The sequence below is a fragment of the Streptomyces sp. NPDC048600 genome, assembly GCF_055587025.1.
The window spans coordinates 1-56,653 of the sequence record NZ_JBVJGZ010000015.1 but is presented as its reverse complement, the minus strand read 5'-3'; the positions used below and the strand labels follow the sequence as shown (position 1 = coordinate 56,653).

Sequence of the window (56,653 nt, the reverse complement as noted above, 5' to 3'; positions counted from 1 at the left end):
TCCAGGGCGTCGTCGGGCCGCCCGAGGTGGATCATCTGGCGGCTCATGCTGGAGAGCACGTAGGAGCCGAGCGGCCGGTCGCCCGCCTCCTTGGCCGCGTGCAGCGCGAGGACGAAGTACTTCTGGGCGGTGGGCTGGAGACCGATGTCGTACGACATCCAGCCCGCCAGTTCGGCGAGTTCGGCGGCGACCTTGAACAGCCGGCGGGTGGTGCCCTCGGGCTGGCTCTCCTGGAGCAGGTCGGTGACCTCGTGCAGCTGGCCGACGACGGCCTTGCGGCGCAGACCGCCGCCGCACTGGGCGTCCCACTGGCGGAACATCACGGTGGTGGACTCGAGCAGATCCAGCTCGGGCCTGGACAGTTCACCGCGGGCGCGGTGTGCGGGTCCGCCGGTCTCGGGCTGCGGCACCGGGCCCGGGGCGACCGGCACCAGCCAGCGCTGCATGGGCTCGATGAGGGAAGGACCCGCGGCCAGGGCGAGGGAGGTGCCGAGGAAACCGCGCCGGGCGAGCATCAGGTCGCTGCGCGAGAACTCGCTGAGCAGCGCCACCGTCTGGGGGCCGGTCCAGGGCAGGTCGACGCCGGAGGAGGAGGGCGTCTGGCGGGCGGCGCGCAGCCCGAGGTCCTCGACGGAGACGACACAGCCGAAGCGCTCGGAGAACAGCTCGGACAGGATCCTGGGGATCGGCTCGCGCGGGTTCTCCCCGTCGAGCCACCGGCGCACCCTCGAGGTGTCGGTGGAGATGTGGTTGGCACCCAACTGACGCGCCCGGCGGTTCACTTGCCGTGCCAGTTCGCCCTTCGACCAGCCACTGCGCACGAACCACGAGCCGAGCAGCTCGTTGGGGCGCTTCTCAGCGTTCGTCCCGCCTCCGCCGTTGCCGCCCACTGGAGCGCCCCCATCCCTGAAGACCGCTTGCCGCCACCTTGCGTCAAGCCCTATCAGAATGCCCGTCAAACGGGCCGCCCGTCCGGTAGTTCCACCCTTCGAACGGGAAACCGGGTTGCCCCCGGCATACCCACGAGTGCAAGTGCCGCACCGTCTTGTGCACTCAAAGTAATCCTACGATCACCCCTCCAGCCATGGCGATCCGGGAAACGCCACCATTCGCCACCCCTTCGAATGAACTCACGTCGCCCTACTCACGATTCACTTGACATAGGACAGCCGGAAGTGGGCGTAGCGGTGCACACAGGGGCGCGCGCCGCCGGGCACACCACCGGGTGCGCGCGAGGGCGCCCTTCGCACCGGTGACGGACCGCTTTCGTTCCTCGCCCGGCCGTCTCGTAACCACCGGCGCGTCGGACCCGTTGGAGGGGGCATGGGTTTCACGATCGGCAGTAGTCGGGGCATTCGCGACATCCGGTCCGGCACGCGCCGCCGCGGGCGCGCGTCGGAGTGCACCGCCGTGGCCGAGTACACCGGCCTGTGGGGCTGGGACGTCGCCCCCGGTGCCCGGACCGCCGCGGGCGCCTGCTCCTGCGGCCGGGCCGGCTGCCGCACGCCCGGCGCGCATCCCCTGGAGTTCGCCCCCGGGGTGCCGGCCGGGGCGACGCTGGACGAGGCGACCGAGGCGTGGTCCCAGTTCCCGGGCGCCGCGGTGATGCTGCCGGTCGGGCGGGCCTTCGACGTCATCGAGGTCGCCGAGGCGACCGGGCGGCGGGCGCTGGTACGGCTGGAGCGCATGGGCCTGCCGCTCGGCCCGGTCACCGTCACGCCCGACGGCCGGGCCCACTTCTTCGTCGCCCCCGGCGCCGCGGCCGAGCTGCCCGAGCTGCTCTACCGCATGGGCTGGGACGACCCGGGCCTCGATCTGCGCGCGCTCGGGCACGGCACGCACATCACCGCGCCGCCCTCCGACCGCGGCGGCCTCGGCCCCGTCCAGTGGCTCCGCGCGCCCTGCCTCGACTCGGCCACCAGGCCGCCCCAGGCACGGCTGCTGCTGGGCACGCTGGCCTACGTGGCACACCGCTCGCGCGCCTGACCGGCCCCATGACGAAGCGCCCGTCCCCAACTGCACCTTGGGGGCGGGCGCTTCTCGATCACGGATCGGCGGGCGGGTGTCACTCCCCGATGAGCGCGTCCACGAACGCCTCGGGCTCGAACGGGGCCAGGTCGTCGGGTCCCTCGCCGAGACCGACGAGCTTGACGGGGACGCCCAGCTCGCGCTGGACGGCGATCACGATGCCGCCCTTGGCGGTGCCGTCGAGCTTGGTGAGGACGATGCCGGTGATGTCGACGACCTCGGCGAAGACACGGGCCTGCACCAGGCCGTTCTGACCGGTCGTGGCGTCGAGCACGAGCAGCACCTCGTCGAGCGGGGCGTGCTTCTCCACGACCCGCTTGACCTTGCCGAGCTCGTCCATGAGACCGGTCTTGGTGTGCAGACGGCCGGCGGTGTCGATGAGGACCACGTCGGTCCCCATCTCCTTGCCCTCCTTCACCGCGTCGAAGGCGACGGAGGCCGGATCGCCGGCCTCGGGCCCGCGCACGGTGTGGGCGCCCACGCGCTCGCCCCAGGTCTGGAGCTGGTCGGCGGCGGCGGCCCGGAAGGTGTCGGCGGCGCCGAGGACGACCGTGCGCCCGTCGGCGACCAGCACGCGGGCGAGCTTGCCGGTGGTGGTGGTCTTGCCGGTGCCGTTGACGCCGACGACCATCACGATGCCGGGCTTGCGGTCCTCCGGCTCGGTCTTCACCGTACGGTCGGCATCGGTGCCGACGAGCTTGAGCAGCTCCTCGCGCAGCAGTCCGCGCAGCTCCTCGGGCGTGCGGGTGCCGAGCACCTTCACGCGCTCGCGCAGCTGCTCGACCAGTTCCATGGTGGGCTGCACGCCGACGTCGGCGGTCAGCAGGGTGTCCTCGATCTCGTCCCAGGTCTCGTCGTCGAGGTGCTCGCGCGACAGCAGCGTGAGCAGCCCCTTGCCGAGGGCGTTCTGGGAACGGGACAGCCGGGCGCGCAGGCGCACCAGGCGTCCCGCGGTGGGCTCCGGGATCTCGATCTCGGTCGGCGGGAGTTCCTCGGCGACGGGCGGCTCCTCCACCGTGACGGGGGCGCCGCCACCGGGAAGGTCCACCTCCTCGATCGTCCGGCGGGGCTCGTCCCGCGGTGTCTCGGCCTCGTCGCCGACGTGCGGCTCGGCCGGTGGGGTGGTGATCTCGGGCGCGGCGGGCGGGGGCGGCGGCAGCGACTTCTTCCGTCGGCTGCCGATGACGAGCCCACCGAGCACGCCGAGCACGACCACGGCGATGACTACAGCAAGGATGACGGTTTCCATAACCCGTCCAGTATCGGCCATGGGTCCGGCTCGGACACGGCTTGGACGTTCGTCCAATGGGCGGGCGCGGCGGGCATGTGCGCGGGCGCGGCCCTCGCACATGCGCAGTCGCGGGTGAGCCGCCCGCGCGGGCCACGGCGTGCTTGCCCGTCCGGGCCCGGGCGGGTCGCCGCACCCCTGGCGATCTGACACCCCGTCAGCTACGGTCCCTCTGCCGAGCCGCCCGTCGGAGGGGAACCCCATGCCCGTCACGGTCGTACGCCTCAATCTCGTCGAACCCGGCGCCACCCCGGCATCGCTCGCGGCCCGCTACCGCGCGGCGCTGGAGATGGCGGCGTACGCGGACCAGCACGGGATCACGACCGTGCAGACGGAGGAGCACCACGGGGTCGCGGACAACTGGCTGCCGTCGCCGTTCGCCTTCGCGGGCGCGGTCCTGGGTGCGACCGGGCGGCTCGCGGTGACCGTGTCGGCGGTGATCGGCCCGCTGCACGACCCGCTTCGGCTCGCCGAGGACATCGCCGTGCTGGACCTGATCGGCCCCGGCCGGCTGGCGACGGTCGCCGGGATCGGGTACCGGCCCGAGGAGTACGCGATGTTCGGCGTGGACTTCGCCCGCCGCGGCAGGCTCCAGGACGAGCTGCTGGAGACGCTGCTGAAGGCGTGGACCGGCGAGGAGTTCGCGTACCGGGGCCGTACGGTACGGGTCACTCCGCGCCCCTTCACCCGGCCGCACCCCCTGCTGCTGGTCGGCGGCTCCTCGAAGGCGGCCGCCCGCCGGGCCGCGCGTTTCGGGCTGCCGTTCTTCCCGAGCGCGCACCTGCCGGAGCTGGAGGCGTACTACAAGGAGCGGCTGGTGGAGTACGGCACCGAGGGCTGGACCATGATGCCCGCGGCCGAGACCCCGCTGCTGCACGTGTCCGCCGACCCGGACCGCACATGGGCCGAGCACGGCGCCCACTTCCTGCACGAGGCCCGCACCTACGCCTCCTGGCAGTCCTCGGACATCCGCTCGGCGGTGCGGTCGGCGGCCGGCACGGTGGAGGAACTGCGCGCGGAGGGCGTGTACCGGATCGTCACCCCGGACGAGTGCGTGGGTCTCGGCCTCGACAGCTACGTACTGCATCCGCTGGCGGGCGGGATGCCGGTGCAGGAGGGGTGGCGCAGTCTGCGGCTGTTCGCGCAGGAGGTGCTTCCGGCGCTGGCGGGCTGAGCCCCGTACGCGAATGCGCTTGGCCGCACCCGCCGACCGGTGATCCACTGCGGTCATGAGTCTGCTGGTGGACGTGTTCGTGCGGGACGCCGACGGGGAGATGCGCGTACTCGACGTGCCGGACGACGTCTGCAGGTCCGGCGGCTTCGAGTCCTGGCGTAGACCGTGTGGGGCTCGGAGGCGGTGCGCTCGCTGGGCGCCCGCTTCCTCCCCGTGCCGGCCGGGAACGATCTGGAGGTCGAGGCCGACCAGGTGCCCGAGTTCCTGCATGAGGTCGCCCTGCTGCGCGCCCACCTCGATGTGATCGCCCGGGAGACCGCGCGTGTCTGCGCTGTCGGGGAGCAGCGGCGCAGGATCGAGCAGCGGCTGCGGATCATGGAGGACTGCGCGGGCCGGGCCGCCGGGATCGGCGGTGGGGTCCTCGTCCGGTGACCCGCGCGCGAGGCACCGCCGCCCTCGCCCGGGCAGTGACCGGGCGAGGGCGGCGTGAGGGATGAGGAGAGGGGCAGCGGGGAGGAGCCCTTCTCCCCGGTTTCACCGGCCCGGTTCGCGGGGCCGGCGAGTTCGGGGCCTCGGCCGGCCGGGGTCAGCCCATCTCCTCCAGGGACTTGCCCTTGGTCTCCTTCACGAACTTCAGGACGAAGGGGACGGAGAGCGCGGCGAAGACCGTGTAGATCACATACGTCGCGGACAGGTTCCACTCGGCGAGCGACGGGAAGCTCGCGGTGATGGCCCAGTTGGCGATCCACTGCGCCGCGGCGGCCACGCCCAGGGCGGCGGCGCGGATCCGGTTCGGGAACATCTCGCCGAGCATGACCCAGACGACCACGCCCCAGGACAGGGCGAAGAAGAGGACGAAGATGTGCGCGGCGACCAGGGCGACCCAGCCCTGCGTGGCGGGCAGCTTGCCGTCGACGAGGTCGAAGGAGAACGCCCAGGCCTCCAGGGCCAGGCCGACCGCCATGCCGACGGAGCCGATGAGGGCGAGCGGGCGGCGGCCGATCCGGTCCACGAAGATCATCGCGATGACCGTGCCGACGATGTTGATGATCGACGTGGTGAAGGAGTAGAAGAACGAGTCCGTCGGGTCGACACCGACCGACTGCCACAGCGTCGAGGAGTAGTAGAACGCGACGTTGATGCCGACGAACTGCTGGAAGACCGACAGGCCGATGCCGACCCAGACGATGGGCCTGAAGAGGAAGGAGCCGCCGAGCAGGTCCTTGAAGGAGGACTTGTGCTCGCTCCTCATGGCGTGCTCGATCTCGGCCACCCGGGCGTCCAGATCGATGTCGCCCTCGACCTCGGCCAGGACCTCGCGGGCCCGCTCGCGCCTGCCGACGGAGAGCAGGAAGCGCGGGGACTCGGGGATCACGAAGGAGAGCAGGCCGTAGATCACGGCCGGGATCACCATGACGCCGAGCATGACCTGCCAGGCCTCCACGCCCAGCAGCTCACCGCGCTGGTCGCCGCCCGCGGCCTTGAGCAGACCCCAGTTGACCAGCTGGGAGACGGCGATGCCGACCACGATCGCGGCCTGCTGGAAGGCCCCGAGACGGCCGCGGTAGGCGGGCGGGGCGACCTCGGCGATGTAGGCCGGGCCGATGACGGAGGCCATGCCGATGGCGAAGCCGCCGACCACGCGCCAGAAGGCGAGGTCCCACAGCGCGAAGGGCAGCGCGGAGCCGACGGCACTGATGGTGAACAGCACGGCGGCGATCTGCATGCAGCGGATACGGCCGATACGGTCGGCGATCCGGCCCGCGGTGGCTGCGCCGACGGCGCAGCCGATCAGGGCGATGGCGATGACCTGGGCCAGCGCGGCCGAGCCGATGTCGTAGCGGTCCCGGACGGCCTCGACGGCGCCGTTGATCACGGAGCTGTCGTAGCCGAAGAGGAAACCGCCCATCGCGGCGGCGGCCGCGATGAAGACGACATGCGCGAGATGGTCGGGGCGGGACGAACCGTCACCTGTCCTGGACGCCTGCGCTGTGCTGGTCACGATCAACTCCTCGGGCCACCGGCTGCGCTGCCGGGTGGGGGGTGAGCCCTGCCAGGTGCGGTCTTCCCGAGGCGCACGCGAGCACGCCGCTCACACCTGAAGGTGAAAACAACGCTGCAGAGACTATGCCTTCAAGTCTCGAAGTCAACAGTCGAAGGACTGTGACGAATTAGATAGGTAGAGACTGCGCGAGGGGACGCTCATTGTTCACTTCTTGAAGGACTCGTGAAGTTGATCTAGCGAAGGCGCTGGGAGATGACCTTCGACACGCCGTCGCCCTGCATGGACACGCCGTAAAGCGCGTCGGCGACCTCCATCGTGCGCTTCTGATGGGTGATCACGATCAGCTGCGAAGCCTCCTGGAGCTCCTGCATGATCCGGATCAGCCGCTGGAGGTTGGTGTCGTCGAGCGCCGCCTCGACCTCGTCCATGACGTAGAACGGGCTCGGGCGGGCCTTGAAGATCGACACCAGCAGCGCGACGGCCGTCAGCGAGCGCTCGCCACCGGAGAGCAGGCTCAGCCGCTTCACCTTCTTGCCCGGCGGACGTGCCTCGACGTCCACACCGGTGGTGAGCATGTTGTCGGGATCGGTCAGCACGAGCCGGCCCTCACCGCCCGGGAACAGCCGGCTGAAGACCCCCTCGAACTCCCGCGCCGTGTCCCGGTAGGCCTCGGTGAAGACCTGCTCGACGCGCTCGTCGACCTCCTTGACGACCTGGAGCAGATCGGCGCGGGTCTTCTTCAGGTCCTCCAGCTGCTCACTGAGGAACTTGTGCCGTTCCTCCAGCGCCGCGAACTCCTCCAGGGCGAGCGGATTCACCTTCCCCAGCTGCTGGTAGGCCCGTTCCGCCGCCTTGAGCCGCTTCTCCTGCTCCGCCCGCACGAACGCCTTCGGCTGGTTGCGCGGGTGCTCCGGGTCCTCGGGCAGCACCTCGCCCTCGGCGGGCGGGGACGCGGGCACCGGCTGGTGCGGGCCGTACTCGGAGACCAGCCCCGCCGGCTCCACGCCCAGCTCCTCCAGCGCCTTCGTCTCCAACTGCTCGATCCGCAGCCGCTTCTCGGCGCCCAGCACCTCGCCCCGGTGCACCGAGTCGGTCAGCTTGTCCAGCTCGGCCTTCAGGTCCCGGCCCGCGGTACGGGCCGCGGTCAGCTCCTGCTCGCGGCGCGCCTTGGCGGCCTCGGCCGCGGCACGCTCGCGTTCGGCGCGGCCGAGGGAGACCTCGACATGCGCCAGCAGGACGCGCGCGCCCGCGGCGACCGCCTGCGCCACCGCCGCCTCGTGCCGCAGCCGCGCCCGGCGCTGCTCGGCACGCGCGCGTGCCTCGCGTTCCGCGCGGGCGGCCCGGTCGAGCGAGTCGGCCCGCCCTGCCAGACCCTTGACCCGTTCCTCGTGCGTACGGGCCTGGAGGCGGGCCTCCATCTCGGTCTGGCGCGCGTTGGCACCGTCCGCGGCGAGCCGGTCCCGCACCGAGGTGTCGGGCTCCTCCTCGAACGGCATCTCCTCGGCGACGGCCTGCCGTTCGGCCAGCTCCTCGACCTCCTGGAGCGCCTTCTCCAGCGCCTCCTGGGCCCGCGCGGCCGCGGCGCTGCTGCGCTCCGCCTCGCCCGCGGCGCCCCGGGCCTGTCCGGCGAGCCGTCCGAGCTGCTGGGCGACGGTCGACTTCTCGCGCTCGGCGGCGCGGCGCCGGTCGCCGAGTTCCTCGACCAGGACACCGGCCGCCCTGCGCCGCTCGGCGGCTTCCGCCTGCCGCTCGGTGAGTTCCTCGCAGCGGGCGCCGAGTTCCTCCAGTTCCGCCACGGCCTCGTCCACGGAGGCCTGGACCTCCAGGAGGCTGGGGGCGCCGGCCGAGCCGCCGTGGGCGAAGTGGGCGCCCAGCAGGTCGCCTTCGGCGGTGACGGCCGTGAGGTGGGGGTGGGTGTAGACGAGGTCTTCCGCGGCTTCGAGGGTGTCGACCAGGACGATGCCGCTGAGAAGGCGGTGCACCGCGGGCATCAGGTCGGCGGGTGCCTGGACGAACCGGGCCACGGGCGGCGCGGGTTCGTCGTGACCGGCCGCGCCCGCGTGGCGGTGGCCGGGCTCCGCTCCCCCCGGGTCCGGCTCGGCGGCCGCTCCCGCCAGGAGCAGCGCCACCCGTCCCCCGTCCTGCTTGCGCAGCAGACGGATCGCCTCGGCCGCCGCCGCCGGGTTCGCTACGGCGATGGCGTCCGCCGCCGCTCCGAAGGCCGCCGCCAGCGGGACCTCGTATCCCGCGGTGACCGTCAGCAGCTCCGCCGCCGGGCCCAGCACGCCGGTGAGCCGGTCCCGCGCCTCGAGCAGCGCGCCCGAGCCGTCCTTGCGGCGAAGGCCCAGGGCCAGCGCGTCGTGGCGGGCCTGGGTCGCGGCGCGGCGGCGTTCGGCCGTGGTGGTCGCCTCGCGGGCGGCGGACAGGGCGGCCTCGGCGTCGGTGAGCTGCCGCTTGGCATCCTCGTGGCGCCCGGCGAGTTCGGCGTCGCCCGCGTCGAGGCCGTCGACCTCGGCCTGGAGCGCCTCGTACTCCTCCTGCGCGGCGACCGCGCGCTCCCGGGCCTCGTCGCGGGCGAGGGCGAGCCGGTCGATCTCGGCCTGGGCCGAAGCGGCGCGGGAGCGGGCGGCGTTGACCTGCCCGGCGAGCCGGGCGAGCCCCTCACGGCGGTCGGCGATGGCGCGGGCGGCGTCCTTCAGGCGCCGTTCCTCGGTCGCGAGGTCGCGCTCCAGCTCCGCGCGGTGGGTCACGGTGTCGTCGAGGGCCCGCTGCGCCGCCTCCAGGGCGGCCTCCAGCTCGGCCTCCTGCTCGCGGACACGGGCGGCCTCGCGCTCCATGTCCTCGGGGTCACGGCCGCGCCGCTCCTCCGGGGGCGCGGAGGTCGCGCTCTTCACGCGGGCGTCGGCCAGCGAGATCGTGCCGCGCACCCGCTCTGCCAGCTGGGAGAGCTCGTACCAGGTCTGCTGCGCGCGCTGGAGCCGGGGCGTGAGGCGGCGGACCTGGTCCTCCAGGAGCCCCTCGCGCTGGACCGCCTTGCGCAGTTCCTGCTCGGCGGTCTCCTTGCGCTGCTTCAGCTCGGCCTCGTCGGCGACCTCGGCCTTGAGTGCCTCCCGGAGCCGTACGAGATCGTCGGCGAGCAGGCGCAGCCGGGAGTCGCGCAGGTCCGCCTGGATGACCGCGGCGCGCCGGGCGACCGCGGCCTGGCGGCCGAGCGGCTTGAGCTGGCGGCGCAGTTCGTCCGTCAGGTCCTGCACACGGGCGAGGTTGGCCTGCATCGCGTCCAGCTTCCGCAGCGCCTTCTCCTTGCGCTTGCGGTGCTTGAGCACACCGGCGGCCTCTTCGATGAAGGCCCGGCGGCCCGTCGGATCGGCGTGCAGGACGGAGTCGAGCTGGCCCTGGCCGACGATGACGTGCATCTCGCGGCCGATGCCGGAGTCCGAGAGCAGTTCCTGGATGTCGAGCAGACGGCAGGTGTCGCCGTTGATCTGGTACTCGCTGCCGCCGTTGCGGAACATGATCCGCGTGATGGTGACCTCGGCGTACTCGATGGGCAGCGCGCCGTCGGAGTTGTCGATGGTCAGCGACACCTCGGCGCGGCCCAGCGGCGGGCGGCCGGTGGTGCCGGCGAAGATGACGTCCTCCATCTTCCCGCCGCGCAGCGACTTCGCGCCCTGCTCCCCCATGACCCAGCTCAGCGCGTCCACGACATTGGACTTGCCCGAGCCGTTCGGTCCCACGACGCACGTGATGCCCGGTTCGAACCGGAGCGTGGTCGCCGAGGCGAACGACTTGAAGCCGCGGAGGGTCAGGGCCTTGAGGTGCACGGCGCTGGACTCTACCTTCAGCCGCCGGTCTCACTCCATGAACGCGCGGTTTCGCCGGTGAACGCGAAGGGCACACCAGACGTTGAAGAGGGTGAAAGGATGCACGGGGGAAAGAAAGAAGGGACGCCGGAGCGTCCCTTGCAAATCTGACAACTGAGCGGTTGATACGGGCTGCCCAACCACTGCGTGTCGATGTGCTGCGATGCAGTGATCAGGTGAGCGCAGGCTCCGCCTGGTGTGCGTCGATGCTCTCCATGATCTCGTGGTGAGAAGCGGCAGCCGTCAGCACGTCGTTCTCCGCCTGGATTCGTACGAGCTCAGATTCCAGGTCCTGCACGCGCTGCTGGAGCCGTCGCATCTCGGCGAGGAGTCGAGGGTCGGAGCCGCCGACGTAACCGAGAAGCGCCTTTGCCATGATGGATGGTCCTCCACACTGAGTGACCGACCGAAGCGGTATGGGTCGTGAGGGATTCGCACCCGCGGTGCTTGGCAGGAGTACGTTTTGCTCTGCCGTTGTTCCATGCCAAACAGCTAAGGTGCGCGGGGCTTTCAGCGTCTCACCAAAAAGTTTGACGGTCAACACGATCACACCCCGTATTGGCGGCGACCCGGGGTCCGCGGCCGGAAGAACGGCGGCGTGACGACTCCTGCGGGGCCCTGGGGGTGTGGCGATCATCTTTCCGTGCGGAGCCTGTCACGGCAAGGGGTTCTTGGCAACCACCAGGCGGTTTCCCCTTCCGAGGGCCTCTGGCGGAATGCCCCGGCGCGGCCGCCGGGGCCCTTGCGTCGTACGGGGTCAGCGAATGGCGAAGCCGTCGTAGCCGCCACGCGGTGTGTCCCAGATCTCGGTCACCCCGTCCACGCGCCCGGGCGTGTCGTCACTCAGCAGCCACTCGAGCAGCCCCTCGCACCCCGGCCGCGCCCCTTCGGCGACCACTTGCACACGGCCGTCGTCGAGATTGAGAGCAAAACCACTCAGCCCGCCGATCTCCAGGGCCTTGGCCCGGGTGAACCAGCGGAAACCCACACCTTGGACGCGCCCGCGCACCCAGGCGACCAATCGCACATCGTCGCTCATGGGTGCAACCTAACCGGCCATTGTCCCTAGGGGCACTTCCTCACCGCGTGGCATGCGGTACCGTCCCCACCCAATGAATCTCATCTGAAACTCACTCGATCGGGTGAGCTGCGTTGGCCGTGGGGGGACGTGTCGACGGCCAGTACCGCATGGACGAGGAAGGCCAGAACATGGGACGCCACCGACGCATCGCCGCCGGCCGCGCCGCCACGGGCCGCGTCACGGGGGTCACGCCGACGGACGACTCCGTCGCCGGGAGCCGCGACCCGCAGCACTCGTACGGGGGCGGATACAGCGCCCCGGGCATCGCGTCCGACCCGCAGTACCCGTACGGGGGCCACGGCGCCCCGGGCATCGCGCCCTATCTGAACCCTGAGGCCTACGCGGAGGCCTACGCCGCGAGCACGGCCTACCTCTACGCCACCGACTGGCGCGCGGACGACGGGGCCGAGCCGCTCGGTCCGCCGGTCTCCGGCCCCGGCGACGGCACGCGCTTCACGGGACAGGACGCCGCGTTCCACACCCGCTCCCACCGCCGGCCGCGCAAGAAGGCGGTCACGCCGGTGCGCACCGGGCTGCTCGGGGTGTCCGCCGCGGTCGCGCTCGGGGCGGTCGCGGTCTCCACCGGCATGCTGCCCGGCGTCGACAACTACCGTCTCGGCGGCAGCAGTTCCGACCAGGTGCAGTCCGCGCACAGCCCCGGCAACCTGGAGGCCCAGCAGGGCGGCACGTCCGGCGCCGCCCCCGAGGAGCCGAGCCACGAACAGCCCGGCTCCGCCCCGCGGGGCACCGAGCCCGCGGCACCCGCGCCCAGCGCGTCGCCCTCCGCCTCGGCGTCGCCGACCAAGCCTCCGGCCGAGAAGAAGAAGCCGAAGGCGACCCCCTCCAAGAAGCCGGACGGCACGCCGTCCAGGAAGGCCACCAAGGAGCCCGCCCAGCCGAAGGCGCCCGTGACGGTGTCCGCGGAGGCGGCGGCCGAGGCCGAGGTGCTGCGGCTGGTCAACGTCGAGCGCGAGAACGCGGGCTGCACCCCCCTCGCCGCGAACAGCGCGCTGACCGGCCTGGCCCGTGTGTTCAGCGAGGACATGGCCCAGCGGGGCTTCTTCGACCACACCGACCCCGACGGCTCGTCCCCCTGGGACCGTGCCGAGCAACTCGGCATCATCGACCTCGGCGGCGAGAACATCGCCCGCGGCCAGGCCGACGCCGCGGCTGTGATGCAGGCCTGGATGAACAGCCCCGGCCACCGCGCCAACATCCTCAACTGCGACTTCAAGACCCTCGGCGTCGGCGTGCACTACGCCGACGGCGGCCCTTGGTGGACGCAGGACTTCGGCTACTGAGACAGGCCCGGCGCGCGTCGCGGACGGGGTGGTCGGCTCGCGTCGCCGTGGCTACGCCGCGGTGTGAGCCTCTCGGTGCATGCCCGCGCACAGGGCCCAGACGACGAAGAGGTTGACGGCGACCAGCGTCAGGGCCCAGAGCGGGTAGTAAGGCACCCACAGGAAGTTGGCGATCGCACCGAGGCCCGCCACGAACACGCCGAAGAAGCGTGCCCACAGCGCTCCGCTGCTGAGCACGGCACACCCGGCGGCGACGAGGGCGACGCCCAGGATGAGGTGCACCCATCCCCAGCCCGCCAGGCTGAACTCGAAGACGTAGTGGCGCGTCGCGAGGAACAGATCGTCCTCGGCGATGGCGGCGATGCCCTCGAAGATCGCCATCGCGCCACCGAAGATCATCAGTGCAGCCGCGAGGATGGTGGTTCCCGACGCGGACGCACGCCACGGGTGGGGATCGGCGGCGGCCGTTCTGGGGGGCACGGCGTCACGGGCCATGGCGGACTCCTAGGGTGGCGGGGCCAAGCGGCGAAGGAACGCTCGAAGCGGCGCGACCCCTCCCACACTGGCACGACCGAGCTCCACCGGCATCCCGGGCCGGGACGTCGGAGGCCGTCCTCCGGGCCGGACAGGTCGGGCCTTCATCGGCTGCCGGGCATGGGGCCGACCCCGGCGCTAACCCACGGTTAGCGCTGTAGTCTCGAAAGCATGACGACCACGCCCCAGGACCTCCCCTACGACGCCTTCGCCAAGGCCTGCCCCTCGCGGGGCACGCTGGAGCACGTCACCGGGCGCTGGGGCGCGCTCACGCTGGGGGCGCTGCACGAGGGCTCGCTCCGCTTCAGCGAACTGCGCCGCCGGGTCGACGGCGTCAGCGAGAAGATGCTCTCCCAGACGCTGCACGCCCTGGAGCGCGACGGCCTGGTCCACCGCGAGGCACAGCCGACCAATCCGCCCCGGGTGGACTACGAGCTCACCCCGCTCGGCGGTGAGGTCGCCACGCGTCTGCTGGGCCTGATCCACTTCGTGGAGGGCCGCATGGACGAGGTGCTGGCCGCGCGCGGCCGTTACGACGAGGTTCGCGGCACCCTCTGACACTTCGGGCAGAAGTAGCTGGACCTGTTCATCCACGGACGTCTGCGCATCGGCGTGCCGCAGCGCTTGCACGGCAGTCCCTCGCGGCCGTACGCGTCCAGGGAGCGGTCGAAGTAGCCGGACTCGCCGTTGACGTTGACATAGAGGCTGTCGAAGCTGGTGCCGCCGACGGCGAGGGCCGCGTTCATCACGTCCCTCACATGGCCCAGGAGTTCGAGGGTGCGGGGGCGGGTGAAGCCGGCCGTGGGGCGGTCGTAGTGCAGGCGGGAGCGCCAAAGGGCCTCGTCCGCGTAGATGTTGCCGACGCCGCTGATCAACGACTGGTCCAGCAGGGCCCGTTTGACGGTGGTCCGCTTGCGGCGCAGGGCCTGGTGGAAGGCCTCGTCGTCGAACAGCGGGTCCAGGGGGTCGCGGGCGATGTGCGCGATGACGTCGGGCAGGCCGTCCTCGGAGGTGTCGTGCAGCGACAGCCCGCCGAAGGTGCGCTGGTCGACGAAGCGCAGCTCGGTGCCGCCCGCCGCGCCGGCGGCTGATGTCAGCGTGTCGGCGAACCGGACGCGGATGCGCAGGTGTTTCTCGTCGGGTGCCTCGTGCGGCTGCACCAGGAGCTGGCCGCTCATGCCGAGGTGGGCGAGGACCGCCTGGCCGGAGTCCTCCAGCGGCAGCCACAGGTACTTGCCGCGGCGGCGCGCGACACCCATGCGGTGGCCCTTGAGGCGGTGGGCGAAGTCGTCGGCCCCGGCCGTGTGGCGGCGCACCGCGCGCGGGTGCAGCACCTCGGTCTCGGCGACGGCCCGGTGGGCGACCCACCGTTCCAGGCCCCGTCGTACGACCTCGACCTCGGGCAACTCCGGCATGGCTCCCCCGGTGACTGGCGGGTGGACGAGCCGAGCGCCCGGCCCCCGAGGGGGCGCGGGCGCTCGGTCGTGTGGGTCGGTCAGGCGGAGGCCTTCGGAGCATCGGCGTCGCCGTCGGCCGTGGCCGGGGCGTCGGTGCCGCCCTCGGCCGTCGCCCGGGCGGCGGCCTCGGCGCGCTCGTCGGCGGCGGCCCGGATGGCCCGCCACGCGGACTCCGCGGCCTGCTGCTCCGCCTCCTTCTTGCTGCGGCCGGTGCCGGTGCCGTACGAGACGCCTCCGACGCGGGCGGCAGCAGTGAAGGTCTTCTCGTGATCGGGTCCGGTCTCCGTGACCAGGTACTCGGGGACACCGAGCCCCTCGGTCGCGGTGAGCTCCTGGAGACTGGTCTTCCAGTCCAGGCCGGCTCCGAGGTTCGAGGACTTCTCGATCAGCGGGTCGAACAGGCGGTGCACCAGCTCCGCCGCCGAGTCCAGCCCTTGGTCGAGATACACCGCGCCGATCACCGCTTCAAGGGTGTCGGCGAGGATGGACGCCTTGTCCCGGCCTCCCGTGCCCTCTTCACCGCGGCCGAGCCGGATGAAGGAGCCGAGGTCGAGCGTGCGTCCCACGTCCGCCAGCGCACGCGAGTTCACCACCGCGGCCCGCAGCTTGGCCAGCTGTCCTTCGGGCAGGTCGGGGTGAGTGCGGTACAGCGTGTCCGTCACGACGAGGCCCAGCACGGAGTCCCCGAGGAACTCCAGGCGCTCGTTCGTCGGCAGACCGCCGTTCTCGTACGCGTAGGAACGGTGGGTCAGCGCTCGCACCAGAAGGGCGGACTCGAGCTGATAGCCGAGCCGCCCTTCCAGAAGCGTGTGGGACGAGGCCGTGTTGTCCGCAGAGTTCTTCTTCGGCGTGGACACTGTGCCTCTCACCAGCCGCTCAGACCGCGAGGACCTGGCGCTTGTTGTAGGTGCCGCAAGACGGGCACGCGATGTGCTGCTGCTTGGGCTCCTGGCAGCGCTCGCACGCAACCAGGGTGGGGACCGCAGCCTTCCACTGCGACCGGCGGTGGCGCGTGTTGCTGCGCGACATCTTCCGCTTCGGAACAGCCACGGCTACTTCTCCTGCTTCTCGTCGGCGCGCGCTGATCGAGTCGCGCCGCCGCTCATCTCGTCCTTCTCGCCGGGTTCGAGCGAACCGGCGAGTCCCTGCAATGCCGCCCAACGGATGTCGACGGCGTCGTGGTGGTGGTCCGGGTCGTCCGCGAGGCGCGCTCCGCATTCGGAGCACAGGCCCGGGCAGTCTTCCTGGCACACCGGCTGCATCGGCAGTGCGAGCACCACCGCATCACGCAGCACGGGCTCGAGGTCGAACATGCCGTCCTCGAGGAGGAGCGTGTCCTCGTCGTCCTCGGCGTCGTCGTCGGGAGCCGTCTTCACACGGCCCCGCTCGTCGGCGTCGGGGTACGAGAACATCTCCTGGAATTCCGCTTCGACGTCGAGCTGAAGCGGCTCCAGACACCTTACGCACTCTCCCTCGGCCTGTGCACGGGCGGTGCCTGTGACGAGCACCCCTTCCATGACCGACTCGAGTCGGAGTTCGAGCTCCACCGGGACGCCTTCCGGCATTCCGATGACTCCCGCGAGACCGAGGTCCCTCGGAGCGTCGACCGTGCGGGTCAGCCGCTGAAGCGCACCAGGCCGCCGCCCCAGCTCGTGTGTGTCGAACACGAAGGGGTTGCGGTGGTCGAGGCGTGCGTGGGAGGCCATTCCTGCTTTCGATCTTCTGACTCAGAGGGACGCCGCCCTCGGCATCCCGGGGCAGCGCTGATCGCGGGCGTAGGCGCGACCGAACAGCCAGGATACTGGACCTTTCGCTCTCGGCCCAATCCGGTGGTCGCCGCCCCCCGCAGGCTACTGGCCGCGCCCCTGCTCGTACGCCCTGAGCTGCTCGGCGCTGATCATGCCGGTGTCGAACAGGCTGGTCTCGTCGAGCGCGTAGCCCTGCTGCGACTGATGGGTCTGGTGAGCCTCGTGGGGCTCGTGGGCCTGCTGAGGCTCGTAGGCGGGCTGCTGAGGGGCGTAGCCCTGGTAGCCGTACGGGTCCGCCTGCGCGGCCTGCTGGTAGGAGCCGGTGTCCGACTGCGCGTAGCCCGTCGAGGCGGCGTACGGGTCCTGCTGCTGGTAGCCGGCGTAGGGGTCGGCCTGCTGCTGGTAGCCGTAGGCCGGCTGCGGCTCGGGCTCGTACTCGGGGCGGCGGTGCTGCTCGGCCGGGGCGTCCCGTTCGGCGAGGGCCGCGAGGTCGGCGAGGTAGTCGGCGTCGCTGGCGTGCTGGAGGGTGCCGGCCTCGTCGGAGAGCGCGCCGAGGTCGTCGCTGGCGATCCGGCCGTGCAGCTTCTGCCGGCCGCGGCCGACGGCGTCCAGGGTCTTGGCGAGCACCGCCTCGAAGGCGCCCAGCTTCATGTCGACATAGGCGTCGGCGTCGCGGCGCAGGGTCTCGGGGTCGTGGCTGCGCTCGGGGGCGTCGTCGTCCTCCGGGTCCAGGTACCCCTGTTCGCCCGGGCCCGGTCCGGTGCCGAGGAGCTTCTCGCGGCCGCGGCCGACCGAGCCGAGCGTCTTGGTGAGGACGACCTCGAAGTTGGCGAGCTTGGAGTCGACGTAGTCGTCGGCCTCCGCGCGGACCTCCTCGGCCTCCTGGCGGGCCTCGGCGAGAATGCGCTCGGCCTCGTTCCGGGAGCGGCGGGCGACCTCCGTGTCGGAGATCAGGGAGCCGCGCTCGGCGTGCGCGTGCTCGATGATCCGGTCGGCCTCCTGACGGGCCTGCTCGACCATCTGCTCGCGGTCGCCGATCAGTTCCCGGGCCTGCGCGAGCGAGTCGGGCAGCGCCGCCCGCACCTCTTCGAGCATCGAGAGCAGGTCGGCGCGATTGACCACGCACGAGGCCGACATGGGCATCGACCGGGCACCGGAGACCGCGGCGACGATCTCGTCGAGCTTGTTCTGCACGTCCACCGTGTGCTCGCCACTCTCTACAGCTGTGATGGAGACGGACGGGACGACTGTAGTCCCATCAGGCTTCGCGCAGGCGCCTGTTCAGGGCCTCGAAGACGAGCGGCGGCACCAGGTGGGAGACGTCGCCGCCCCAGGTCGCGACCTCCTTGACGAGCGAGGAGGACAGGAAGCTGTAGGTGGGGTTCGTCGGCACGAACAGCGTCTCCACGCCGGTGAGGCCGATGTTCATCTGGGCCATCTGCAACTCGTAGTCGAAGTCGCTGACCGCCCTGAGGCCCTTGACGATGGCGGGGATCTCGCGCTGCTTGCAGAAGTCGACGAGCAGGCCGTGGAAGGCCTCGACCCGGACGTTCTCGTACTCGGAGGTGACCTGGCGGATCAGGTCGATCCGCTCCTCGATCTCGAACAGGCCCTTCTTGGCCTTGTTGATCATCACCGCGACGTACACCTCGTCATAGAGGCGGGAGGCGCGGGAGATGATGTCGAGATGCCCGTTGGTGATCGGGTCGAACGACCCTGGACAGACGGCGCGGCGCACTGGGTATCCCTCGCTCTCGGGTCCGGTCATCGTGCGTCTTCGCACGTGGAGGCGGCGCGACCGTACCAAAACGTTCCCTCGCCGTAGCGCCGGGCCCGGAGCGGTTCGAAGCCGTCCGGCCACCGGAATTCGCCACCTCTGGTGCTGCGCTCCACGGTGACGAGCGCCTCCGGTGTGAGCCAGCCTTCCGAGCGGAGTGTGAGCAGAATCTCCCGAAGATCGTCGTCTGTGACCGCATATGGGGGGTCCAGGAAGACGAGGTCGTACGGCGCCGGGGGTGCCGTACGGATGACCTGCTCGGCCTTGCCGTGCCTCACCTCGGCTCCGGGGAGGGCGAGGTTCCTCACGTTGTCCCGGACGATCCGGGCGGCCCGTGCGTCGGCCTCCACCAGGAGGGTGTGGCCGGCGCCCCGGGAGAGGGCTTCCAGGCCGACCGCTCCCGAACCGGCGTAGAGGTCGAGGACCCGGTCGCCTTCCAGGGGTCCGCCCAGCAGGGACTGCCAGGTGGAGAAGAGTCCTTCGCGTGCGCGGTCGGAGGTGGGGCGGGTTCCTGTGCCGGGGGGTACGGCCAGGCGACGTCCGCCGGCCGCGCCGGCGATCACGCGGGTCATCTTCGGTCCTTGCTCGTGAGCGGCTCTCGGTTCATTGTGGCCGGTCGTGCCCGGACGGCGGTAGCCGCGTACGGACGACCGCCCCGCGCCCCCGGGCCGGCGGACCTCACCCCTTCTCCATGTACTGCTCCCGCTCCTCGTCCACCAGGGCCTCCAGCGCCGTACGCAGGCCCGGGAGGCCCGTCAGCTCCGGGTCGGCCACGACGACGGCCATGGCCTCCTCCCTGGCCTCGGCGATGATCTCCTCGTCCTCGATGACGGCGAGGACGCGCAGCGAGGTACGGGCACCCGACTGGGCCTGGCCGAGCACATCGCCCTCGCGGCGCTGTTCGAGGTCGATACGGGAGAGCTCGAAGCCGTCGAGCGTGGAGGCGACGGCGTTCAGCCGCTGGCGGGCGGCACTGGCCTCGGGCATCTCGGTGACCAGCAGGCACAGTCCCGGGGCGGAGCCACGGCCCACGCGGCCGCGCAGCTGGTGGAGCTGGGAGACACCGAAGCGGTCGGCGTCCATGATCACCATGGCGGTGGCGTTAGGGACGTTCACCCCGACCTCGATGACCGTGGTGGCCACCAGGACGTCCGTGTCGCCCGCGGCGAAGCGGCGCATCACCGCGTCCTTGTCGTCCGGGTGCATACGGCCGTGCAGGACCTCCACCCGCAGACCCTTCAGCGGCCCCTTGGCGAGCTGGTCGGCCACCTCCAGGACGGCGAGCGGGGGCCGCTTCTCGGCCTCGTCCTCGGCGGACTTCTTCGCCTTCTTCGGGTCGTCCTCCTCGTCGCCGATGCGGGGGCAGACCACGTACGCCTGATGGCCGTTGTCCACCTCCTCGCGGACCCGCTCCCAGGCTCGGGCCAGGAAGTGCGGCTTGTCGGCGGCGGGCACGACATGGCTGGCGATCGGCGACCGCCCGGCCGGGAGCTGGTCCAGGACGGAGGTCTCCAGGTCGCCGAAGACCGTCATGGCGACCGTCCGCGGGATCGGCGTGGCCGTCATGACCAGCAGATGCGGCGGCTGCGCGCCCTTACCGCGCAGGGCGTCGCGCTGCTCCACACCGAAGCGGTGCTGCTCGTCGACGACGACCAGGCCCAGGTCGTGGAACTGCACCTTGTCCTCGATCAGCGCGTGCGTGCCGATCACGATCCCGGCCTCGCCGGTGACCAGGTCGAGCAGTGCCTGACGCCGGGCGGCCGCGCCCATCGACCCGGTGAGCACCACCACCTTGGTGGCGTGCTCGGCGCCGCCCAGCATCCCGCCCTCGGCCAGCTCGCCCATCATCTCCACGACCGACCGGTGGTGCTGCTGTGCCAGCACCTCGGTGGGCGCCAGCATGGCCGCCTGCCCGCCCGCGTCCACCACGGCGAGCATGGCCCGCAGGGCCACCATCGTCTTGCCGCTGCCCACCTCTCCCTGGAGCAGCCGGTGCATCGGGTGTTCCGTGGCGAGGTCGTCGAAGATCTCCTTCGAGACCTTGCGCTGGCCCTCGGTGAGGGTGAAGGGGAGGCGGTCGTCGAACGCGCTCAGGAGGCCTTCCGGCTTCGGTCTGCGGGCCACGGCGGGGAGTTGGCCGTCGGCGTGGCGGCGGCGCGCCAGGGCCACCTGGAGGACGAAGGCCTCGTCCCACTTGAGGCGGGAGCGGGCGTCCTCGATGTCGGACCGGGTGTGCGGGCGGTGGATCTTGAGCAGGGCCTCGGGCAGGGTGACGAGACCGCGGCCCTCGCGCAGGGCGGGCGGCAGCGGGTCGACGGCTTCCTGGGCGCCGGGCAGGACCGTCTGGACGGCCTTGCCGACCTTCCAGGACTCCAGCTTGGCGGTGGCGGGGTAGATCGGGATCAGGGCGCCGGCCCAGGTCTCCACGGTCTCCTCGCTGTCGCCGCGCAGCAGTTCGTAGGCCGGGTGGGCGAGTTGGAGTCTGCGGTTGAAGACGGAGACCTTGCCGGAGAACATCGCGCGGGTGCCGGGCAGGAGTTCCTTGTGGGGCTTGTGCACGCCGTTGCCGAAGAAGACCAGTTGGAGCCGGCCGCTGCCGTCGGTGATGGTCACCTCCAGGCGCTGGCCCTTGCCGCGGGGCGCCTTGGCGGAGGCGAAGGAGTGCAGCCGGGCGTCGGCGACCTGGGCGACCACCGTGACGTGCTCGTCCATCGGCAGATCGGCGAGGTGGGTGAGCTGCCCGCGCTCCTCGTATCTGCGGGGATAGTGGTGCAGCAGGTCGCCCACGGTGTGCAGGCCGAGATGCTCGGCCATCACCTTCGCGGTGGCGGGGCCGAGCACCTTCTTCAGTGGTTCTTCCAGTGCGGGCACGAGATCCATTGCACACCACGGCACTGACATTGCCGTATACGTACCGGGAAAGTCCTGGTCAGACGGCTCGTTCGGGCCCTAGGATGACCAGCCCGGCCATCTCCTCCCCGCGGCCGCCGCCCCGACCCCGGTGCCGCCCGACCCCGCGCCGTCGTTCCTCCCCCCTCCGGCGCTGCGACGATGGACTCCCAGACCTCACAGTCACCCCAGCCGTCCCAGACACCTCATACCTTCCAGGTCGACCTGCGCGGTCTGGTGGACCTGCTGTCCCATCACCTCTACTCCAGCCCCAGGGTCTATCTGCGCGAGCTGCTGCAGAACGCGGTGGACGCCGTCACCGCCCGGCGCGCCGAGCAGCCCGGCACCCCGGCCCGGGTGCGGCTGCACACGGACCGCGAGGGCGGCACGGGCCTGCGGGTGGAGGACTCCGGCATCGGGCTGACCGAGGCCGATGTGCACAGTCTGCTGGCGACCATCGGCCGCAGCTCCAAGCGCGCGGAGGGCGTCCAGGCGGTCCGCTCCGACTTCCTCGGCCAGTTCGGCATCGGCCTGCTGGCCTGCTTCGTGGTGGCGGAACGCATCAGGGTGGTCAGCCGCAGCGCCCGTACGCCCGACGCCCGTCCGGTGGAGTGGACGGCGCGCGACGACGGCTCGTACACCGTGCGGACCCTGCCGCACGAGGCCCGTCCCGAACCGGGCACCACCGTGCACCTGGTGGCCCGGCCGGGCGCCGCCGAGTGGCTGGCCCCGCGGCGGGTGCTGGAGCTCGCGCGGGACTTCGGCGCGCTGCTGCCGTACGACGTGCGGGTGGACGGCGAGGCAGTCACCGACCTGCCGGCGCCCTGGGACCGGCCCTACCCCTCCCCCGCCAACCGCCGAGTGGCCCTCGCCCGGCACTGCCACGGGCTGTTCGGGTTCACGCCGCTGGACGTGGTCGACCTCTCGGTGCCGCTGGCCGGGATCCGCGGGGTGGCGTACGTGCTGCCGACGGCGGTGAGCCCCGCCCAGCGCGCCCGCCACCGCGTCCACCTCAAGGGCATGCTGCTCACCGAGCGGGCCGAACAGCTGCTGCCCGACTGGGCGTTCTTCGTGCGCTGTGTGCTCGACACGGACAGTCTGCGCCCCACCGCCTCGCGCGAGGCACTGTACGAGGACGAGACCCTGGCGGCCGTACGGGAGGCGCTCGGCGGCCGCGTCCGGGCGTGGCTGACCGACCTCGCTGCCGGGAACCCCGAGCGGCTGTCGGCGTTCCTCGGCGTGCACCACCTGGGCGTGAAGTCGCTCGCCCGGCACGACCGCGAGATGCTGCGCACGATGCTGCCGTGGCTGCCGTTCGAGACCACGGACGGGCAGCTGTCCCTGGAGGAGTTCGCCCGGCGACACCCGGTCGTGCACTTCACGCGGACCGTGGAGGAGTTCCGGCAGGTCGCGCCGATCGCCTCCGCGCAGGGCATCGGCGTGGTCAACGGCGGCTACACCTACGACTGCGAACTGGTCGAGGCGCTGCCGTCGGTGCTGCCGGGCACCTCGGTGGCCGAGCTGGACGCGGACACGGTGAGCGCGCATCTGGACCGTGTCGACCCGGCCGAGGAACCGGCGCTGGCGGACTTCCTGGCCGTCGCGCGGTCGGTGCTCGACCCGCTCGGCTGCGATGTCTCGCTGCGCGCCTTCCATCCGCTGTCGGTGCCCGCGCTGCACCTGGACGACCGGGCCGCCCGCCATGAGCGGGCCCGTGCCGAGGCCGAGGCGCAGGCGGACGAGCTGTGGGCCGGCATCCTCGGCTCGCTGCGCGGCGGGGCGCCACGCGCGCGTGTCGTGCTGAACCATCTCAACCCGCTGGTGCGGCGCATCAGTTCGCTGAAGGACCCCGAGCTGGTGGGCACCGCGGTGCAGTCCCTGTACGGGCAGGCGCTGCTGAGGGCGCAGCGCCCGCTGCGGCCCGCCGACTCGGCGCTGCTGAACCGGGCGTTCATCGGCCTGCTGGAGTGGGCCACCCACGAGGAAGGCGGCCACGCATGAGTGGCGTAGGGGACCTGGGCGGCCTGCGGCTGGCGCTGGAGGACAACGCGGGGCAGCCCGAGGGGCCGGCCCGCAACGCGCGCGCGGAGCAACTCGTGCGCGAGGCCGAGCGGCTGGGCGATCCTGCGGCGCTGGTCGAGGCGCTGGCGCATCACGTACGGGTGGGCAACTACAGCTCCGAGAAGGACCGGGTGTTCGTGCCGTTCACCAGGCTGCTGGGGCTGTGGGACGAGCACCCCGAGCACTTCGGCGAGGCGGAGGCGCACTCCCTGCACTGGTTCTTCAAGTGGATGTCGGCGGGGATGCTCGACCAGGTGGACATCCCGCTGGCCTCGATCGAGAAGTGGCTGGGCGAGATGGAGCGCCGCTACCGTCTGGCCGGGTACTCCGACCGCGCGGTGCGTGCCTCGGAGCTGTCGGTCGCCGCCCACGTCGGTGACACGGAGCGGGCCGAGCGGGCGTTCGAGGCGTGGCTCGGCGCCGACCGGGACGACATGGCCGACTGTCACGCCTGTGAGCTGAACGGGCAGGGCTGGTGGCACGCTGAGCGCGGCCGGGACGCGGAGGCCCTCGGCGCCTGGGCGCCGGTCCTGGAGGGCGAGTTCGTCTGCGCGCACGAGCCGCACAACGTCCTGGCCTCGTCGCTGCTGCCGCTGCTGCGGCTGGGCCGCGTGGCGGAGGCCCGCGCGAACCATCTGGGGGGCCTGCGACTGGTCCGGCCGCTGGAGAGCATGCGCTCCGCGTACGCCGACCATGTGGAGTTCTGCGCGCTGACCGGCAACGAGGCGCGCGGTCTCGAACTGCTCGCGGAGCGCCCCGCGTACTTCGACGGGGCCGGGCATCCGCGCAGCAGGCTGGAGTACCTGAGCACGGTCGCGCTGCTCATGGACCGGCTGACCGCGCTCGGCCTGGGCGAGGGGGCGGTGCCGGGGCCGCCGGGCCGCGAGTGGACCGCGAGCGGGCTGGCCGCGCATGCGCGCGCGAGCGCCCTGTCGCTGGCGGCCGGGTTCGACGCGCGCAACGGCACGTCGCACATCGGTGAGCGCACGCGCGCGCGGATGGAGCAGGCTCCGCTGGCGGAGCGGCTGCCGCTCGGGGTGCGGGTGGCCCGCCCGGCGCCGGTGCGCGGGCCGGAGCCGGCCGCGGCGGACCGCGGCGCACCGCCGGGCGCCCCCACCGCGGAGCCCGATCCGGCCGCCCTGCTGGCCCACGCGCGGCAGCTGTCGGAGGCACTGCGGCCGAACGCCATGGAGGCGTGGGCGGCCGCCGCGCGGGCCTGCGAGGAGGCCGAGCTGGACGTCCGCGCCCGCGCGGAGCTCGCCGACCACCGGGCGATGGGACAGGGCCCCGAGGGCGCGGTGCTGTTCGAGCGGGCGGCGGACCTGTACGCCGAGGCGGGCGACCCGGGCGAGTCCCTGGCGGCACGCACGCGTGCGGCCTACGTCCGCGCCCTGGGCGGTGACGTCGAGGGCGCCCTCGCCTCCGTCGCCGGGCCCTACGAGCAGGTCCTCGCGCTGTACGCGGAGGACGCGACCGGCGTACGGCAGGCCGCCTCGGTCCTGATGGGCAGGGCGCGGGTGCTGATGCGCCGGGCGCAGGAGGCCGTGGAGCGCACCGGTGCCGTACCGGCGCCCGGGGTGCTCGGCGCGGCCCGGGAGGCCGTGACGGAGGTGCTGGCACTGGTCGACGGGCGCGGCGACGGCGACGTACGGCTGGCGGCGCGGGCGGCGGAGGCCCGGGCGATGCTGGCGGACCTGGCGGCGCACTCCGGTGAGCCGGCGCGGGCGGCCGCGCTGTTCGAGCGGGCCGCGGCGCAGTTCGTGGCGGCCGGGCTGCCGTGGTTCGCGGTGGAGTACGAGGCCCGGCTGGCGATGCTCGCCCACCAGCTGGAGGACGTGGACGGGACCGAGCGTGCGCTGCGGGCCGCCCTGGAGCACGGCGGGCCGTATCTGGAGCCGCCGGGACGCGCCCAGCTGCATCTCCAGCTCGCCGAGGTGCTCGGCGGTCGCGACGAGGTCGACGAGGCGGCCCGGCACGCCCTGGAGGCGGCGCACTGGGCCGACGAGGCGGGCGACGCAGCGTTCGGCGCGTGGGCCCGGCAGATGCTCGGCGGGTTCCTGCTGCGGCAGGGCGGCTGGGCCGAGGCGGCCGAGGTGCTGGAGTCGGCGCTGACCGACCTGTCGGCCGAGGTGCACGGCGACGGCGCGGTGGTGCAGACCCTGTGGTGGCTCGGGGACTGCCTGAGCGAGCTGGAGGAACACCGGGAGGCCGCGGAGCGGTGGCTGCGGGCCGCCGAGATCGCCCGGCACTGGCCCGAGCAGCAGGACCACGCCACGCTCGCGCACCTGGCGGGCGAGGCCCTGGGGGCCGCGGGACTGCCCGCCGAGGCCGACAGCGCGTACGCGCGCGCGGGTGCCCTGTGGCGCGAACTGGGCGACCCGCACGGGCTGGTCCGCTCGCTGCGCGCCAGGGCGTGGCTCGCGCTGGGCGCGCGGGACGGAGCGGACGGGGGCGGGCCGACCGCCGGGTCCGCGGAGGCGGCCGTGCGGTGGATGGAGGAGGCCGTCGAGGCGTGCGCGTCGGCTCTCGACACGGCGGGCGGCGAGGACTCCCGGCGGCTGCTGACCACCGAACTGGGCGACACCCACCGGCAGTTCGGCGATCTGCTGGCCAAGGTCGCCGAGCGGGAGGCGGCCGGCGGGAACGGCGCCGGGTTCGAGGCGGCGCTGGCGCGGCTGCTGGAGGCCGTCGCGGTGTTCGCCGCGCTGGGGGATCTCGGCGTGCACGCCCGCACGGAGGCCGAGCTCGCGGCCGGACGGCTCGCCCTCGGCCTCGGCCGCCCCGCGGAGGCGCGGGCCCGCGCGAGTGCCGTGCTGGCGGCCTACGCGGCCTTCGGCCCCGCTGCCGACTCCGCGTCGCGGGACACGGCGGGCGAACGGGTCGGCGAGGCGGAGAGGCTGCTGCGGCTGGCACGGGAGCGGGAGGAGAACTGACCGCGGGACACCTGGCGGGGCCGGTGTCAGGGGCCTGCACCGCCGCACCACGCGCGCGTGCCCGCCACAGCCGGACGGCCCGCCGCACCCCGGAGGGGACCCGCCGCCGGGCGGCCTACTCCACCCCGATGAGCAGCAGCGCCCCCTGGCGTCCGCCCCGGTAGACGACCGTGTCGACAGCGAGGTAGGTCTCGCGCACGCGTGCCTCCAGGCACTCGGCGATGTCCTCGGGGGCCTCGTCGCCGAGGACGAGGGTGACCAGCTCGCCGCCGGCCGCGAGCATGCGGTCCAGGACGGTGCGGGCCGTGTCGTTGACGTCGGCGCCGATCACCGCGACATCGCCGTCGATCAACCCGAGGACGTCCCCGGCCTGGCAGATCCCGGCCGTGGTCCAGGACTCGTGCTCGGCGAGGGTGACCTCGGCGTAGCGGGTCGTACCGGCCGCTGAGGTCATGGCCACGACGTCCTCGTCGAAGCGGCGCTCCGGCTCGTGCACGGCGAGGGCGGCGATGCCCTGGACCGCCGAGCGCGTCGGGATCAGCGCCACCCTGATGCCCTCGGCACGGGCCTGCTCGGCCGCCGCGGCGGCGGTGTGGCGCAGGTCGGCGTCATTGGGCAGCAGCACGACCTCGCGCGCGTGGGCGCACCGTACGGCGTGGACGAGCTCGCCGCTGGCGGGCGGCTCCCCGGGCCGGGCGAGCACGGCGGTGGCCCCCGCCTCGGTGTAGAGCCCGGCCAGGCCCTCGCCGGGCACGACGGCGACCACGGCCCGCTGGGCACGCTCTCGCGGCGGGCGCTCCCCGCGTGTGGTGTGCACGTCGCCCAGCCCGAAGTGCGTGATCCGGATCCGGTACGGCCGCCCGGCCTCGACACCCGCCTCCACGGCGGCCCCGGCGTCGTCCACGTGCACATGGACGTTCCACAGCCCGTCGCCGCCGACCACGACCAGGGAGTCGCCCAGCGCGTCCAGCCGGTGCCGCAGACGGGCCACGGCCTCGTCGTCGGCCTCCAGGAGGTAGATCACCTCGAAGGCGGGGCCGTCCTCGGGACCGCCGTCCGCGCACACCACGGCGTCCTCGGCCGCCGGGGAACCGCCCACGCGCGCGTGGGCCGACGCGGCCGCCTCCTCCTCGTGCTCGCGTGCCCCGTCGGAGGCCGCCGTCGGCGACTCCCCGGTGAACGTCTCCACCAGCGCCCCGAGCACCGCGACCAGCCCGCGCCCGCCGGCGTCCACCACCCCGGCCCGGCGCAGGACCGAGAGCTGGCCCGGCGTGGCGGCGAGGGCCGCGCGGGCACCGTCGTAGGCGGCACGGGCCACCTTGCCGCAGTCGCCCTCGGCGCCCCCGGCCGCGTCGGCGGCGGCCGAGGCGACGGTCAGCACGGTCCCCTCGACGGGATGGGCGACGGCCTGCCGGGCGGAGTCGGCGGCCTGGCGCAGGGCGAGCCCGAGGCCGGGTCCGTCGGTGTGAGGTGTCGCGGCGTCGGCGGCCAGCACCTGGGACATGCCGCGCAGCAGCTGGGCGAGGATCGTGCCGGAGTTCCCCCGCGCCCCGATGAGCGCGCCGTGGGCCATCGCCCGGACGGCGTCGGCGAGCGAGGGGTCGGCCGGGCCCCGGCGGCCTGCCGCGTGACCGTCGAAGACGGCCTCGACCGCCGCGGCGGCGGACTCCACCGTCAGGTAGAGGTTGGTGCCGGTGTCCCCGTCCGCGACCGGGTAGACGTTGATCGCGTCGATCTCCTCGCGCGCGTGCCCGAGCGCCCGCAGCGCCAGCCCGCACCAGGTGCGCACCGCGAGAGCATCGAAGAATGTCTGCGGCACCTGCGCCACCTGCGCCTCCCTGTACATGCTGGACGTGGACGCAGCGTAGACCTTGGGCCGGTGCCCACCGGAAGAGGGCCGGGAGCGAGCCCCTGAGCTGCCATGGTAGTTTCGTTGAACGGGAGCAGCCGTTGTATGCTGCTCCGGTTGCCCGATCCACATCGGGCTCTCTCCTGGCAAAGCCACTCAGATCCCTGATCTCGATCCCGGCCTGCCGGGACCATCCGTAAGTGCATCTGAAGTCTTTGGAGTGACCCGTGGCTGCCAACTGCGACGTCTGCGGCAAGGGGCCGGGCTTCGGCAACAACATCTCGCACTCGCACCGCCGTACGTCCCGCCGCTGGAACCCGAACATCCAGCGTGTGCGTACCGTGGTCGGCGGGACGCCGAAGCGCGTGAACGCTTGCACCTCGTGCATCAAGGCCGGCAAGGTCTCGCGCTGACGCAAACTCCCCCACTCTCGACTCCGTTCGAGCGGGGGGACCCCCATCCGCGCGCGGCCACTGCTGGTTCGCTGCACAGAGCCGGTCCACCTCACGGTGGGCCGGCTTTTTGCCGTGCCTTCACGGACCGGCTCACCGGCGCCCCCGACGTCAGCCCCTGAACCGCCACCCGTGATCCACCGGCCCGATCCCCGCCCCGAGCGCGAATCCGGCGGCGATGGCTCCGGTGACGTACTCCTTGGCCGCTATGACGGCCTCCGGCACGGGCAGGCCCCGCGCGAGCCCGCAGGCGACCGCCGAGGCGAGCGTGCAGCCCGTGCCGTGGGTGTGCCGGTTGTCGTGCCGGGGCGCCCGCAGCCAGTGCTCGGCGGAGCCGTCGGTGAGCAGGTCCACGGCCTGGCTCCCGCCCGCCGCCGGCCCGGTGTCCCCGGGCAGATGCCCGCCCTTGATCAGCGCCCAGCGAGGCCCGAACTCCAGCACCGCCGCCGCGGCCCGTCGCATGTCGTCCTCGGACTCGACCCGTACGCCTGTGAGTTGGAGCACCTCGTCGAGGTTCGGGGTCGCCACGGTGGCCGCAGGCAGCAGCTTGGTGCGCACCGAGTCCAGCGCGGAGGCGGCCAGCAGCGGGTCACCGTGCTTGGAGACGCCGACCGGGTCCACCACGGCCGGCGCGTCCGTGCCGGAGATCAACTCGGCGACCGCCTCGACCAGTTCCGCCGAGGCCAGCATGCCGGTCTTCACGGCCTGTACGCCGATGTCGTCGACGACACTGCGGTACTGGGCCCGCACCGCCGCCACGGGCAGCTCCCAGGCCCCCTGGACGCCGACGGAGTTCTGCGCGGTCACGGCGGTGAGCACGCTCATGCCGTGCACCCCGTGCGCGAGCATCGTCTTCAGGTCGGCCTGGACGCCCGCGCCGCCGCCGGAGTCCGAGCCCGCGACCGTGAGCACCCGGGGGATCACGACTCGCCGTCCCCGAAGTGGTCCCAGCCGCCCTTGCTCGTCCACGGGGCCCCGTCGACGGTCACCTGCGGCAGCGCGGAGGGGTTGAGGACCTCGCCGATGACCTTCCAGCGGGCGGGCAGCTTCACGTCCGGCGGGAAGGTCGCCACGATCGCGTGGTCCTCTCCCCCGGTGAGCACCCACTGCATGGGGTCGACGCCGACGGCCTGACCGATGTCGTTCATCTGCGAGGGCACGTCGATCGCGCCGGAGCGGATGTCGATACGGACCTTGCTGGCCTCGGCGATGTGCCCGAGGTCGGCGATCAGGCCGTCGCTCACGTCGCACATCGCGGTCGCGCCGAGCCCCGCGGCGGCCGGACCGGCGTGGTACGGCGGCTCGGGGCGGCGGTGGGCCTCCACGAAGGCGCGCGGCGAACGGAAGCCGCGGGAGAGCACCGCGTAGCCGGCCGCGGACCAGCCGAGCCAGCCGGTCACCGCGACGAGGTCGCCGGGCTGGGCGCCGGCCCGGGTGACGGGCTCCTGGTTGCGCAGATCGCCGAGCGCGGTGATCGACACCGTGATGGTGTCGCCGCGTACGACGTCCCCGCCGACCACCGAGGCGCCCGCGACCTGGCACTCGTCGCGCAGGCCGTCCATCAGCTCGCTCGGCCAGGTGACCGGGAGCTCGGCGGGGACGACGAGGCCGAGCAGCAGCGCGGTCGGCACGGCGCCCATGGCGGCGATGTCCGCGAGGTTCTGGGCGGCGGCCTTGCGGCCCACGTCGTAGGCGGTGGACCAGTCGCGGCGGAAGTGCCGGCCCTCCAGCAGGATGTCGGTGCTGGCCACGACCCGGCGGTCGGGCGCGGCCACCACCGCGGCGTCGTCGCCGGGGCCGACCCGGACCGCCGGGGTGGTGGTCAGACGGGAGGTGAGCTCCCTGATGAGCCCGAACTCGCCGAGCTCACCAACAGTGCCCTTCATCGGCCTATCGCCCCTTCTCTCCCTGTGCATGCCAGGTCGCGAGCCAACTCTGTCCTCGTTACGGTCGTGATGACCGTCAACTTCTGTCGTGCCTGCACCCCGGCGCGCGAGCTCCGGTACCCGCAGGTCTCCCCGCGGCGAGCGGCGACGCGATACCGTGGCGTTCCTTTTCCCCACATGATCCTCGTGGCCGCCCTGGAGGTTCCGTGGTACAGGCGTACATCCTGATCCAGACGGAGGTCGGCAAAGCGTCGACCGTCGCCGAGACCATCAGCAAGATCCCTGGTGTCATCCAGGCCGAAGACGTGACGGGCCCCTACGACGTCATCGTCCGCGCCCAGGCCGACACCGTCGACGACCTGGGCCGCATGGTGGTCGCCAAGGTCCAGCAGGTGGACGGGATCACCCGTACCCTGACCTGCCCGGTCGTCCATCTGTAGCCCCCGTCTACCCTTGGCCGGTGCACTCTCATCGTCACCGGCTCATCGGCCTGCCCGCGCTCGTCCTGCTGTTCGCCGCCACCGGCTGCTCCACAGGGGACGACAGCGCGTCGGCGGCGGTTCCCGAGCCCGGCACGAAGGTCGCCGGGCTGTGCCGGGACCTGGACGAGGTGCTGCCGGCCGAGGTGGGCGGTGCGCGCCGGGCCGATCCCGAGCCGGCGTCGGCGCTGACCGCGGGCTGGGGTGACGACCCGGCGATCATACTGCGGTGCGGGGTGCCGCGACCGCCGAAGATGGTCTCTCCCGAGGTGGCCGAGGGACGCGATCCCGACGCCGTCCCGGGCGGGGTCGAGGGGGTCGACTGGCTGATGGAGACGCGGGACGGGGGCGTGTACCGCTTCACCACGGCGAATCGGGAGGCGTATGTCGAGGTCACCGTGCCGCCGGGGGTCGACAGCTCGGGTGTGCTGATCGACTTGGCGTCCGCGGTGAAGCGGGCTGTGCCGTGGCGTGAGGGGTACTTGGCGCCGTAGCGGTACGGGGCGCTGCGCGGGCTCGGCCTTGTGCGTGGCTGTCGCGCTCGCTCGGCGCCCCTGGGGGTTGGCCGCATGCCCAGGGGCGGTGGGGGCTGCGCTTCGCGCCGTAGGGGTGCGGGTTTCAGCGCGGCTCACCGTCGTGCGTGGCTTGTCGCGCCCGCGCGGCGGTAGCCGCAGATTCAACTGGGCCCCGCGCCCCTAGGGCGTTGCCGTGCCGTCGGGCGCGTGCCCTAGGGGGTTGCCGTGCCGTTAGGCGCGTGCCGTGGGGTCAGCGGAGGCCTGTGGGGCGGCGAAGGGCCGCCTCGATCAGGCGGTCGACCAGTTCGGGGTACTCGATGCCGGTGGCCTGCCACATCGCGGGGTACATCGAGATGGGCGTGAAGCCGGGCATCGTGTTGATCTCGTTGATCACGAACTCCCCGTCCTCGGTGAGGAAGAAGTCAGCGCGGACCAGGCCCTCGCAGGAGGCGGCGTCGAAGGCGTCCACCGCGAGGCGCTGGACCTCGGCGGTCTCCTCGGGGGTGAGGGGGGCCGGGACGATGCCGGGGGTGGAGTCGATGTACTTGGCGTCGAAGTCGTAGTACGCATGCGCGTCCGGCGGCGGGATCTCGGCGGGGACCGAGGCGCGCGGACCGTCCTCGAACTCCAGGACGCCGCACTCGATCTCACGGCCGTGCACGGCGGCCTCGACCAGGATCTTCGGGTCGTGGCGCTGTGCCTCGGCGATCGCCTCGTCCAGACCGGAGAGGTCGTCGACCTTGGTGATGCCGATCGAGGAACCCGCGCGCGCGGGCTTCACGAACAGCGGCCAGCCGTGCTCGGCGGCGAGGTCGACGATCTTCTTGCGGGCGCCCGGCTCGTCCTGCTGCCACTCGCGGGGGCGGATCACCACGTACGGGCCGACCTTGAGCCCGAAGGAGGTGAACACCCGCTTCATGTACTCCTTGTCCTGCCCGACGGCCGAGGCGAGCACGCCCGCGCCGACGTAGGGGACGCCGGAGAGCTCCAGAAGGCCCTGGAGGGTGCCGTCCTCGCCGTAGGGGCCGTGCAGGACGGGGAAGACCACGTCGACCTCGCCGAGGGCCTTGGGCACCGATCCCGGCTCGCTGTAGACGACTTCACGACTGGCGGGGTCGACCGGGAGCACGACGCCGCCCTCGCCGGACTCGGCCAGTTCGTCGACGCTGGGCGTACGGCGGTCGGTGATCGCCATGCGCTCCGGCTCGTCGGCGGTCAGCGCCCACCGGCCGTCCCGGGTGATGCCGATCGGCAGGACCTCGTACTTCGTCCGGTCGATGGCCTTGAGGACGGCGCCGGCGGTGACCACGGAGATCCCGTGTTCGGAGCTGCGCCCGCCGAACACGACGGCCACCCGCGGCTTGCGGGCGGCCTGCTGGGGGGTCTGGGGGAGGTTCTCGGTGCTCATATCGCGTTGAGGGTACCCGCTGGTACCGGCTTCGTCAGTGCCCGCCGCCCGCTGTCGCTCAGCGTCGCACGGACGGTCGCTCCCTGTCGTGATCAGCGGCGCTCCGCCTTGGCGCTGCGCGACATCAGCTCCTTGAGGGCGACCACCGGCGGCTTGGCCTCGTGGACGATGCCGACGACCGTCTCGGTGATGGGCATGTCGACGCCGTGCCGACGGGCCAGATCCAGCACGGACTCGCAGGACTTGACGCCCTCGGCCGTCTGCTTGGTGACCGCGATGGTCTCCTGGAGGGTCATGCCGCGGCCGAGGTTGGTGCCGAAGGTGTGGTTGCGCGACAGCGGCGAGGAGCACGTCGCCACCAGGTCGCCCAGCCCCGCGAGACCGGAGAAGGTCAGCGGGTCGGCGCCCATCGCCAGACCCAGCCGGGTCGTCTCGGCGAGACCGCGGGTGATCAGCGAGCCCTTGGCGTTGTCGCCCAGGCCCATGCCGTCGGCGATGCCCACGGCGAGCCCGATGACGTTCTTCACGGCGCCGCCCAGCTCACAGCCGACGACGTCGGTGTTGGTGTACGGGCGGAAGTACGGCGTGTGGCAGGCGGCCTGGAGCCGCTGCGCGACCGACTCGTCGGTGCAGGCGACCACGGCCGCCGCCGGCATCCGGGCGGCGATCTCCCGGGCCAGGTTGGGTCCGGTGACCACGGCGACGCGGTCCGGGCCGACCTTGGCGACGTCCTCGATCACCTCGCTCATCCGCATGGTGGTGCCGAGTTCGACGCCCTTCATCAGGGAGACCAGGACCGTGCCCGGGGCCAGCAGGGGCGTCCACGCGGCGAGGTTCTGCCGCAGCGTCTGCGACGGCACGGACAGCACCGTGAAGTCGGCGCCGGCCGCGGCCTCGGCGGGGTCCGTGGTGGCCCGCACGTTCTCCGGGAGCTCCACGCCCGGCAGGTAGTCCGGGTTGAACCGGGTGGAGTTGATCGCCTCGGCGACCTCGGGGCGGCGCGCCCACAGGGTGACCTCGCACCCCGCGTCGGCGAGCACCATGCCGAAGGCCGTGCCCCACGAACCGGCGCTGAAGACCGCCGCCTTGACCGGCCTGACCGCCTTGCTCACTTGCCCTGCCCTTCCGCCTGGCTGCCGTGGTTCTGCGCCTCGGTGCGCCGCCGCTGCTCGATCCGCTCGCGGCGCGGATCGTACGGCGCCTCGGGCGCCTTCTCGCCGCGGATCTCCTCCAGCAGGCGGGTGATGGCGGCCATGATCTCCTCGGTGGCCTCCTTGAGCACGTCCGCGGTCATCTCGAGGTCGTAGAACCGGGAGAGGTCCACCGGCGGGCCGGCCAGCACCCGGTGCGTCTTGCGCGGCAGCAGCTCTGGCTTCTTCGCGTAGGGCGGCAGCAGTTCGTTGCAGCCCCACTGGGCCACCGGGATCACCGGGCACCGGGTCTGGAGCGCGACCCGGGCGGCGCCGGTCTTGCCGGTCATGGGCCAGCCGTCGGGGTCACGGGTGAGGGTGCCCTCGGGATAGAAGGCGACGCATTCGCCGCGTTCCACTGCGGCGATCGCGGCGCGGAACGCGCTGAGCGCGTCGGTGCTCTCGCGGTATACGGGAATCTGTCCGGTGCCACGCATCGCGGCGCCGACGAATCCCTTCTTGAAAAGCCCGCTCTTCGCGAGGAATCGCGGAACGCGCCCGGTGTTGTACTGGTAGTGGGCGTATCCGAAGGGGTCGACGTGCGAATTGTGGTTCACCACGGTGATAAATCCACCGTCGGCCGGAATGTTCTCCATTCCACGCCAGTCCCGCTTGAGCAGAACCACCAGCGGTGGTTTGCAGATCACCGCGGCGAAGCGGTACCAGAAGCCGATTCTGCGGCGCGGCACGCGAGCACCTTCCTCTAGGGCCTGGGGGGCCGCACAAGTGTCGCCCCAGGTCGCCGGTCTGTCGAGAACACCGTACGCCCGCCTGTCTCCGGTCACCGCCCCCCTGTGCGGCCGCGCGCCCCCGCCCGTACCGGAACGCGCCGGAAGCGGCAGGTGACAATGGCCCGGACTAGAGAGGGACACACACGCGTGCAGTGGACGTTGGTCATTCCCCTGAAGCCCCTGGCGCAGGCCAAGAGCAGGCTCTCGGACACCGCCTCGGACGGGCTCCGGCCGGGTCTGGCCCTCGCGTTCGCGCAGGACACGGTGGCTGCGGCGCTGGCCTCGGCCTCGGTGCGCGGTGTGGCGGTCGTCACGGACGACGCCCTGGCCGCGCGGGAGCTGGCGGCACTGGGCGCGCGCATCGTCCCCGACGAGCCCCGAGGGGGCCTGAACGCCGCGCTGGCGCACGCGGAGGCGGCCGTACGCAGTTCGCGGCCCGAAACCCCGCTGGCGGCCCTGAACGCGGACCTGCCGGCCCTGCGCCCCGCGGAATTGGCCCGGGTCCTGGACGCGGCGGCGGAATTCCCGCGCGCTTTTCTCCCGGACGCGGCCGGAATCGGCACCACGCTCCTCGCCGCGGCCCCCGGGCGGGAACTGCTCCCGGCATTCGGCCCGGATTCCCGGGCCCGCCACCGCGCGTCCGGCGCGACGGAACTCCTGCCGTCCGCGGTGGATTCGGTACGGCAGGACGTGGACACGGGCGACGATCTGCGCGCGGCTCTGGCCCTCGGCGTGGGCCCGCGTACGGCTGCCGCGGCCGCGCGACTGCTGACGTCCGGGCAGTAGGCTGCGCCCATGCAGGCGACCGCATACACGTACGACGCCGAGACGCGCAGCGGACAGGTGCTGCTCGACGACGGCACCCCCGTCCCCTTCGGCACGGCCGCGTTCGACGCGGGCGGGCTGCGGCTGCTGCGCCCCGGTCAGCGGGTGCGGATCGAGACCGAGGGCGAGGGCGAGTCCCGCCGGATCACGCTGATCACCCTCCAGACGCTCTGAATCCACGGCTCCTGGGCGGCCGCCGGGACTCCCGAGGCCGTCCGAAGGCTGTGGAGAACGCCGCGGGCCGGACTCCCTGTGGAGTCCGGCCCGGCGCGTGAGTGCCCTGTGCCGTCGCCTACTTGCGGGCGGTGGTCTTCTTGGCGGTGGTCTTGCGCGCCGTCGACTTCTTGGCGGGGGCCTTCTTGGCGGTGACCTTCTTCGCCGGGGCCTTCTTGGCGGCGGTCTTCTTCGCCGCGGTGCTCTTCGCGGCCGCCGTGGTCTTCTTCGCGGGGGCCTTCTTGGCGGTGACCTTCTTCGCGGCCGCCGTCGTCTTCTTGGCGGTGGTCTTCTTCGCCGTGGTCTTCTTCGCGGCCGCCGTGGCCTTCTTGGCGGTCGTCTTCTTCGCGGCGGCCTTCTTCACCGTGGCGGAGGCGCCTCCGGTCAGGCTGCCCTTGGGCGCCTTCTTGACGGCGACCTCTCCACCGCGAGGCAGCTTCTTCGAGCCGCTGACCAGGTCCTTGAAGCCCTGACCGGCACGGAAGCGCGGGACGGACGTCTTCTTGACCCGAACCCGCTCGCCCGTCTGGGGGTTGCGGGCGTAGCGAGCAGGACGCTCGACCTTCTCGAACGAACCGAAACCGGTGACCGAGACCCGGTCGCCGGCGACGGTCGCACGGACGATGGCGTCCAGGACCGCGTCGACAGCGTCGGCGGCCTGCTGGCGGCCGCCCAACTTGTCGGCAATCGCTTCTACGAGCTGCGCCTTGTTCACGTCTTCCCCTTCGGAGACATCGCCAGAACGAAAGTGTTCAAGCTTTTTCGCACGTTAGGCAGATATATACCGCAAATCAAACACGAAACGGGCTTATCACCCTTGTGCCGCAACGGACTCGGCCGCACCGGGCTTGTTCAGCTGTCCTCTTCGGGGAGTCGACCCTCGACGAGGTCCGTGTTGAACCGCTCCAGACGCCTTGCCGCATCGGCGAGATCGTGCTTGGCCGCGGCCGTAATGACCAGCAGCTTCCGGGTCAGCGCCATCCGTACGCCCTCCGGGACTTGCAGTGCGCGCACCTTTGAGTGCGCTTCCTTGAGTTGGACCGCGACCGCCGCATAGAGCTCAAGTTGGCCGTCGTGTTCCATGCACAGATTGTGCCATCTGGGGCGAGTTGTCGCCTGCTCGGGGGGCAACTCACCTCCCGACGCGCCGCCCGAACTCCCGCCGCCGTCACGGTCCGAGGGCACGCCTACCCGGGCAACCACGCCTGTAACCAGGGAAGTTGACAAGGCGGGCCGAGGGTGCGCACAGCCGTACGAGTGTGAAAACAGCTGTACCCCCGATCGGGGTGATCGGGGGTACAGCGGGGTCTTCCGGTGGCCTGAATTCGACCCCGTTCAGGGGGCCGGGGTCAGATCTGGAGGGTCCGCGGCTTGTAGGAGGGGCGCTCCGCCTCGTACGCCGAGATGTGGTCCTCGTTCTGGAGGGTGATGGAGATGTCGTCCAGGCCGTTCAGCAGCCGCCAGCGGGAGTTCTCGTCCAGCTCGAAGGAGGCGGTGATGCCCGGGGCGCGCACCTCGCGGTTCTCCAGGTCGACGGTGATCTCGGCCTCGGGGTCGCTCTCGGTGAGCTCCCACAGCGCGTCCACGATCTTCTGCTCCAGGACGACCGTGAGCAGGCCGTTCTTCAGGGAGTTGCCCCGGAAGATATCGGCGAAGCGGGCCGAGATCACGGTCTTGAAGCCGTAGTTCTGGAGCGCCCAGACGGCGTGCTCACGGGAGGAGCCGGTGCCGAAGTCGGGGCCGGCGACCAGCACGGTCGCGCCCTGCCGCTCGGGCCGGTTGAGGATGAACTCCGGGTCCTTGCGCCAGGCCTCGAACAGACCGTCCTCGAAGCCGTCCCGGGTCACCTTCTTGAGCCAGTGAGCAGGGATGATCTGGTCGGTGTCGACGTTGGAGCGGCGCAGCGGGACGGCCCGGCCGGTGTGCGTGGTGAATGCTTCCATTGCTGATCAGACTCCAGCGGGCGTGACGGCGTCGGACAGGTCGGCCGGGGAGGCCAGGTGGCCCAGGACGGCCGTGGCGGCCGCGACCTGCGGCGACACCAGGTGCGTACGACCGCCCTTGCCCTGCCGGCCCTCGAAGTTGCGGTTGGAGGTGGACGCGGAGCGCTCACCGGGGGCCAGCTGGTCGGGGTTCATGCCCAGACACATCGAGCAGCCCGCGTGCCGCCACTCGGCGCCTGCGTCCTTGAAGACGACGTCCAGACCCTCGGAGACGGCCTGCAGGCCCACCCGCACGGAGCCGGGGACGACCAGCATCCGTACGCCGTCGGCGACTTTGCGGCCCTTCAGCAGGTCGGCGGCGGCGCGCAGGTCCTCGATGCGGCCGTTGGTGCAGGAGCCTACGAAGACGGTGTCCACCTTGATGGAGCGCAGTGCCTGACCGGCCTCCAACCCCATGTATTCCAGGGCCTTTTCGGCGGCGAGGCGCTCCGAAGCGTCTTCGTACGAAGCCGGGTCGGGGACGGACGCCGAAAGCGGTGCGCCCTGGCCCGGGTTGGTGCCCCAGGTGACGAACGGTGACAGCGCGGCGCCGTCGATGACGACCTCGGCGTCGAACTCGGCGTCGTCGTCGGTGCGCAGCGTCTTCCAGTACGCGACGGCGGCGTCCCAGTCGGCGCCCTCGGGGGCGTGCGGACGGCCCTTGAGGTACGCGAAGGTGGTCTCGTCGGGGGCGATCATGCCCGCGCGGGCGCCGGCCTCGATCGACATGTTGCAGATGGTCATCCGGGCCTCCATCGAGAGCTTCTCGATGGCCTCCCCGCGGTACTCCAGGACATAGCCCTGACCGCCGCCGGTGCCGATCTTCGCGATGATCGCGAGGATCAGGTCCTTGGCGGTGACGCCCTCCGGCAGTTCGCCGTCGACCGTGATCGCCATGGTCTTCGGGCGGGCCAGGGGCAGCGTCTGGGTGGCCAGCACATGCTCGACCTGCGAGGTGCCGATGCCGAAGGCCAGCGCGCCGAAGGCGCCGTGCGTGGAGGTGTGGGAGTCGCCGCAGACGACGGTGGTGCCCGGCTGGGTCAGACCCAGCTGCGGTCCCACCACGTGGACCACGCCCTGCTCGACGTCGCCCAGCGGGTGCAGCCGGACACCGAACTCGGCGCAGTTCTTGCGCAGGGTCTCCAGCTGGGCGCGGGAGACCGGGTCGGCGATGGGCTTGTCGATGTCGAGGGTGGGGGTGTTGTGGTCCTCGGTGGCGATGGTCAGGTCGAGCCTGCGCACCTGGCGGCCGCTCTTGCGGAGGCCGTCGAAGGCCTGCGGGCTGGTCACCTCGTGCAGCAGGTGCAGATCGATGTAGAGGAGGTCGGGCTCGCCCTCGGCGCGCCGGACGACGTGGTCGTCCCAGACCTTCTCCGCGAGTGTCCTACCCATCGCTTTCCCTCCGGCCGGCAAGAGGTGCGCCGGCCCAACTAGAGATCCGAGGTGGCGGCACCCGCACCCCTGATCCGGGCACCAGCCGCCGGGCCCGTTCGGTGCGCGGGCCACTGTGCATCCAAGGGTTGCGCGTTCTGGAGAAAATTGAACTTGCGTTTCACAGAGTGAGACGCGAGTATCGTTGCATGGACAACAGTAGCGGCGTCGGCGTTCTGGACAAGGCGGCCCTCGTCCTGAGCGCTCTGGAGTCCGGTCCGGCCACCCTCGCGGGTCTGGTCGCGGCCACCGGACTGGCACGACCCACGGCCCACCGCCTGGCCGTGGCTCTGGAACACCACCGCATGGTGGCACGCGACATGCAGGGCCGTTTCATCCTCGGCCCGCGCCTCGCGGAGCTGGCCGCGGCGGCCGGTGAGGACCGCCTCCTCGCCACGGCGGGGCCGGTGCTCACCCACCTCCGTGACGTCACCGGCGAGAGCGCGCAGCTCTATCGCCGCCAGGGCGACATGCGCATCTGCGTCGCCGCGGCGGAGCGCCTGTCCGGACTTCGGGACACCGTCCCGGTCGGCTCGACGCTCACGATGAAGGCCGGCTCCTCGGCGCAGATCCTCATGGCCTGGGAGGAGCCCGAGCGCCTGCACCGCGGCCTCCAGGGCGCCCGCTTCACGGCGACGGCCCTGTCGGGCGTACGGCGCCGCGGCTGGGCCCAGTCCATCGGCGAGCGCGAGCCGGGCGTGGCCTCGGTCTCCGCGCCCGTGCGCGGCCCCTCCAACCGCGTGGTGGCCGCGGTCTCCGTCTCCGGCCCCATCGAGCGCCTCACCCGCCACCCGGGCCGGATGCACGCACAGGCCGTCATCGACGCCGCGGCCCGCCTCTCCGAGGCCCTCCGCCGCACCGGCTGACCCACACCCCGCACCACCTCCCCCACAGGGACAGAGCAGCCCCAACGCCGCGGCAGCCCTGTCCCTGTTCCATTGCCCCCCTCAGCTTCGGGGGCACACTCTCGGGGCGCGGGGAACTGCGCAAACCCGGGCCCGGACAAGCAGCTCGCTCCTGAGGCCGTGAGGAACACCGCACCCCCTGGGGGCGCGGGGAACTGCGCGACCAGGGCCCGGACAGACAGCCCCCTCCAGACACCGTGAGCAACACCACCCCCCAAGGGGCGCGGGGAACTGCGCAAACCCGGACCCGGACGGACAGCCCACCCCCGAGACCGTGAGCAACACCCCGCCCAGAGGGGCGCGGGGAACTGCGCGACCAGCCCCCCACGACGCCAACACACAACACCCCACACGGAGTTGACGCACGAGCCGACCATGCGGAGCGCCGGGCACGTCGAACGACGAAAGGCCCCCCGCCGAAGCGAAAGGCCTTCCTGGATGTACCCCCGACCGGATTCGAACCGGCGCTACCGCCTTGAGAGGGCGGCGTGCTAGGCCGCTACACAACGGGGGCGTGAGCACTGCGTTTCCGCAGGCCCGAGCTGGTCTACCTGGACTCGAACCAAGACTAACTGAACCAGAATCAGTCGTGCTGCCAATTACACCATAGACCAATGTGGTTTAGACCAGTCCGTACCCCCGACCGGATTCGAACCGGCGCTACCGCCTTGAGAGGGCGGCGTGCTAGGCCGCTACACAACGGGGGCCCTAGCGATCCTGCATCGAGGTCGGCGGGAGCTACCCGAGCCGTCCTCGCGGGAAGGATCTGTACCCCCGACCGGATTCGAACCGGCGCTACTGCCTTGAGAGGGCAGCGTGCTAGGCCGCTACACAACGGGGGCTTTGCAGATAAGCTCTGCGAGCTGGCCTACCTGGACTCGAACCAAGACTAACTGAACCAGAATCAGTCGTGCTGCCAATTACACCATAGGCCACTGGAACTCAAGCCCTTGCGGGGTTCTCGTTCTAGTTCGCTCCTCGGGGCTTCGGCCTTTCGGCCCGCGTCCCTCGGCGCAGGAAGAACATTACCCGAAGGTGTCCGGGGCTCCAAAACGGGTATCCGAGCCGAGGACGTCCGGGAGTTCGGCGAGGCTCCTGATCCGGTGACCGCCGGGGGGCGCGTCGCCGACGGCACAGGCTCCGTCACGGTCGATCCACACCGACAGCAGCCCCGCCTCGGCGGCCCCGCGTCCGTCGATGTCCGGATGGTCACCGACGTAGGCGACCTGGTGCGCGGGCAGCGACATGGCCTCGCAGACCGCGTAGAACGCGGCCGCCTCCGGCTTGGAGACGCCCAGCTCGGCGGCGCACAGGATGGTCTCGAAGCGGTCGTGCACCCCGAGCATCCGCAGCTTGCGGTCCTGCACGGTCAGGCTGGAGTTGGAGAGCACCCCGTGCCGGTAGCGGCCGGCCAGGACGTCGAGGGCCGGCACCACGTCCGGGAACAGTGCCCAGGCCGTCTCGTAGTGAGCCACATAACGCTCGAACCAGTCGTCCGCCTCGGCGTCCGTCATCTCCCGGCCGAGGAAGACCCGCACCCGGTCCCGGCGCTGCCCCTGGAAGGTCGTCCCGCCCGCCGAGAAGCGTGCCCACTGGGCGTCGGTGACCTCGCGCCAGCGCACCAGCGCCGCCCGCGCTCCCCCGAAGTCCTCCAGCAGCCCCTCGGCGGCCAGATGCGCCCGCATGCCCTCACGGTCCGCGGTCGAGTAGTCGAACAGCGTGTCGTCCACGTCCCAGACCACGGCACGGATGCTCATGCTCCGACCGTAACGCCACGGGCCCGTTCCCGGGGCGGATACGGCGAAGCGGCCCGGCCGGAGATCCACGGCCCGAGCGGCTGCCTGGCCCCGGGGGCCGGTGCCCGGCGATCCGGTGTGCACGAAGGGGCGGTACCGGGATCCCGGTACCGCCCCTTCGCAGCGTCCGACTACGCGGCCAGCTTCGCCAGCGCCGCGTCGACGCGGGCCAGCGTCGTCTCCTTGCCCAGCACCTCGAGGGACTCGAAGAGCGGCAGGCCGACGGTGCGGCCGGTCACGGCGACGCGGACCGGGGCCTGGGCCTTGCCGAGCTTGAGGCCGTGGGCCTCGCCGGCGGCCAGGACGGCCTCCTTGAGGGACTCCGCCGAGGTCCAGTCGGCGGACTCCAGCTTCTCGCGGGCCGTGCGCAGCAGGGCGTCGCTGCCCTCCTTCATCGCCTTCGTCCAGCTCGCCTCGTCGAAGACCGGCTCGGCGAGGAACAGGAAGTCGACGTTGTCGGTGATCTCCGACAGGACCTTCAGACGGGTCTGCGCGTGCGGGGCGATCGCCTGCCACTTGGACTCGTCGAAGTCCTCCGGGGCCCAGGGGGCGGAGGGGGCCGTCAGCCAGGGCGCGCAGCGCTCGGTGAAGTCCTTCACATCGAGCATGCGGATGTGGTCGCCGTTGATCGACTCGCACTTCTTGAGGTCGAAGCGGGCCGGGTTGGGGTTCACGTCCTTGATGTCGAAGGCCGCGACCATCTCCTCGATCGAGAAGATGTCCTGGTCGGCCGAGAGCGACCAGCCGAGCAGGGAGAGGTAGTTGAGCAGGCCCTCGGGCAGGAAGCCCTGCTCGCGGTAGAGGTTCAGCGAGGCCTGCGGGTCGCGCTTGGAGAGCTTCTTGTTGCCCTCGCCCATCACGTACGGCAGGTGGCCGAAGGCCGGGACGGTCTTGGCGACGCCCAGCTCGGTCAGCGCCTTGTACAGGGCGATCTGGCGCGGGGTGGAGGAGAGCAGGTCCTCGCCGCGCAGGACGTGGGTGATCTCCATCAGGGCGTCGTCGACCGGGTTGACCAGCGTGTACAGCGGGGCGCCGTTCGCGCGGACGATGCCGTAGTCCGGGACGTTCTCCGGGGTGAAGGTGAGCTCGCCGCGGACCAGGTCGTCGAAGGTGATGATCTCGTCGGGCATCCGGAAGCGGACGATCGGCGCGCGGCCCTCGGCCTCGTACCGCGCGACCTGCTCGGCGCTCAGCTCGCGGCAGTGGCCGTCGTAGCCGGAGGGCTTGCCGGCGGCGCGGGCGGCCTCGCGGCGCTCGTCCAGCTCGGCCTGGGAGCAGTAGCAGCGGTAGGCGTGGCCGGCGTCCAGGAGCTTCTGGGCGACGTCCTGGTAGATGTCCATGCGCTGCGACTGGCGGTAGGGCGCGTGCGGGCCGCCGACCTCGGGGCCCTCGTCCCAGTCGAAGCCCAGCCAGCGCATCGCGTCGAGCAGCTGGTTGTAGGACTCCTCGGAGTCACGGGCCGCGTCGGTGTCCTCGATGCGGAAGACCAGAGTGCCCTGGTGGTGGCGCGCGAACGCCCAGTTGAACAGGGCGGTGCGGACCAGGCCCACATGGGGGTTACCGGTGGGCGAGGGGCAGAAACGGACGCGTACGGGGGAGCCGGATGCGCTAGCCACGCTTGACAACCTTGTTGGTGAGAGTGCCGATGCCTTCGATGGTGACGGCGACCTCGTCGCCGACAGCCAGGGGGCCGACCCCTGCAGGGGTGCCCGTGAGGATGACGTCGCCGGGCAGCAGCGTCATGGCCTCGGTGATGTTGACGATCAGGTCCTCGACCGAGTGGATCATCTCGCTGGTGCGGCCGAGCTGGCGCTGCTGGCCGTCGACCGTGAGCTGGATGGTGAGGTCGGCCGGGTCGAGGTCGGTCTCCACCCAGGGGCCGAGCGGGCAGGCGGTGTCGAAGCCCTTGGCCCGCGCCCACTGCTTCTCGCGCTTCTGCACGTCACGGGCGGTGACGTCGTTGGCGCAGGTGTAGCCGAAGATCACGTCCTTGACGCGCTCGCGCGGGACCTCGCGGCACATGCGGCCGATGACGACGGCGAGCTCGGCCTCGTGCTGGAGGTCCTCGGAGAAGGACGGGTACTGGATGGCGTCACCGGGGCCGATCACGGAGGTGGCGGGCTTGAAGAAGGCGAACGGGGCGTCCGGCACCTCGTTGCCCAGTTCACGCGCGTGCTCCGCGTAGTTGCGGCCGAAGGCCACGACCTTGTTGGGGAGCACCGGCGGCAGCAGCCGGACCTTGCTCAGCGGCACCTTCGTGCCGGAGAGCTCGAAGTCCGCGAACGGGATGCCCTTGATGATGTCGAGGACGAGCTCGTCCTGCTTCTCGCCCTCGACCGCGCCGAAGGCGACGTTCCCGTCGATGGAGAACCTGGCGATGCGCACGGGTTGCTTGGCCCCTATGACTCGAGCTGGATCTGACGCTCCAGGCTAACGCGGCAGGCGGCGACGGCCGTGCGTAATACACGAGGGCGCCGCGTCATACACGAGGGCGCCGCGGACCGGGCGGGTCCGCGGCGCCCTCGAACGATCTGTGGGCCGCGTGCGTACTACTCTGCGGTGGCGCCGACGGCGACCGGCAGGTCCATGAGGACCGTGCGCCGGGGGTTGGCGGTCGCGGTGGGAAGATCGACCGAGTGCTCCGGCAGCTCCGGGGTGAACAGTTCGCCGGTGTCCTTCAGGTGGGCCAGCGTCGTGCGCCGCGGGTTGGCGGTGTTGCGGAACATGGTCTCGTCTCCACGGGGGTCGCTTGTCAGATGGTTGCCTCTTGTAAAGCGCCAGGCTAAACATCCGATTCCCTGCGCAACGCGGGAAGACCTCGTGATCACGGTGTGAGTTTGCTCACGAATCGAGACTCAAACCGGTCAATTCAGGCCCGAGTTTGATGCCGACTAATCGGACATATCCCCCCTGAACCCGCCATTCCGCTCCTGATCATGGCGACTGGGACACGGGGCCCACCTCGACAGATAGTGCAGGTATGTCCGTTATCTGGGCGCTGTAGGCGTACGGCATGTGACACGTCACTCACATAGTGTCACGGAGGTCACAGCCTGACCAACGGGCCTTGTTGGAGATCCTGCACTGTGCTGGAATTCCACGGACCGCCGCGGGATCGAGCCGGCGCGCAAGGGCGCATACAAGCGCCGAGTGGCGGCCAGAAGGGGGAAGCCAGCGCCGGTCTTTCACGACCATCCGGGGACGTATTTCAGGGCGACCCCAACGATGCCGACACCGTTTTTCCGTTCACCCGGAAGAACGCCTGGTCCAGAGGTTGCGACGCTAGTGCAGGGACGTTTCAAGAGGGATGGCAGCGCTTCGGCGGAGCCGGAGCCGCATGGCGGGACGGGCCCCAAGGCCGTCAGCTCCTCGCCCCAGCACGCCCAGAACCAGGGCTCGCCCCAGCCCGACGCGGCCGACCGCGGCGGGCGTTCAGGCGCATCGGCGGCCACGGCCGCGCCCGCTCCGACCGCGAAGGCGCCGACCGGCCCGACCGGTCCCGGCCCCCGAATAGCGATGCGCAACTGGCGCATCTCCACCCGACTGGTGTCGCTGCTGGCACTCCCCGTGGTCGCCGCGACCACGCTGGGCGCGCTGCGCATCAACCAGTCGATGGAAGACATGCAGCAGCTCGACAACATGCGGCTGCTGACGGAGATGACCAAGCAGGCCACCGAGCTGGCTGCCGCGCTCCAGGAGGAGCGCGACCGGTCGGCCGGCCCGCTGGCGCACAACTCCACGGCCAACGACCTGTCGATCAAGGGCTTCCGGACCAAGACGGACCGGGCCATGACCAACTTCGTCGACGCCTCGGAGAAGATCGACGCCGCCGCCAAGGACGGCAACCTCCAGGGCGTGCGCGACACCCTCGTCGGCCTCGTCGGCGAGCTGGGCAACGTCGCCAAGACCCGCGCCAAGGCGTACGAGACCGAGGACAACTCCACCCAGACGGTGGAGGCCTACCACCGCCTGATCACCCACCTGCTCGACCTCTCCCAGGACATGGCGGAGGCCACCAGCAACTCGGAGATGATCAAGCGGACGCGTGCCCTGGCGGCCTTCTCCTCCGCCAAGGAGTACGCGTCGATCCAGCGGGCCGTGCTGGCCGCCGCTCTCCCCGCCAACACCAAGACCAGCGGTGACCTCTCCGAGAACGACCGCCTCTACGCCCAGTCGGCGCTGGAGAGCGAGGAGTCCGAACTCGCGAGCTTCCGCAGCATCTACGGCGACGAGAGCGCCGCCGAGCTGCTGAAGCCGATCGAAGAGGGCAACGCGACCATCAAGGACGCCGACATCTACGCCGGCCGTGCCTTCGACCAGTCCGACGGTCTCGCCGGTCTGGAGCGCCGCTCCTACCTGGACTGGGTGGACGACGCGTCCACCAAGATCCAGCAGATGCGCAAGATCGAGACCACGCTGCTCGACGACATGGAGCAGAAGGCCCGTGAGCTGCGCAGCGAGTCCGAGCGCGAGGCGATCATCTCCGGTGCGCTCATCCTGCTCGTGCTCGGTGTGTCCCTCGTCGGCGCGTTCGTCGTCGCCCGCTCCATGATCCGCTCGCTGCGCCGCCTCCAGGAGACCGCCACCAAGGTCGCCCAGGACCGGCTGCCCGAGCTGGTCAAGCAGCTGTCCGAGTCCGACCCGCAGGACGTCGACACGTCCGTGGAGTCGGTCGGTGTGCACTCCCGGGACGAGATCGGCCAGGTGGCCGCGGCCTTCGACGACGTGCACCGCGAGGCGGTCCGCCTCGCCGCCGAGCAGGCCCTTCTGCGAGGCAACGTCAACGCGATGTTCACCAACCTCTCGCGCCGCTCCCAGGGTCTTATCCAGCGCCAGCTGTCGCTGATCTCCGAGCTGGAGTCCCGCGAGGCGGACCCGGACCAGCTGGCCTCGCTGTTCAAGCTGGACCACCTCGCCACGCGTATGCGCCGTAACGGTGAGAACCTCCTCGTCCTCGCGGGTGAGGAGCCCGGCCGACGCTGGACCCGCCCGGTCCCGCTGGTCGACGTCCTCCGCGCCGCCGCGTCCGAGGTGGAGCAGTACGAGCGCATCGAACTCGCCTCGGTGCCGACCACGCAGGTCGCCGGCCGCGTCGTCAACGACCTCGTGCACCTGCTCGCCGAGCTGCTGGAGAACGCGACCTCGTTCTCCTCCCCGCAGACCAAGGTCAAGGTCACCGGTCACGCCCTGCCCGACGGCCGGGTGCTGATCGAGATCCACGACACCGGTATCGGTCTCTCCCCGGAGGACCTCGCGGCGATCAACGAGCGGCTGGCCTCTCCCCCGACGGTGGACGTCTCCGTCTCCCGCCGCATGGGTCTGTTCGTGGTCGGTCGTCTGTCGCAGCGTCACGGCATCCGCATCCAGCTGCGCCCGTCCGACTCCGGTGGCACGACCGCGCTGGTCATGCTGCCCGTCGATGTCGCCCAGGGCGGCAAGAAGCCTCAGCCGAAGCCCGGCCAGGGTGCCGTCGGCGGTCCGGCCGCGGCTCAGGCCGCCGCCGGTGCGGCCGCGGCCCGGCGCCAGAACGGCGGTGCCGTCGGTTCCGGTGCCCCGGCCGCGGGCGGTCTGCTCGGCGGCCAGGGTCCGCGCGCCGCGCTGCCCGGCCGTGACGGTGCCCGCCCGGGTGCGCAGTCCGGCCCCATGGGCGGCGCCGGTGCTCCCGGTGGCGCCCGCTCCCCGCAGACGTCCGCCGGCCCGCAGGGTCCCGGCGGACAGCAGCAGTCGCAGGGCGGCCGTCAGGGCCGTCCCGCCCCGGCCGGAGCGGGGGCCGGCTTCGGCCAGGCGCCCGCCGCTCCGCAGAACCACCAGTCCACCGGCGCGGGCCAGGGCCAGGACGCCTTCGGCGCCAACCGCGGCCCGGTTCCCCCGCAGCGCGGCAACGCGGGCGCCGAGCAGGGCGGCGGTCCCCGTGGCCGCCGGGCCCAGCTGCCGCCGCGCGACGGAGCCCGGGCCGAGCTGCCCGGCGGTCCGCAGCAGCCGCAGCGCTCCGGCTGGACCGACGAGTCCGCGCAGCAGGTCTCGCGCGCCTCGATGGACGCCCCGCGCGGCCACGAGGAGCCCGATGCCGCCGCGACGGGCCGGCTGCCCCGCGTCGACGCCACCGCTCAGTTGCCGGCGATCCCGCGGGCCGACGAGCGCCAGGGCCTGCCCCCGGCTCCCGCCGACTACGGCCGCCCGCAGGACACCGGCCAGTTCGCCCGCCAGGACTACGGCCAGCAGCAGGGCTACAACAACAGCAGCACGGGCCAGTTCGCCGCCCCGCAGGGCTACCAGAACGGCTCCACCGGCCAGTTCCCGGCCGCCCAGGGCTACGACAACGGCTCCACGGGTCAGTTCGAGCGGCCGCAGCAGCAGGGCAGCGCCGACTACGGCCGCCCGGCCACGCCGCCGCGCCCGCAGCAGCGGCCCGCCCGCCAGGAGCCGGAGGCGCTGCCGCCGGCCCCGTCCGCGGGCGACGGCCGTACGCCGCTGTACGACACGCTGGAGACCAACTGGTTCCGTCAGGAGCGCCAGGCGGAGGCGGGTCCGGCTCCGGCCGCGCCGCCGCAGCAGCCGCAGGCAGCTCCGGCACCTCAGCGTCCCGCCGCCGAAAGCTGGCGCAGCTCGCCGAACGACGACCTCGTCCGGCAGGCCGAGCGCGTCCGGCAGCCGGCCGCGGGCGGCATCACCACGTCCGGCCTTCCGCGCCGGGTGCCCCGGGCGAACCTCGTCCCGGGTACGGCTCAGCAGCAGGAGCACCACACCGGTCCGCAGATCTCGCGTGCGCCTGACGACGTGCGCGGACGGCTGACCAATCTCCGTCGGGGCATCGCCCAGGGCCGTCAGGCCGGCAACGGCCAGACCGGCAGCTTCCCCAGCCCCACTCACCAGCAGGAGCGTTAGTTGAGCCAGATGAGCCAGGCGGCACAGAACCTCAACTGGTTGATCACCAACTTCGTGGACAACACCCCTGGTGTGTCCCACACGGTCGTGGTGTCCGCCGACGGCCTCCTCCTGGCCATGTCGGAGGGGTTCCCCCGCGATCGCGCCGACCAGTTGGCCGCCGTCGCGTCCGGCCTCACCTCGCTGACGGCCGGGGCCTCCCGGATCTTCGAGGGCGGCAGCGTGGCACAGACCGTGGTCGAGATGGAACGAGGGTTCCTCTTCCTCATGTCCGTCTCGGACGGCTCGTCGCTCGCCGTGCTCGCGCACCCCGAGTGCGACATCGGCCTGGTCGGCTACGAGATGGCGCTCCTCGTCGATCGCGCGGGTGCGGTGCTCACGCCCGATCTGCGCGCCGAACTCCAGGGAAGTCTGCTCCACTGACCCACCCCGGATCCACCCGCCTCACCAAATCACCGTTCGGCCGACACAATCCCCCCACCGGCCCTGCTCAGACGGCACGACCGACCGAGACTTGTTGTCCCGCCCGGAGGATTCATGACCCCGCCCACCGCCTCTCATGATCCGTACGCAGATGATCCGTACGGGGACGAGGGCGACCAGCCGCTGGTCCGGCCGTACGCCATGACCGGCGGCCGGACCCGGCCGCGCTACCAGCTCGCCATCGAGGCGCTGATCAGCACCACGGCCGACCCGGCTGCGCTCATGGGGCTCCTGCCGGAGCACCAGCGCATCTGCCATCTGTGCCGTGAGGTGAAGTCGGTCGCGGAGGTCTCCGCCCTGCTGTCCATGCCGCTCGGCGTGGCGCGGATCCTCGTGGCCGACCTCGCCGAGGCCGGCCTCGTGGCCATTCACCAGCCGGGCGGCGACGAAGCCACCGGCGCGCCTGACGTGACACTGCTCGAAAGGGTGCTCAGTGGACTTCGCAAGCTCTAGCGCCGGGCCGGTCTCCACCGGACGGTCCACCACCTCCGCGAAGATCGTGGTGGCGGGCGGCTTCGGCGTGGGCAAGACCACGTTCGTCGGCGCCGTCTCGGAGATCAACCCGCTGCGCACCGAGGCCGTCATGACGTCCGCGTCCGCGGGCATCGACGACCTCACCCACACCGGGGACAAGACGACCACCACGGTCGCCATGGACTTCGGCCGCATCACCCTGGACCAGGACCTGATCCTGTACCTCTTCGGTACCCCCGGACAGGACCGCTTCTGGTTCATGTGGGACGACCTCGTACGCGGCGCCATCGGCGCCGTCGTCCTCGTCGACACCCGACGCCTCGCCGACTGCTTCCCCGCCGTCGACTACTTCGAGAACAGCGGACTGCCCTTCGTCGTCGCCCTCAACGGCTTCGACGGACACCAGCCCTACAACCCCGAAGAAGTCCGCGAAGCCCTCCAGATCGGCCCGGACACCCCCATCATCACCACCGACGCCCGGCACCGCGCAGACGCCAAGTCCGCGCTGATCACGCTGGTCGAACACGCCCTCATGGCACGCCTGAGGTAGATCAATTCTGAAGTGCCGTACGGCAGTTGCCGTAGACGTTCCGGAGCCGGCTGTGGCCTTTGACACGGCCGGCTCCGGTGTTCATAACGTTTCGGCAGAGGAATCGGGTGGTACCGACACGCGTCGCGGTCGGGCCGTCTCGCTGTGCGCACGAAAGCCCCGCCTTTTGGCGGGGCTCGCTCTTTTTGACCGTTTTATCTAGGGCTTACAAGATCGGGATCCACCCTGTTCCCATGTTTGGCCCAGCACTGGTTGACGTGCTGGAATGCCTGAACTGCCCAATAGTCAAAGTCGTACTTCACAGACGACGGAGATCAGGGCTCTGAGACACTGCGGCACAAGGTTGGTGCCGACCGCCGGAAGGTTGTTGGTCGAGTGAGGCGAAGCAAGAACGGTCCCGAGCCGCCCGCCCGGGGCAACTTCACCCCGCCCCCGCGCGGAGTGGCGCCCGTCCCCGTGCCCGGTTCGGAGCCCGTCGCGGCCCCCGCCGAGAGCGGTGGCGGACGGCTTTCCCCGCGGAACTGGCGGGTGCCGACCCGGCTGAACGCGATCCTGCTCATACCCGTGCTGGTCGGCCTCGTCATGGGCGGCTTCCAGGTGAAGAGCTCGATCGACACCTGGCAGTCCGCCGAGGACGCCGAGAAGATCGCCCTCCTGGTGCGCGCCGCCGACGAGTACAGCCAGGCCCTGCTCGACGAGCGTGACCTGAGCGCCCCCGACCTGCTGGGCGGCCAGGGCACCACGGACGAGGTCGAGCAGCTGCGAGCGGCCACCGACGCGGCCAAGGGCACGTTCGACGAGGCCGCGCAGGACATGCCGGACTCGGCGTCCCTCCAGCGCCGTATGGAGCTGTTCCGCTCCAACGAGAGCAAGCTCGACGCGCTGCGCAAGGCCGCCTACACCACGGCCATGGACCCGGTGAAGACCGAGGAGGGCTACGTCGCCGTCCAGCACGGTCTGATGGAGTTCGCCAACGAGCTGAGCCTGGGCTCCGGCAACGTGACCAGCTACGGCCGTACCGTGTACGCCGTCTCGCTGGCCAAGGCGGCAGCCTCCCTCCAGCGCGCGATCGGTACGCACCTGCTGGTGCGACCGGGCGAGAAGGACAGCGTGGCCCAGCAGCAGCGGGTCTCCCTGGTCTCCTACCGCTACCTCGAGGGCATCGCGGTCAACGAGTTCGTCTCCGGTGCCACGGAGTCCGACGTCGAGCGCCTCGACGAGGTCATGGCCGGGCAGCGCAAGGCCGTGGGCGACAAGGGCACGGCGGTCGACGCCGGCCAGAACTCCTCCACGCAGGGCGGCGCCTACTCCGCCATGCCCGCCTCCGACCGCATGGTCGAGGGCATCGCCTCGGGTCTGTTCACCCCTGAGCAGCTCGCCGAGAAGGGCGTGACCGTCAAGTCCTGGATGGGCGCCGCCACGGCGAAGTACCAGGGCTACAACACGGTCGAGACCGAGCTCGTGGACAAGGCGGTGGACGCCGCCCAGGTGATCGCCGACGACGCCAAGCAGGACGCGTTCATCACCGGTGGCATCACCGTGGTCGCGCTGCTCGCCGCGTTCATCCTGGCCGGCATGGTCGCCCGCCAGATGTCCCGCTCGATGCGCCAGCTGCGCAACGCCGCCTTCGGCATCGCCGAGCAGCGTCTGCCGATGCTGGTCGACCAGCTCTCGCGCACCGACCCCGGCCGGGTCGACACCCGGGTCGCACCGATCCCGATCACGTCCACGGACGAGATCGGCGAGGTCGCCCGTGCCTTCGACCAGGTCCACCGTGAGGCCGTCCGGCTCGCCGCCGAGCAGGCCCTGCTGCGGGGCAACATCAACGCGATCTTCACCAACCTGTCGCGCCGCAACCAGTCGCTGATCGAGGGCCAGCTGACCCTGATCACCGACCTGGAGAACAACGAGGCCGACCCGGACCAGCTGGAGAACCTCTTCCGCCTGGACCACCTGGCCACCCGTATGCGCCGCAACGGCGAGAACCTCCTGGTCCTCGCCGGTGAGGAGCCCGGCCGCCGCTGGGACCAGCCGGTCCCGCTGGTGGACGTGCTGCGCGCCGCCTCCTCCGAGGTGGAGCAGTACGAGCGCATCGAGCTGTCCGGCGTCCCGGAGGCCGAGATCCACGGCCGCGCGGTCACCGACCTCGTGCACCTGCTGGCCGAGCTGCTGGAGAACGCCACCACGTTCTCCTCGCCGCAGACCAAGGTCCGCGTCACCGCGACCCGTCTCCCCGACGGCCGCGTCATGATCGAGATCCACGACAAGGGCATCGGCCTCACCGCCGAGGACTTCGCGGACATCAACCACAAGCTGGCCAACCCGCCGACCGTGGACGCCGCGATCTCCCAGCGCATGGGTCTGTTCGTGGTCGGCCGGCTGTCCGACCGGCACGGTATCCGCGTCCAGCTGCGCCCCTCGGGCGAGCAGGCCGGCACCACCTCGCTGGTCATGCTGCCGGACGCGATCACGCACGGTGGCGGTGGCGAGTCCGCGATGGCGGGCGACCAGTTCACCGTCTCGCAGATCATCCCGGAGCAGCAGTTCCGCGGTGAGAGCTTCAGCCAGCAGCAGCAGCCCATGCGCACCGCCGCCGAGCTCGGCTTCGACGACAGCCGCTACGAGGTCCCGGACGACATCCGTGACCTGGACCCGGTCGGCCGTTCGCTGATGCGTGAGGAGCGTCGCGCCGAACTGGAGGCCCGTACCCACGGGCAGCCCGGCGAGGACGGCGCCGACGGATACGACGAGTTCACCGGCCAGCCCTACGCCCACGGCCAGGGCGGCTACCGTGAGGAGTCGGAGGCGTACGCCCAGCAGACGGCGTACGACGACCCCCAGCAGGGTGCGTACGACGAGCAGTACTACGCGCCCAATGGCGGCCTGTCGCAGGACGACGGTTTCTCGTCCCCCGGCGGCTACCCCGAGCCCGGTTATGCGGAAGCCGCTCAGGCGGAGCCCGCGACCGTGCCCGCCGGCTCCCCGGACGGCTTCTCCGGTTACGAGGAGCCGTCCTACCAGGCAGACTGGCAGCAGCAGAGCGGTTACCAGAACGGCTACCCGGACCAGTACGCTCCACAAGCGGAATCCCCGCAGGCCGCTGACGCGGGTGAGCGTGACCGTGTAGGTTTCGACCGTCCGGATGCGGCTTCCTCCGCCGGGCGCACGATGACCGACTCCGGTCTTCCGCGCCGGGGCTCCACCCCGGGCGGGACCGACTCCGGTCTTCCGCGCCGCGGTGCCACCCCCGGTGGGACCGATGCCGGGCTTCCGCGTCGCGGTGCCGCCTCCGGTGGCGCGAACGGCGCACGGCCCGCCGGCCGTGAGGCACCGGCGTCCACGCCGGAGCCCGACAACGGCTGGCGCTCGGCGAACGACGAGCGCTGGCAGCAGGCCTCGCAGCTCAGGAAGCCCAAGGCGGGCGGGGTCACCGCTTCCGGTCTGCCGAAGCGGGTGCCCAAGGCCAACCTGGTCGAAGGCACCGCGGAATCGACCCCGCAGGGCGGCCCACAGGTCTCCCGCGCCCCCGAGGACGTACGGGGCAGGTTGAGCAACCTGCGCCGGGGCGTCCAGCGGGGACGCAGCGCAGGCAGTGAAACGAACGGCCAGGGCTTCGGTCCTGACAGCACCTACAACCAGGAGCGTTAGTGTGAGCCCGATGAGCCAGGCGGCGCAGAACCTGAACTGGTTGATCACCAACTTCGTGGACAACACCCCCGGGGTGTCCCACACCGTGGTGGTCTCCGCCGACGGACTCCTTCTGGCGATGTCCGAAGGGTTTCCCCGCGACCGGGCCGATCAGCTCGCGGCCGTCGCCTCCGGTCTGACCTCGCTGACCGCCGGTGCCTCGCGCATCTTCGAGGGCGGCAGCGTGAACCAGACGGTTGTGGAGATGGAGCGGGGATTCCTGTTCATCATGTCCATCTCCGACGGTTCGTCGCTCGCGGTTCTCGCACACCCGGAGGCGGACATCGGTCTCATTGGGTACGAGATGGCGCTCCTGGTGGATCGCGCGGGCACGGTTCTCACACCGGATCTGCGTGCGGAACTCCAGGGAAGCCTTCTCAACTAACAGACGGACGGTGCGTTTTCGCCTCCCGAGACCGTAAGGTTTCGGGACGCGGCTCCACATGGATGGGTGCCCGGCGCAGTCGGAGGAGGAGAAAGTGGCAACACCCCCAAGCGGTTCATCGGGTAACTGGTCGTACGACCCGGCCCAGGGTCAGAACGACGGTTCCCAGAACCGGTACAACTTCCCCTCCGCGCCGGGCCACCGGCAGCCGTACGCTCCGCAGGGCCCCGGTCCTTCGCCGTACGACCAGCCCCAGGCCCCGCGCATCCAGCCGGCGCAGCCACGACGTGCCCCCGAGCCGGCGCCCGCCGGGGCGTCGAACAACCCCCTGGTGCGTCCGTACGCCATGACGGGCGGCCGCACCAGGCCCCGGTACCAGCTCGCCATCGAGGCGCTGGTGCACACCACCGCGCAGCCGCACCAGATGCAGGGCCAGTTGCCCGAGCATCAGCGGATCTGCAACCTCTGCCGGGAGATCAAGTCCGTGGCCGAAATCTCGGCCCTGCTGACGATCCCCCTCGGCGTCGCCAGGATCCTTGTCGCCGACTTGGCGGAGGCGGGCCTGGTCGCCATTCATCAGCCCGGCGGCGCCGAGAACGCCGGTGGCCAGCCAGACGTGACACTGCTCGAAAGGGTGCTCAGTGGACTTCGCAAGCTCTAGCGGCGGTCCTTCCCGCTCCACCACCTCCGCGAAGATCGTGGTGGCGGGCGGCTTCGGCGTGGGCAAGACCACGTTCGTCGGCGCCGTCTCGGAGATCAACCCGCTGCGCACCGAGGCCGTCATGACGTCCGCGTCCGCGGGCATCGACGACCTCACCCACACCGGGGACAAGACGACCACCACGGTCGCCATGGACTTCGGCCGCATCACCCTGGACCAGGACCTGATCCTGTACCTCTTCGGTACCCCCGGACAGGACCGCTTCTGGTTCATGTGGGACGACCTCGTACGCGGCGCCATCGGCGCCGTCGTCCTCGTCGACACCCGACGCCTCGCCGACTGCTTCCCCGCCGTCGACTACTTCGAGAACAGCGGACTGCCCTTCGTCGTCGCCCTCAACGGCTTCGACGGACACCAGCCCTACAACCCCGAAGAAGTCCGCGAAGCCCTCCAGATCGGCCCGGACACCCCCATCATCACCACCGACGCCCGGCACCGCGCAGACGCCAAGTCCGCGCTGATCACGCTGGTCGAACACGCCCTCATGGCACGCCTGCGGTAGGCTCCGCCGCGGCTTGCCCTCGACTGCGTCAGCAGACATACGGTGCGGCCACCGACCTGCCCTCGACGGTTCTCGACCGTCCTCGGCGGGTCGGTGGCCGTTCGCGTCTGTTTCGGGTGCGGGTCCGTCGTGGCTTGTCGCGCCCGCGCGGCGGAGCCGCATATCGATACAGCCCCGCGCCCCTTGGGGCGTTTCCCTTTCAGGGCGGTTGTGCAGCAGGGCCCCTCTCCGTGCGGAGAGGGGCCCTGCTGTTCTGTGCGGGGGGGGCTCAGCGCCAGCTGTGGGGGGCGCGGAAGCCGGATTCGCGCTCCAGGCGGCGCCAGCCGGCCCGGGGGCGGCCCGGGTGAGCCTGGTCGCCGGCAGGCTGGGCGGCCGCGCGGGCCAGGAGGATGGCCGTGAGTGCGGCGACTTCCTCGGGCTCGGCGTGGCCCTTCTCGACGCGGATGTCAGGGGAGTTCATAGGTCACAGTCTCCGTGAGAGAGGTTTCCGCGGGGGTACCGCGGATGATCCGCTGGGTTACTGCGGGGGGTTGCCGTGCTTGCGCGACGGCAGGTCGGCGTGCTTGCTCTGGAGCATCGCCAGGGACTTGATCAGTACCTCGCGGGTCTCGGCGGGGTCGATGACGTCGTCGACCAGGCCGCGCTCGGCGGCGTAGTACGGGTGCATCAGCTCCGCCTTGTACTCCTTGACCATGCGGGCCCGCATGGCCTCGGGGTCCTCGGCGTCGGCGATCTGACGACGGAAGATGACGTTGGCGGCACCCTCCGCGCCCATCACCGCGATCTCGTTGGTGGGCCAGGCGTAGGTGAGGTCCGCACCGATGGACTGGCTGTCCATGACGATGTAGGCACCTCCGTACGCCTTCCTGAGGATCAGTGAGATCCGCGGCACGGTGGCGTTGCAGTAGGCGTAGAGGAGCTTGGCGCCGTGCCGGATGATTCCACCGTGCTCCTGGTCTACACCAGGTAGGAAGCCGGGTACGTCCAACAGGGTGATGATCGGGATGTTGAAGGCGTCGCACATCTGCACGAAACGGGCCGCCTTCTCGGAGGCCTCGATGTCCAGCACACCGGCGAGGCTCTGCGGCTGGTTGGCGACGATGCCGACGACCTGGCCGTCCAGCCGCCCCATGGCGCAGATGATGTTGCGCGCCCAGCGCTCGTG

The 56,653-nt window shown here is 71.6% G+C and carries 52 protein-coding genes and 5 tRNA genes (1 of these 57 cut by a window edge); 21 read left to right on the top strand and 36 right to left on the bottom strand.

Going from position 1 to position 56,653, the window contains the following annotated elements; translation table 11 throughout:
- Nucleotides 1-890: the 5' portion of a transcriptional repressor NsdA gene (nsdA, locus tag ACZ6SQ_RS21045; protein WP_469564163.1), read on the bottom strand. 589 nt of this gene lie to the left of the window's left edge; only the first 890 of its 1,479 coding nucleotides appear in the window; its start codon is at nt 888-890; its stop codon lies off the left edge, out of view.
- 433 nt (nt 891-1,323) lie between these two features.
- On the opposite strand from nsdA, the gene ACZ6SQ_RS21040 reads away from it, so the two are divergent.
- A complete protein-coding gene (locus tag ACZ6SQ_RS21040; protein WP_469564160.1) occupies nt 1,324-1,986 on the top strand; it encodes a bifunctional DNA primase/polymerase in 663 nt (220 codons plus the stop codon).
- A gap of 79 nt (nt 1,987-2,065) precedes the next feature.
- Here ACZ6SQ_RS21040 and ftsY read toward each other — a convergent pair whose 3' ends face one another.
- Complete coding sequence (gene ftsY, locus ACZ6SQ_RS21035) at nt 2,066-3,277, bottom strand: signal recognition particle-docking protein FtsY (protein WP_469564157.1); 1,212 nt, start codon at nt 3,275-3,277, stop codon at nt 2,066-2,068.
- 241 nt (nt 3,278-3,518) lie between these two features.
- On the opposite strand from ftsY, the gene ACZ6SQ_RS21030 reads away from it, so the two are divergent.
- Together ACZ6SQ_RS21030 and ACZ6SQ_RS21025 are read left to right on the top strand one after the other, a co-directional pair.
- On the top strand, nt 3,519-4,490 hold the full coding sequence (locus tag ACZ6SQ_RS21030) for an LLM class flavin-dependent oxidoreductase (protein ID WP_469564153.1): 972 nt from the start codon (nt 3,519-3,521) through the stop codon (nt 4,488-4,490).
- Between the two features lie 165 nt (nt 4,491-4,655).
- Nucleotides 4,656-4,922, top strand: a complete 267-nt coding sequence (locus tag ACZ6SQ_RS21025; protein ID WP_469564150.1) for a hypothetical protein — start codon at nt 4,656-4,658, stop codon at nt 4,920-4,922.
- 154 nt (nt 4,923-5,076) lie between these two features.
- On the opposite strand, the gene ACZ6SQ_RS21020 is transcribed toward ACZ6SQ_RS21025, so the two are convergent.
- From ACZ6SQ_RS21020 to ACZ6SQ_RS21005, 4 genes are all read right to left on the bottom strand, one after another.
- Complete coding sequence (locus ACZ6SQ_RS21020) at nt 5,077-6,492, bottom strand: sugar porter family MFS transporter (RefSeq protein WP_469564148.1); 1,416 nt, start codon at nt 6,490-6,492, stop codon at nt 5,077-5,079.
- A 236-nt stretch (nt 6,493-6,728) separates the two neighbouring features.
- Nucleotides 6,729-10,319, bottom strand: a complete 3,591-nt coding sequence (smc, locus tag ACZ6SQ_RS21015; RefSeq protein ID WP_469564143.1) for a chromosome segregation protein SMC — start codon at nt 10,317-10,319, stop codon at nt 6,729-6,731.
- A 211-nt stretch (nt 10,320-10,530) separates the two neighbouring features.
- Nucleotides 10,531-10,734, bottom strand: a complete 204-nt coding sequence (locus ACZ6SQ_RS21010; protein ID WP_386378049.1) for a hypothetical protein — start codon at nt 10,732-10,734, stop codon at nt 10,531-10,533.
- 381 nt (nt 10,735-11,115) lie between these two features.
- Nucleotides 11,116-11,397, bottom strand: coding sequence for an acylphosphatase (locus ACZ6SQ_RS21005; RefSeq protein ID WP_386378050.1), 282 nt, complete (start codon nt 11,395-11,397; stop codon nt 11,116-11,118).
- 119 nt (nt 11,398-11,516) lie between these two features.
- Here ACZ6SQ_RS21005 and ACZ6SQ_RS21000 point away from each other — a divergent pair, with 119 nt between their 5' ends.
- Nucleotides 11,517-12,740 (top strand): CAP domain-containing protein, encoded by a 1,224-nt coding sequence (locus tag ACZ6SQ_RS21000; protein WP_469564140.1) that lies wholly within the window; start codon nt 11,517-11,519, stop codon nt 12,738-12,740.
- Nucleotides 12,741-12,791: 51 nt separating this feature from the next.
- Here ACZ6SQ_RS21000 and ACZ6SQ_RS20995 read toward each other — a convergent pair whose 3' ends face one another.
- Nucleotides 12,792-13,235, bottom strand: coding sequence for a DUF7144 family membrane protein (locus tag ACZ6SQ_RS20995; protein WP_469564138.1), 444 nt, complete (start codon nt 13,233-13,235; stop codon nt 12,792-12,794).
- 210 nt (nt 13,236-13,445) lie between these two features.
- On the opposite strand from ACZ6SQ_RS20995, the gene ACZ6SQ_RS20990 reads away from it, so the two are divergent.
- Nucleotides 13,446-13,832: a winged helix-turn-helix transcriptional regulator gene (locus ACZ6SQ_RS20990; RefSeq protein ID WP_469564134.1), complete on the top strand. Its 387-nt coding sequence runs from the start codon at nt 13,446-13,448 to the stop codon at nt 13,830-13,832.
- Here ACZ6SQ_RS20990 and mutM read toward each other — a convergent pair.
- From mutM to recG, 8 genes are all read right to left on the bottom strand, one after another.
- Nucleotides 13,805-14,689: a bifunctional DNA-formamidopyrimidine glycosylase/DNA-(apurinic or apyrimidinic site) lyase gene (gene mutM / locus ACZ6SQ_RS20985; protein ID WP_469564131.1), complete on the bottom strand. Its 885-nt coding sequence runs from the start codon at nt 14,687-14,689 to the stop codon at nt 13,805-13,807. The two genes, ACZ6SQ_RS20990 and mutM, sit on opposite strands and share 28 nt — an antisense overlap.
- Before the next feature lie 80 nt (nt 14,690-14,769).
- Nucleotides 14,770-15,588: a ribonuclease III gene (gene rnc, locus ACZ6SQ_RS20980; RefSeq protein WP_469564128.1), complete on the bottom strand. Its 819-nt coding sequence runs from the start codon at nt 15,586-15,588 to the stop codon at nt 14,770-14,772.
- 19 nt (nt 15,589-15,607) lie between these two features.
- Nucleotides 15,608-15,781, bottom strand: a complete 174-nt coding sequence (gene rpmF / locus ACZ6SQ_RS20975) for a 50S ribosomal protein L32 (protein WP_386378067.1) — start codon at nt 15,779-15,781, stop codon at nt 15,608-15,610.
- Between the two features lie 2 nt (nt 15,782-15,783).
- Complete coding sequence (locus ACZ6SQ_RS20970) at nt 15,784-16,437, bottom strand: YceD family protein (protein ID WP_469564124.1); 654 nt, start codon at nt 16,435-16,437, stop codon at nt 15,784-15,786.
- 144 nt (nt 16,438-16,581) lie between these two features.
- Complete coding sequence (locus ACZ6SQ_RS20965) at nt 16,582-17,679, bottom strand: cell division initiation protein (RefSeq protein WP_469564121.1); 1,098 nt, start codon at nt 17,677-17,679, stop codon at nt 16,582-16,584.
- 58 nt (nt 17,680-17,737) lie between these two features.
- The gene (gene coaD / locus ACZ6SQ_RS20960; protein ID WP_386378115.1) at nt 17,738-18,217 is read right to left on the bottom strand and encodes a pantetheine-phosphate adenylyltransferase; all 480 of its coding nucleotides are present in this window, start codon (nt 18,215-18,217) and stop codon (nt 17,738-17,740) included.
- A gap of 26 nt (nt 18,218-18,243) precedes the next feature.
- A complete protein-coding gene (rsmD, locus tag ACZ6SQ_RS20955; protein ID WP_386378070.1) occupies nt 18,244-18,828 on the bottom strand; it encodes a 16S rRNA (guanine(966)-N(2))-methyltransferase RsmD in 585 nt (194 codons plus the stop codon).
- Nucleotides 18,829-18,934: 106 nt separating this feature from the next.
- Nucleotides 18,935-21,136, bottom strand: coding sequence for an ATP-dependent DNA helicase RecG (gene recG, locus ACZ6SQ_RS20950; protein WP_469564117.1), 2,202 nt, complete (start codon nt 21,134-21,136; stop codon nt 18,935-18,937).
- Nucleotides 21,137-21,307: 171 nt separating this feature from the next.
- Here recG and ACZ6SQ_RS20945 point away from each other — a divergent pair, with 171 nt between their 5' ends.
- Complete coding sequence (locus ACZ6SQ_RS20945) at nt 21,308-23,146, top strand: HSP90 family protein (protein ID WP_469564114.1); 1,839 nt, start codon at nt 21,308-21,310, stop codon at nt 23,144-23,146.
- Nucleotides 23,143-26,139 carry a tetratricopeptide repeat protein gene (locus ACZ6SQ_RS20940; RefSeq protein WP_469564112.1) on the top strand — a complete coding sequence of 999 codons (2,997 nt, stop codon included), beginning with the start codon at nt 23,143-23,145 and terminating at the stop codon, nt 26,137-26,139. The genes ACZ6SQ_RS20945 and ACZ6SQ_RS20940 overlap by 4 nt, the downstream gene beginning before the upstream one ends.
- 115 nt (nt 26,140-26,254) lie before the next feature.
- Here the strand turns inward: ACZ6SQ_RS20940 and ACZ6SQ_RS20935 are convergent, their stop codons facing one another.
- A complete protein-coding gene (locus ACZ6SQ_RS20935) occupies nt 26,255-27,967 on the bottom strand; it encodes a DAK2 domain-containing protein (RefSeq protein ID WP_469564109.1) in 1,713 nt (570 codons plus the stop codon).
- Between the two features lie 248 nt (nt 27,968-28,215).
- Between ACZ6SQ_RS20935 and rpmB the strand changes: the two genes are divergently transcribed.
- Nucleotides 28,216-28,401, top strand: coding sequence for a 50S ribosomal protein L28 (gene rpmB / locus ACZ6SQ_RS20930; RefSeq protein ID WP_003993230.1), 186 nt, complete (start codon nt 28,216-28,218; stop codon nt 28,399-28,401).
- 150 nt (nt 28,402-28,551) lie between these two features.
- Here rpmB and thiD read toward each other — a convergent pair whose 3' ends face one another.
- Nucleotides 28,552-29,364, bottom strand: coding sequence for a bifunctional hydroxymethylpyrimidine kinase/phosphomethylpyrimidine kinase (gene thiD, locus ACZ6SQ_RS20925; protein ID WP_469564106.1), 813 nt, complete (start codon nt 29,362-29,364; stop codon nt 28,552-28,554).
- A complete protein-coding gene (locus ACZ6SQ_RS20920) occupies nt 29,361-30,326 on the bottom strand; it encodes a thiamine-phosphate kinase (RefSeq protein ID WP_386378076.1) in 966 nt (321 codons plus the stop codon). Before ACZ6SQ_RS20920 ends, thiD begins: the two co-directional genes overlap by 4 nt.
- A gap of 206 nt (nt 30,327-30,532) precedes the next feature.
- On the opposite strand from ACZ6SQ_RS20920, the gene ACZ6SQ_RS20915 reads away from it, so the two are divergent.
- Both ACZ6SQ_RS20915 and ACZ6SQ_RS20910 read left to right on the top strand, forming a co-directional pair.
- Entirely contained in the window at nt 30,533-30,766 is a 234-nt protein-coding gene (locus ACZ6SQ_RS20915) for an Lrp/AsnC family transcriptional regulator (RefSeq protein ID WP_003997603.1), read from the top strand.
- Between the two features lie 20 nt (nt 30,767-30,786).
- Nucleotides 30,787-31,299 (top strand): DUF3515 domain-containing protein, encoded by a 513-nt coding sequence (locus tag ACZ6SQ_RS20910; protein WP_469564102.1) that lies wholly within the window; start codon nt 30,787-30,789, stop codon nt 31,297-31,299.
- A 271-nt stretch (nt 31,300-31,570) separates the two neighbouring features.
- On the opposite strand, the gene ACZ6SQ_RS20905 is transcribed toward ACZ6SQ_RS20910, so the two are convergent.
- From ACZ6SQ_RS20905 to ACZ6SQ_RS20895, 3 genes are all read right to left on the bottom strand, one after another.
- Nucleotides 31,571-32,728, bottom strand: a complete 1,158-nt coding sequence (locus ACZ6SQ_RS20905; RefSeq protein WP_469564100.1) for a D-alanine--D-alanine ligase family protein — start codon at nt 32,726-32,728, stop codon at nt 31,571-31,573.
- A gap of 92 nt (nt 32,729-32,820) precedes the next feature.
- Nucleotides 32,821-33,840 (bottom strand): NAD(P)H-dependent glycerol-3-phosphate dehydrogenase, encoded by a 1,020-nt coding sequence (locus ACZ6SQ_RS20900; RefSeq protein ID WP_386378080.1) that lies wholly within the window; start codon nt 33,838-33,840, stop codon nt 32,821-32,823.
- Nucleotides 33,837-34,607 (bottom strand): lysophospholipid acyltransferase family protein, encoded by a 771-nt coding sequence (locus tag ACZ6SQ_RS20895; RefSeq protein WP_469564097.1) that lies wholly within the window; start codon nt 34,605-34,607, stop codon nt 33,837-33,839. Before ACZ6SQ_RS20895 ends, ACZ6SQ_RS20900 begins: the two co-directional genes overlap by 4 nt.
- Before the next feature lie 189 nt (nt 34,608-34,796).
- Here ACZ6SQ_RS20895 and cofC point away from each other — a divergent pair, with 189 nt between their 5' ends.
- Both cofC and ACZ6SQ_RS20885 read left to right on the top strand, forming a co-directional pair.
- Nucleotides 34,797-35,435 (top strand): 2-phospho-L-lactate guanylyltransferase, encoded by a 639-nt coding sequence (cofC, locus tag ACZ6SQ_RS20890; RefSeq protein ID WP_469564092.1) that lies wholly within the window; start codon nt 34,797-34,799, stop codon nt 35,433-35,435.
- Between the two features lie 9 nt (nt 35,436-35,444).
- Complete coding sequence (locus ACZ6SQ_RS20885; protein ID WP_386378083.1) at nt 35,445-35,648, top strand: hypothetical protein; 204 nt, start codon at nt 35,445-35,447, stop codon at nt 35,646-35,648.
- Nucleotides 35,649-35,766: 118 nt separating this feature from the next.
- Here ACZ6SQ_RS20885 and ACZ6SQ_RS20880 read toward each other — a convergent pair whose 3' ends face one another.
- From ACZ6SQ_RS20880 to leuC, 4 genes are all read right to left on the bottom strand, one after another.
- Nucleotides 35,767-36,402, bottom strand: coding sequence for an HU family DNA-binding protein (locus tag ACZ6SQ_RS20880; protein WP_386378084.1), 636 nt, complete (start codon nt 36,400-36,402; stop codon nt 35,767-35,769).
- Between the two features lie 137 nt (nt 36,403-36,539).
- Nucleotides 36,540-36,770: an SCO5555 family protein gene (locus ACZ6SQ_RS20875; RefSeq protein WP_469564089.1), complete on the bottom strand. Its 231-nt coding sequence runs from the start codon at nt 36,768-36,770 to the stop codon at nt 36,540-36,542.
- 266 nt (nt 36,771-37,036) lie between these two features.
- A complete protein-coding gene (leuD, locus tag ACZ6SQ_RS20870) occupies nt 37,037-37,630 on the bottom strand; it encodes a 3-isopropylmalate dehydratase small subunit (protein ID WP_469564088.1) in 594 nt (197 codons plus the stop codon).
- Nucleotides 37,631-37,636: 6 nt separating this feature from the next.
- The gene (leuC, locus tag ACZ6SQ_RS20865) at nt 37,637-39,061 is read right to left on the bottom strand and encodes a 3-isopropylmalate dehydratase large subunit (RefSeq protein WP_469564087.1); all 1,425 of its coding nucleotides are present in this window, start codon (nt 39,059-39,061) and stop codon (nt 37,637-37,639) included.
- Nucleotides 39,062-39,249: 188 nt separating this feature from the next.
- On the opposite strand from leuC, the gene ndgR reads away from it, so the two are divergent.
- The gene (gene ndgR / locus ACZ6SQ_RS20860; RefSeq protein WP_015036427.1) at nt 39,250-39,966 is read left to right on the top strand and encodes an IclR family transcriptional regulator NdgR; all 717 of its coding nucleotides are present in this window, start codon (nt 39,250-39,252) and stop codon (nt 39,964-39,966) included.
- 480 nt (nt 39,967-40,446) lie between these two features.
- On the opposite strand, the gene ACZ6SQ_RS20855 is transcribed toward ndgR, so the two are convergent.
- From ACZ6SQ_RS20855 to ACZ6SQ_RS20815, 9 genes are all read right to left on the bottom strand, one after another.
- Nucleotides 40,447-40,519, bottom strand: a tRNA-Glu gene (locus ACZ6SQ_RS20855).
- A 28-nt stretch (nt 40,520-40,547) separates the two neighbouring features.
- Nucleotides 40,548-40,619, bottom strand: a tRNA-Gln gene (locus ACZ6SQ_RS20850).
- Nucleotides 40,620-40,639: 20 nt separating this feature from the next.
- Nucleotides 40,640-40,712 (bottom strand) — tRNA-Glu (locus ACZ6SQ_RS20845).
- Between the two features lie 62 nt (nt 40,713-40,774).
- Nucleotides 40,775-40,847: transfer RNA gene (locus ACZ6SQ_RS20840), tRNA-Glu, on the bottom strand.
- 21 nt (nt 40,848-40,868) lie between these two features.
- Nucleotides 40,869-40,940: transfer RNA gene (locus tag ACZ6SQ_RS20835), tRNA-Gln, on the bottom strand.
- Nucleotides 40,941-41,030: 90 nt separating this feature from the next.
- Nucleotides 41,031-41,762: an HAD family hydrolase gene (locus ACZ6SQ_RS20830; RefSeq protein WP_469564084.1), complete on the bottom strand. Its 732-nt coding sequence runs from the start codon at nt 41,760-41,762 to the stop codon at nt 41,031-41,033.
- Nucleotides 41,763-41,932: 170 nt separating this feature from the next.
- Nucleotides 41,933-43,417, bottom strand: coding sequence for a glutamate--tRNA ligase (gene gltX / locus ACZ6SQ_RS20825; protein WP_469564082.1), 1,485 nt, complete (start codon nt 43,415-43,417; stop codon nt 41,933-41,935).
- Nucleotides 43,410-44,186 (bottom strand): fumarylacetoacetate hydrolase family protein, encoded by a 777-nt coding sequence (locus ACZ6SQ_RS20820; protein WP_386378093.1) that lies wholly within the window; start codon nt 44,184-44,186, stop codon nt 43,410-43,412. The genes gltX and ACZ6SQ_RS20820 overlap by 8 nt, the downstream gene beginning before the upstream one ends.
- Before the next feature lie 164 nt (nt 44,187-44,350).
- Nucleotides 44,351-44,527: a hypothetical protein gene (locus ACZ6SQ_RS20815; RefSeq protein ID WP_386378094.1), complete on the bottom strand. Its 177-nt coding sequence runs from the start codon at nt 44,525-44,527 to the stop codon at nt 44,351-44,353.
- Nucleotides 44,528-45,086: 559 nt separating this feature from the next.
- On the opposite strand from ACZ6SQ_RS20815, the gene ACZ6SQ_RS20810 reads away from it, so the two are divergent.
- From ACZ6SQ_RS20810 to ACZ6SQ_RS20775, 8 genes are all read left to right on the top strand, one after another.
- Nucleotides 45,087-48,686: a sensor histidine kinase gene (locus ACZ6SQ_RS20810; protein ID WP_469564080.1), complete on the top strand. Its 3,600-nt coding sequence runs from the start codon at nt 45,087-45,089 to the stop codon at nt 48,684-48,686.
- Nucleotides 48,687-48,695: 9 nt separating this feature from the next.
- A complete protein-coding gene (locus ACZ6SQ_RS20805) occupies nt 48,696-49,109 on the top strand; it encodes a roadblock/LC7 domain-containing protein (protein WP_003993189.1) in 414 nt (137 codons plus the stop codon).
- Between the two features lie 114 nt (nt 49,110-49,223).
- A complete protein-coding gene (locus ACZ6SQ_RS20800) occupies nt 49,224-49,622 on the top strand; it encodes a DUF742 domain-containing protein (RefSeq protein WP_356692418.1) in 399 nt (132 codons plus the stop codon).
- On the top strand, nt 49,603-50,193 hold the full coding sequence (locus tag ACZ6SQ_RS20795) for a GTP-binding protein (RefSeq protein WP_386378097.1): 591 nt from the start codon (nt 49,603-49,605) through the stop codon (nt 50,191-50,193). The genes ACZ6SQ_RS20800 and ACZ6SQ_RS20795 overlap by 20 nt, the downstream gene beginning before the upstream one ends.
- Before the next feature lie 375 nt (nt 50,194-50,568).
- The gene (locus ACZ6SQ_RS20790; protein ID WP_469564076.1) at nt 50,569-53,841 is read left to right on the top strand and encodes a sensor histidine kinase; all 3,273 of its coding nucleotides are present in this window, start codon (nt 50,569-50,571) and stop codon (nt 53,839-53,841) included.
- 10 nt (nt 53,842-53,851) lie between these two features.
- On the top strand, nt 53,852-54,265 hold the full coding sequence (locus ACZ6SQ_RS20785; RefSeq protein ID WP_004983065.1) for a roadblock/LC7 domain-containing protein: 414 nt from the start codon (nt 53,852-53,854) through the stop codon (nt 54,263-54,265).
- Nucleotides 54,266-54,359: 94 nt separating this feature from the next.
- Nucleotides 54,360-54,926, top strand: coding sequence for a DUF742 domain-containing protein (locus tag ACZ6SQ_RS20780; protein WP_386378100.1), 567 nt, complete (start codon nt 54,360-54,362; stop codon nt 54,924-54,926).
- The gene (locus ACZ6SQ_RS20775; protein ID WP_386378101.1) at nt 54,907-55,488 is read left to right on the top strand and encodes a GTP-binding protein; all 582 of its coding nucleotides are present in this window, start codon (nt 54,907-54,909) and stop codon (nt 55,486-55,488) included. The genes ACZ6SQ_RS20780 and ACZ6SQ_RS20775 overlap by 20 nt, the downstream gene beginning before the upstream one ends.
- A 268-nt stretch (nt 55,489-55,756) precedes the next feature.
- On the opposite strand, the gene ACZ6SQ_RS20770 is transcribed toward ACZ6SQ_RS20775, so the two are convergent.
- Together ACZ6SQ_RS20770 and ACZ6SQ_RS20765 are read right to left on the bottom strand one after the other, a co-directional pair.
- Nucleotides 55,757-55,948 (bottom strand): acyl-CoA carboxylase subunit epsilon, encoded by a 192-nt coding sequence (locus ACZ6SQ_RS20770; RefSeq protein WP_386378102.1) that lies wholly within the window; start codon nt 55,946-55,948, stop codon nt 55,757-55,759.
- A gap of 57 nt (nt 55,949-56,005) precedes the next feature.
- Nucleotides 56,006-56,653 (bottom strand): acyl-CoA carboxylase subunit beta (locus ACZ6SQ_RS20765; RefSeq protein WP_469564073.1); only part of this gene is annotated, 648 nt, incomplete at its 5' end.

Coding starts and splice junctions, on each gene's coding strand:
- ACZ6SQ_RS21040 (WP_469564160.1), top strand. CDS start 1,324: ATGGGTTTCACGATCGGCAGTAGTCGGGGCATTCGCGACATCCGGTCC.
- ftsY (WP_469564157.1), bottom strand. CDS start 3,277: ATGGAAACCGTCATCCTTGCTGTAGTCATCGCCGTGGTCGTGCTCGGC.
- ACZ6SQ_RS21030 (WP_469564153.1), top strand. CDS start 3,519: ATGCCCGTCACGGTCGTACGCCTCAATCTCGTCGAACCCGGCGCCACC.
- ACZ6SQ_RS21010 (WP_386378049.1), bottom strand. CDS start 10,734: ATGGCAAAGGCGCTTCTCGGTTACGTCGGCGGCTCCGACCCTCGACTC.
- ACZ6SQ_RS21005 (WP_386378050.1), bottom strand. CDS start 11,397: ATGAGCGACGATGTGCGATTGGTCGCCTGGGTGCGCGGGCGCGTCCAA.
- ACZ6SQ_RS20995 (WP_469564138.1), bottom strand. CDS start 13,235: ATGGCCCGTGACGCCGTGCCCCCCAGAACGGCCGCCGCCGATCCCCAC.
- ACZ6SQ_RS20990 (WP_469564134.1), top strand. CDS start 13,446: ATGACGACCACGCCCCAGGACCTCCCCTACGACGCCTTCGCCAAGGCC.
- mutM (WP_469564131.1), bottom strand. CDS start 14,689: ATGCCGGAGTTGCCCGAGGTCGAGGTCGTACGACGGGGCCTGGAACGG.
- ACZ6SQ_RS20970 (WP_469564124.1), bottom strand. CDS start 16,437: ATGGCCTCCCACGCACGCCTCGACCACCGCAACCCCTTCGTGTTCGAC.
- rsmD (WP_386378070.1), bottom strand. CDS start 18,828: ATGACCCGCGTGATCGCCGGCGCGGCCGGCGGACGTCGCCTGGCCGTA.
- recG (WP_469564117.1), bottom strand. CDS start 21,136: ATGGATCTCGTGCCCGCACTGGAAGAACCACTGAAGAAGGTGCTCGGC.
- ACZ6SQ_RS20945 (WP_469564114.1), top strand. CDS start 21,308: ATGGACTCCCAGACCTCACAGTCACCCCAGCCGTCCCAGACACCTCAT.
- ACZ6SQ_RS20940 (WP_469564112.1), top strand. CDS start 23,143: ATGAGTGGCGTAGGGGACCTGGGCGGCCTGCGGCTGGCGCTGGAGGAC.
- ACZ6SQ_RS20920 (WP_386378076.1), bottom strand. CDS start 30,326: ATGAAGGGCACTGTTGGTGAGCTCGGCGAGTTCGGGCTCATCAGGGAG.
- ACZ6SQ_RS20905 (WP_469564100.1), bottom strand. CDS start 32,728: ATGAGCACCGAGAACCTCCCCCAGACCCCCCAGCAGGCCGCCCGCAAG.
- ACZ6SQ_RS20885 (WP_386378083.1), top strand. CDS start 35,445: ATGCAGGCGACCGCATACACGTACGACGCCGAGACGCGCAGCGGACAG.
- ACZ6SQ_RS20875 (WP_469564089.1), bottom strand. CDS start 36,770: ATGGAACACGACGGCCAACTTGAGCTCTATGCGGCGGTCGCGGTCCAA.
- leuD (WP_469564088.1), bottom strand. CDS start 37,630: ATGGAAGCATTCACCACGCACACCGGCCGGGCCGTCCCGCTGCGCCGC.
- leuC (WP_469564087.1), bottom strand. CDS start 39,061: ATGGGTAGGACACTCGCGGAGAAGGTCTGGGACGACCACGTCGTCCGG.
- ndgR (WP_015036427.1), top strand. CDS start 39,250: ATGGACAACAGTAGCGGCGTCGGCGTTCTGGACAAGGCGGCCCTCGTC.
- ACZ6SQ_RS20830 (WP_469564084.1), bottom strand. CDS start 41,762: ATGAGCATCCGTGCCGTGGTCTGGGACGTGGACGACACGCTGTTCGAC.
- ACZ6SQ_RS20815 (WP_386378094.1), bottom strand. CDS start 44,527: ATGTTCCGCAACACCGCCAACCCGCGGCGCACGACGCTGGCCCACCTG.
- ACZ6SQ_RS20805 (WP_003993189.1), top strand. CDS start 48,696: ATGAGCCAGGCGGCACAGAACCTCAACTGGTTGATCACCAACTTCGTG.
- ACZ6SQ_RS20800 (WP_356692418.1), top strand. CDS start 49,224: ATGACCCCGCCCACCGCCTCTCATGATCCGTACGCAGATGATCCGTAC.
- ACZ6SQ_RS20785 (WP_004983065.1), top strand. CDS start 53,852: ATGAGCCAGGCGGCGCAGAACCTGAACTGGTTGATCACCAACTTCGTG.
- ACZ6SQ_RS20770 (WP_386378102.1), bottom strand. CDS start 55,948: ATGAACTCCCCTGACATCCGCGTCGAGAAGGGCCACGCCGAGCCCGAG.